The sequence below is a fragment of the Pseudomonas sp. UBA5666 genome, from assembly GCF_002420785.1.
Taxonomy (GTDB): domain Bacteria; phylum Pseudomonadota; class Gammaproteobacteria; order Pseudomonadales; family Pseudomonadaceae; genus Aquipseudomonas; species Aquipseudomonas fulva.
In genome coordinates this window covers 166,043-210,737 of the sequence record NZ_DIIQ01000044.1, presented here as the reverse complement: position 1 = coordinate 210,737, position 44,695 = coordinate 166,043, and the positions used below count along the sequence as shown (strand labels likewise).

33 protein-coding genes, 1 tRNA gene and 4 pseudogenes (1 of these 38 only partly in view) are annotated in these 44,695 nt (G+C 57.2%); 19 read left to right on the top strand and 19 right to left on the bottom strand.

The window, feature by feature from the left end:
• On the top strand, positions 1 to 1,170 hold a 1,170-nt coding region (locus tag B2Y33_RS20075), incomplete at its 5' end, for an ISL3-like element ISPpu12 family transposase (protein ID WP_139373573.1).
• A 35-nt stretch (positions 1,171 to 1,205) separates the two neighbouring features.
• On the opposite strand, the gene B2Y33_RS20070 is transcribed toward B2Y33_RS20075, so the two are convergent.
• Positions 1,206 to 1,643, bottom strand: a complete 438-nt coding sequence (locus B2Y33_RS20070) for a hypothetical protein (RefSeq protein WP_140400458.1) — start codon at positions 1,641 to 1,643, stop codon at positions 1,206 to 1,208.
• Positions 1,644 to 2,080: 437 nt separating this feature from the next.
• Between B2Y33_RS20070 and B2Y33_RS20065 the strand changes: the two genes are divergently transcribed.
• Positions 2,081 to 3,736, top strand: coding sequence for a GGDEF domain-containing protein (locus tag B2Y33_RS20065; RefSeq protein WP_241194880.1), 1,656 nt, complete (start codon positions 2,081 to 2,083; stop codon positions 3,734 to 3,736).
• A gap of 221 nt (positions 3,737 to 3,957) precedes the next feature.
• Here B2Y33_RS20065 and B2Y33_RS20060 read toward each other — a convergent pair whose 3' ends face one another.
• Positions 3,958 to 4,581, bottom strand: a complete 624-nt coding sequence (locus B2Y33_RS20060) for a glutathione S-transferase family protein (protein ID WP_087535176.1) — start codon at positions 4,579 to 4,581, stop codon at positions 3,958 to 3,960.
• 140 nt (positions 4,582 to 4,721) lie between these two features.
• Between B2Y33_RS20060 and B2Y33_RS20055 the strand changes: the two genes are divergently transcribed.
• Positions 4,722 to 5,252 carry a tyrosine-type recombinase/integrase gene (locus B2Y33_RS20055; RefSeq protein ID WP_087535175.1) on the top strand — a complete coding sequence of 177 codons (531 nt, stop codon included), beginning with the start codon at positions 4,722 to 4,724 and terminating at the stop codon, positions 5,250 to 5,252.
• A gap of 75 nt (positions 5,253 to 5,327) precedes the next feature.
• Here B2Y33_RS20055 and B2Y33_RS20050 read toward each other — a convergent pair whose 3' ends face one another.
• Both B2Y33_RS20050 and B2Y33_RS20045 read right to left on the bottom strand, forming a co-directional pair.
• Positions 5,328 to 6,329, bottom strand: coding sequence for a hypothetical protein (locus tag B2Y33_RS20050; protein ID WP_206405306.1), 1,002 nt, complete (start codon positions 6,327 to 6,329; stop codon positions 5,328 to 5,330).
• A gap of 128 nt (positions 6,330 to 6,457) precedes the next feature.
• Entirely contained in the window at positions 6,458 to 7,558 is a 1,101-nt protein-coding gene (locus B2Y33_RS20045; protein WP_206407385.1) for a hypothetical protein, read from the bottom strand.
• A 526-nt stretch (positions 7,559 to 8,084) separates the two neighbouring features.
• Here B2Y33_RS20045 and B2Y33_RS20040 point away from each other — a divergent pair.
• Together B2Y33_RS20040 and B2Y33_RS20035 are read left to right on the top strand one after the other, a co-directional pair.
• A pseudogene (locus B2Y33_RS20040) lies at positions 8,085 to 9,271 on the top strand (IS1182 family transposase); the annotation flags it as partial.
• A 77-nt stretch (positions 9,272 to 9,348) separates the two neighbouring features.
• On the top strand, positions 9,349 to 10,107 hold the full coding sequence (locus tag B2Y33_RS20035; protein WP_140400455.1) for a hypothetical protein: 759 nt from the start codon (positions 9,349 to 9,351) through the stop codon (positions 10,105 to 10,107).
• Between the two features lie 134 nt (positions 10,108 to 10,241).
• Here B2Y33_RS20035 and B2Y33_RS20030 read toward each other — a convergent pair.
• Positions 10,242 to 10,475 (bottom strand): annotated as a pseudogene (locus B2Y33_RS20030) (2-keto-3-deoxy-L-rhamnonate aldolase); the annotation flags it as partial.
• A gap of 169 nt (positions 10,476 to 10,644) precedes the next feature.
• Between B2Y33_RS20030 and B2Y33_RS23305 the strand changes: the two are divergent.
• Positions 10,645 to 10,821: pseudogene (locus tag B2Y33_RS23305) on the top strand (carbohydrate porin); the annotation flags it as partial.
• A gap of 340 nt (positions 10,822 to 11,161) precedes the next feature.
• On the top strand, positions 11,162 to 11,527 hold the full coding sequence (locus tag B2Y33_RS20020) for a histone-like nucleoid-structuring protein, MvaT/MvaU family (protein WP_087535173.1): 366 nt from the start codon (positions 11,162 to 11,164) through the stop codon (positions 11,525 to 11,527).
• Between the two features lie 260 nt (positions 11,528 to 11,787).
• Here the strand turns inward: B2Y33_RS20020 and B2Y33_RS20015 are convergent, their stop codons facing one another.
• The 4 genes from B2Y33_RS20015 to B2Y33_RS20000 are packed head-to-tail and all read right to left on the bottom strand — an operon-like array spanning position 11,788 to position 16,861.
• Positions 11,788 to 12,189, bottom strand: a complete 402-nt coding sequence (locus tag B2Y33_RS20015) for a TetR family transcriptional regulator (RefSeq protein WP_288633319.1) — start codon at positions 12,187 to 12,189, stop codon at positions 11,788 to 11,790.
• Positions 12,173 to 14,062 carry an integrase gene (locus B2Y33_RS20010; RefSeq protein ID WP_140400454.1) on the bottom strand — a complete coding sequence of 630 codons (1,890 nt, stop codon included), beginning with the start codon at positions 14,060 to 14,062 and terminating at the stop codon, positions 12,173 to 12,175. The genes B2Y33_RS20015 and B2Y33_RS20010 overlap by 17 nt, the downstream gene beginning before the upstream one ends.
• A complete protein-coding gene (locus B2Y33_RS20005; protein ID WP_087535169.1) occupies positions 14,062 to 15,720 on the bottom strand; it encodes a hypothetical protein in 1,659 nt (552 codons plus the stop codon). The genes B2Y33_RS20010 and B2Y33_RS20005 overlap by 1 nt, the downstream gene beginning before the upstream one ends.
• A complete protein-coding gene (locus B2Y33_RS20000) occupies positions 15,713 to 16,861 on the bottom strand; it encodes a tyrosine-type recombinase/integrase (protein ID WP_206405304.1) in 1,149 nt (382 codons plus the stop codon). The genes B2Y33_RS20005 and B2Y33_RS20000 overlap by 8 nt, the downstream gene beginning before the upstream one ends.
• A 105-nt stretch (positions 16,862 to 16,966) precedes the next feature.
• Here B2Y33_RS20000 and B2Y33_RS19995 point away from each other — a divergent pair.
• Positions 16,967 to 18,160, top strand: a pseudogene (locus B2Y33_RS19995) (AMP-binding protein); the annotation flags it as partial.
• A gap of 20 nt (positions 18,161 to 18,180) precedes the next feature.
• Here B2Y33_RS19995 and zapE read toward each other — a convergent pair.
• Both zapE and B2Y33_RS19985 read right to left on the bottom strand, forming a co-directional pair.
• Complete coding sequence (gene zapE / locus B2Y33_RS19990; protein WP_206405303.1) at positions 18,181 to 19,269, bottom strand: cell division protein ZapE; 1,089 nt, start codon at positions 19,267 to 19,269, stop codon at positions 18,181 to 18,183.
• A 120-nt stretch (positions 19,270 to 19,389) separates the two neighbouring features.
• Positions 19,390 to 19,632 (bottom strand): hypothetical protein, encoded by a 243-nt coding sequence (locus B2Y33_RS19985; RefSeq protein WP_027914627.1) that lies wholly within the window; start codon positions 19,630 to 19,632, stop codon positions 19,390 to 19,392.
• Between the two features lie 257 nt (positions 19,633 to 19,889).
• On the opposite strand from B2Y33_RS19985, the gene B2Y33_RS19980 reads away from it, so the two are divergent.
• A tRNA-Gln gene (locus B2Y33_RS19980) sits at positions 19,890 to 19,964 on the top strand.
• A gap of 156 nt (positions 19,965 to 20,120) precedes the next feature.
• Here B2Y33_RS19980 and B2Y33_RS19975 read toward each other — a convergent pair.
• The 3 genes from B2Y33_RS19975 to B2Y33_RS19965 are packed head-to-tail and all read right to left on the bottom strand — an operon-like array spanning position 20,121 to position 25,241.
• Complete coding sequence (locus B2Y33_RS19975) at positions 20,121 to 22,508, bottom strand: hybrid sensor histidine kinase/response regulator (RefSeq protein WP_206405302.1); 2,388 nt, start codon at positions 22,506 to 22,508, stop codon at positions 20,121 to 20,123.
• Positions 22,509 to 22,521: 13 nt separating this feature from the next.
• Positions 22,522 to 22,980, bottom strand: a complete 459-nt coding sequence (locus B2Y33_RS19970; protein ID WP_206405301.1) for a response regulator — start codon at positions 22,978 to 22,980, stop codon at positions 22,522 to 22,524.
• A 14-nt stretch (positions 22,981 to 22,994) separates the two neighbouring features.
• Positions 22,995 to 25,241: an ATP-binding protein gene (locus tag B2Y33_RS19965; RefSeq protein WP_206405300.1), complete on the bottom strand. Its 2,247-nt coding sequence runs from the start codon at positions 25,239 to 25,241 to the stop codon at positions 22,995 to 22,997.
• Positions 25,242 to 25,506: 265 nt separating this feature from the next.
• Between B2Y33_RS19965 and B2Y33_RS19960 the strand changes: the two genes are divergently transcribed.
• From B2Y33_RS19960 to B2Y33_RS19930, 7 genes are all read left to right on the top strand, one after another.
• Positions 25,507 to 26,034 carry a Csu type fimbrial protein gene (locus tag B2Y33_RS19960; RefSeq protein ID WP_206405299.1) on the top strand — a complete coding sequence of 176 codons (528 nt, stop codon included), beginning with the start codon at positions 25,507 to 25,509 and terminating at the stop codon, positions 26,032 to 26,034.
• 28 nt (positions 26,035 to 26,062) lie between these two features.
• The gene (locus tag B2Y33_RS19955) at positions 26,063 to 26,599 is read left to right on the top strand and encodes a Csu type fimbrial protein (protein ID WP_027914632.1); all 537 of its coding nucleotides are present in this window, start codon (positions 26,063 to 26,065) and stop codon (positions 26,597 to 26,599) included.
• 18 nt (positions 26,600 to 26,617) lie between these two features.
• The gene (locus B2Y33_RS19950) at positions 26,618 to 27,151 is read left to right on the top strand and encodes a Csu type fimbrial protein (RefSeq protein ID WP_023536078.1); all 534 of its coding nucleotides are present in this window, start codon (positions 26,618 to 26,620) and stop codon (positions 27,149 to 27,151) included.
• Between the two features lie 3 nt (positions 27,152 to 27,154).
• Positions 27,155 to 27,658: a Csu type fimbrial protein gene (locus B2Y33_RS19945; protein ID WP_206405298.1), complete on the top strand. Its 504-nt coding sequence runs from the start codon at positions 27,155 to 27,157 to the stop codon at positions 27,656 to 27,658.
• 39 nt (positions 27,659 to 27,697) lie between these two features.
• Positions 27,698 to 28,474 carry a fimbrial biogenesis chaperone gene (locus B2Y33_RS19940; RefSeq protein ID WP_104926065.1) on the top strand — a complete coding sequence of 259 codons (777 nt, stop codon included), beginning with the start codon at positions 27,698 to 27,700 and terminating at the stop codon, positions 28,472 to 28,474.
• A gap of 99 nt (positions 28,475 to 28,573) precedes the next feature.
• Positions 28,574 to 30,871: a fimbria/pilus outer membrane usher protein gene (locus B2Y33_RS19935; RefSeq protein ID WP_206405369.1), complete on the top strand. Its 2,298-nt coding sequence runs from the start codon at positions 28,574 to 28,576 to the stop codon at positions 30,869 to 30,871.
• The gene (locus tag B2Y33_RS19930) at positions 30,868 to 31,836 is read left to right on the top strand and encodes a Csu type fimbrial protein (RefSeq protein WP_128610602.1); all 969 of its coding nucleotides are present in this window, start codon (positions 30,868 to 30,870) and stop codon (positions 31,834 to 31,836) included. The genes B2Y33_RS19935 and B2Y33_RS19930 overlap by 4 nt, the downstream gene beginning before the upstream one ends.
• 14 nt (positions 31,837 to 31,850) lie before the next feature.
• Here the strand turns inward: B2Y33_RS19930 and B2Y33_RS19925 are convergent, their stop codons facing one another.
• The 4 genes from B2Y33_RS19925 to B2Y33_RS19910 form a co-directional block, all read right to left on the bottom strand.
• Complete coding sequence (locus B2Y33_RS19925) at positions 31,851 to 32,999, bottom strand: M14 family metallopeptidase (protein ID WP_104926067.1); 1,149 nt, start codon at positions 32,997 to 32,999, stop codon at positions 31,851 to 31,853.
• A gap of 85 nt (positions 33,000 to 33,084) precedes the next feature.
• Entirely contained in the window at positions 33,085 to 33,549 is a 465-nt protein-coding gene (locus B2Y33_RS19920) for a DUF1348 family protein (RefSeq protein WP_028686954.1), read from the bottom strand.
• A 191-nt stretch (positions 33,550 to 33,740) separates the two neighbouring features.
• Entirely contained in the window at positions 33,741 to 34,235 is a 495-nt protein-coding gene (locus tag B2Y33_RS19915) for a DUF934 domain-containing protein (protein ID WP_027914639.1), read from the bottom strand.
• Positions 34,219 to 35,871: a nitrite/sulfite reductase gene (locus tag B2Y33_RS19910; RefSeq protein WP_027914640.1), complete on the bottom strand. Its 1,653-nt coding sequence runs from the start codon at positions 35,869 to 35,871 to the stop codon at positions 34,219 to 34,221. Before B2Y33_RS19910 ends, B2Y33_RS19915 begins: the two co-directional genes overlap by 17 nt.
• Before the next feature lie 211 nt (positions 35,872 to 36,082).
• On the opposite strand from B2Y33_RS19910, the gene B2Y33_RS19905 reads away from it, so the two are divergent.
• Positions 36,083 to 37,165, top strand: a complete 1,083-nt coding sequence (locus B2Y33_RS19905; protein ID WP_028686955.1) for an ABC transporter substrate-binding protein — start codon at positions 36,083 to 36,085, stop codon at positions 37,163 to 37,165.
• Positions 37,166 to 37,455: 290 nt separating this feature from the next.
• Here B2Y33_RS19905 and metH read toward each other — a convergent pair whose 3' ends face one another.
• Positions 37,456 to 41,163: a methionine synthase gene (metH, locus tag B2Y33_RS19900; protein WP_027914642.1), complete on the bottom strand. Its 3,708-nt coding sequence runs from the start codon at positions 41,161 to 41,163 to the stop codon at positions 37,456 to 37,458.
• A gap of 182 nt (positions 41,164 to 41,345) precedes the next feature.
• Between metH and B2Y33_RS19895 the strand changes: the two genes are divergently transcribed.
• On the top strand, positions 41,346 to 43,646 hold the full coding sequence (locus B2Y33_RS19895; RefSeq protein WP_049696179.1) for a fatty acid cis/trans isomerase: 2,301 nt from the start codon (positions 41,346 to 41,348) through the stop codon (positions 43,644 to 43,646).
• A gap of 108 nt (positions 43,647 to 43,754) precedes the next feature.
• On the top strand, positions 43,755 to 44,695 hold the 5' portion of the coding sequence (locus tag B2Y33_RS19890) for an acyltransferase family protein (protein ID WP_027914644.1). The gene runs 94 nt beyond the window's last position; the window shows 941 of its 1,035 coding nt (coding positions 1-941); its start codon is at positions 43,755 to 43,757; its stop codon lies off the right edge, out of view.

The following is a 44,695-nucleotide window of genomic DNA, read 5'->3' as shown; positions in this document are numbered from 1 at the left end:
TGCGGCGTGCAGGGTGAGTTCGTACGGTTCGGCAAGCGTGACGTTCCCTATCGTGATCTGCCCATCCACGGCAAGCGGGTCACTCTCTGGGTGGTCCGCCGCCGATACACCTGCCGGGCCTGCAAGACAACATTCAGGCCCCAGCTACCGGAGATGGTGGACGGATTCCGTATGACACTGCGGCTGCATGAGTACGTGGAGAAGGAATCCTTCAACCACCCCTACACCTTTGTGGCGGCACAGACCGGCCTGGACGAGAAGACGGTGCGCGACATCTTCAACGCCCGCGCCGAGTTCCTGGGGCGCTGGCACCGCTTCGAGACGCCCCGCATCCTGGGCATTGACGAGCTATACCTGAACAAGCGCTACCGCTGCATTCTGACCAACATTGAGGAGCGAACCCTGCTCGACCTGCTGGCCACCCGCCGCCAGGACGTGGTGACCAACTACCTGATGAAGCTGAAAGACCGGCAGAAGGTCGAGATCGTCAGCATGGACATGTGGAACCCCTACCGGGCAGCGGTCAAGGCTGTGCTGCCCCAGGCCCGTATCGTGGTCGATAAGTTCCATGTGGTGCGCATGGCCAACGATGCCCTAGAGAGAGTGCGCAAGGGCCTCAGAAAGGAGCTGAAACCGTCCCAGAGCCGGACTCTCAAGGGAGACCGGAAAATCCTGCTGAAACGCGCTCACGAAGTCTCAGACCGGGAGCGCCTCATCATGGAGACCTGGACAGGCGCGTTCCCGCAACTGCTGGCCGCCTACGAGCACAAGGAGCGCTTCTACGGCATCTGGGACGCCACCACACGGCTCCAGGCAGAAGCCGCCCTGGACGAGTGGATAGCCACCATCCCGAAGGGCCAAAAGGAAGTCTGGAGCGATCTGGTCAGGGCAGTGGGAAACTGGCGCGAAGAGACCATGACCTACTTCGAGACGGACATGCCCGTCACCAACGCTTACACGGAGTCCATCAACCGACTGGCCAAGGACAAGAACCGTGAAGGGCGCGGTTACTCCTTCGAGGTGATGCGGGCACGAATGCTCTACACCACGAAGCACAAGAAGAAGGCACCGACTGCGAAGGTCTCTCCTTTCTACAAGAAAACCATCGGTTACGGACTGCCGGACTTCGCAGAGGAACTCAACTACGGAGTCGATCTATCAACCATCTGAGGGTGGTATCAGATTGATGGGGTGAAGGTGCCCCATCAACCATTAAATCCGTATACCCCAATTTCAGTAACTGCTTGGAGCAGTCGCTTTAGTTGGATTTTATAAACTACAAAAGCTCTCCTTCCCTCCTCACTAATTTGACTTTTTTCTGTTTCAAGGCTAGGCACCCGAATACTTCTAATGTTTTCATTATGATAGTCAAGCATTTTAAAAAATCGATCGCGAGCACCATTTTTTGATATCTCTAGGTGCTGGGAGACTATTGTGTAAATCAATAGGATAACGCTAAATATTGCAAAGATCGTCCCAATGAAACCACCAAAAAAGTCGCCAAATTTCGCCGCCAATTCTGAATCAATCTGAAGACTTGTATTAAAATATGTGTCGTTAAATAAAATGAATGCGGCTACTGTCAGTGATGCCACTCCAAGAGATACGCAGCATATTTTTATTGCTCTAATTGTCCAGTCCATATCACTCTCAAGATTTTAGTCTATAGTTAGGCGACTCATGTAAAGCATTAATTTTCCAATTTTGTCCGCAGGACGTTACTTGGCCACGCGTAATACTTTAACCTGTTCAGTCGAGCGCTGGAAGCGGGCATAGTGAGGGTGTAAAATCGCCAAGACCTGTCCCTAGGTTATGAAGTTTTTGGTAGCGTGTATATGGTCGGTATTGAGTTAGTCTACTCCTTTGCGAATGACTGTTTTTGGCCGTGAGCTGCCCCCACGAAGGCAGCTATGGGTCGGTAGTTGCCTGTTGTAGGGAGGCAGGCGCCAGCCACGCCGAAGCGAGGATAACGCCGCTTTGGTTATCGTGGCTGGCGATTGCTGGCCCTACATGAGTGATGTCACAATGCCTTGCCACGACTTGCACGCTCAACCACGAGCGCGATTCACGGACTCTCACGATGCCCAGCCTCTGTTGCTGTTCTAACGCGCTCGACCGGCCGGAGAGAATTCTGTTGGTTCGGCTGCGTCGACTGCTGTGTTTTGTGTTGCTCTCGGCTCAGGCTGCGTGGGCGAGCCCTGTCACTCAACAGAATAGTGCTGTGCAGGTGATTGATGTACAGCTACGTTGGAAACATCAGTTCCAGTTCGCGGGCTACTACGCCGCCATAGCCCAGGGCTATTACCGCGAAGAAGGGCTGGACGTGCGCTTGCACGAAGGTGGCCCCAATGTCACACCGGTCGAAGAAGTGCTCTCTGGGCGTGCCCAATATGGCGAAGCCAATAGTGAATTGCTCTACGCACGCCTGCATGGAAAGCCCTTGGTAGCGCTGGCGGTGATTTTTCAGCACTCACCTTCCGTGCTCGTGGCTCGTACAGACCAAGGTGTTCGCACTGCGCACGACCTGATCGGCAAGCCGTTGATGCTGATGGATGCACAGACAGATGCCGATTTTCTGGCGATGTTCCGGAGCGAAGGTATATCCCTCGAAAAACTACAACTGCTCCCCAGCAGTTTTCAAATTGAGGATCTGGCCAGCGGTAAAGTGACGGCGTTCAACTCGTACCTGACCAACGAACCCTTCTACCTGCAACAGCGGGACGTGGAATACAACATCATCTCGCCCGTCACCTACGGGATCGACTTCTACAGCGACATCCTGTTCACCAGCCAGGCCGAGATTGACGAGCATCCACAGCGTGTCGAGGCCTTCCGCCGCGCCACCCTGCGCGGCTGGCGCTACGCGATGGATAACCCCGAGCAAATCATAGACCTGCTGCTCAATCAGTATTTGGTGGAGAAAAGTCGCGCGCACTTGCAATTCGAAGCTCAGGCCATGCGTCCGCTGGTGGTATCTGACCTGATCGAGATCGGTCATATGAACCCAGGGCGCTGGCAACGTATGGCTGAAACTTTCCTCGAACTGGGCATGGTCGACAATATCGCCGGATTGGAAAACTTCATTTACGATCCCAACCCGCCGCAACTCGTCGAGCGACTGCGCAGGACCATTGTTCTGATCAGCATCGGCTCTGTGCTTGTCCTGATGTTCGCTCTGGTTCTGTTGAATGCCCAGCGCCATCTACGCAACGAGATCAAGTTGCGCAAACTCGCCGAAGAGGAAGTACACAAGCTGGCTTTCTATGACAGCCTGACTGGCTTACCAAATCGCAATAGTTTTATTCCCTTCGCTAGTCAGAGGCTGCTCGACGCAAAGAGTCGTGGAGAGCATCTGGCCTTGTGCTATATCGACTTGAACCACTTCAAGCAGATCAATGATCGTTATGGCCACCAGGCGGGCGATGCCATGCTGATCCACGCAGCCTCGGCGATCAAATCCAATATTTGCGAGTTTGAACTAGCTGCGCGCATGGGCGGTGATGAATTTGTCGTGCTGCTCGACGGCGCGCATCACCGAAGCGATATCCAGCGCGTCACCGGTGAAATCTGCGAAGCCGTCGCCTTGTGCATTCCATGGGGAAACAGCCAAATCAAGGTTAGCGCCAGCCTAGGGGTGGCGTGGTATCCGGAAGATGGTGAAGACCTCGACGATTTGATTTTAAAGGCTGACACCGCCATGTTCCAAAGCAAAGCCAGTATCGCTGCGCAGGCTTGAAGCTGCTGCGTGGTGCCCCTGCGAAGAGACTTGATGGTTAGAAATCAGTGTGCCACGGCGGTGTGCGTCGCCCTTCGCATGAGGCTTCTATTCAGCGCCGTTGACTGACCCGGATTGTGAACGCTGAATGGCCACTTCTGGCCGATAGTGGCCGAAAGCTGGCGGTAGCGACAGGATGCTATCCACCTGTGAAGCGGACACAAAACTCCTCTGAGACCGTGTCATGGCGTCCCGTTTCTTCCGTACAGGCGGTAGCCTGGTCGACGACTCAAGCGTTCGTAATAGTCGCTCACGGCAGGAAAGTCCGGATGAGCAAGCGGTGTTTCAAACCACCGATTAACTGACAGGCCGATCGGTATGTCTGCGAGAGAAAACTCATCGCCGCTGACGTAGGCCCCGGTTGAATCGAGCTGTCGATTGAGGATCTCCATGTACCTCGACCAGTTGTTGCACGCGGCCGCCAACGCGCTGCTGTCCTGATGCTCAGGCGAATGCCTGACCAGCGACATGAAGGCATAACTCCACGACTTGTTGAGATCTGACGCTTGCCAATCGATCCATTGATCCACCCGCGCCTTGGCTCTCGCCTCAGTCGGGTAAAGGTGAACGCCGTTGTAGCGCGACGCCAGGTAGCGAATGATCGAGTTTGACTCCCAAAGAATGAAGTCGTCGTCCTCGATGACCGGCACCATGGCATTGGGATTCAGCGCCAGGAATTCAGGTGTGTGCGTCGATCTGAAGCCAGAACCCCAATCCACCCGCTCAAAGGGAATTTCAATCTCGGCGCAGGCCCAGAGCACCTTTCGTACATTGATCGACGATGCCTTACCCAATATGCGCAACATTCCATGTCCTTATCGTTCGGGGTACTTGGTCTGAACTACTGACTCTATTGCCTAATGGAACGGGTTGTCCAGACTCTGCTGTTGGCCGGTTAGCGACCCTGGTTAGCCATTCTTGTTCTTCCACACGTGGAGGACATGTCATGAAAATCATCGCTACCGGCAGCCGTCAGCCTTGGAACAAAGGAAAATTGGTCGGGCAGAAACCCCCGCTGCGACTGAGAGACATCTGGGCCATCCGAGTAAGGCTTCAAATTGCAGAAAGAACTCGGGATCTGGCTCTCTTCGATCTGGCCATCGACAGCAAGCTTCGAGCTTGCGATTTAACAAAGCTCCGGGTGCGCGACGTTACCCACGGCGAGCACGTATTATCACGAGCGATGGTGATGCAGCAGAAAACGCAGCGGCCAGTGCAATTCGAGATTACTGAACAAACACGGTCTGCTGTCGCAGCCTGGATACGTCAGGCCAAGCTACGCAGCGAGGACTGCTTGTTCCCTAGCCGACTGCATACCTCTGACCACCTATCCACTCGGCAATACGCTCGTATAGTCAAAGGCTGGGTGAAAGCCATTTTCACACAGCCTGGGGCGAAAGCAGACGGTCGCGACTGTGCTCTACCGACCATAGCCGCCGTTGGCCGAGATCGGCTGACGACCAGAAGCGGCCACTGATTCTACTCGTCGAGTCATGTCGTAGAAATGTTTGGCCGTGGGATTTGCACACTCTCTTCAAAATTTCCAGAAATGCTAGCTATGGGGCAAATACCGCTTTAGTCTTTCAAGCTCGTCCTCTGAAATTGAACCGCGGTGCTTTTCTGTGAGCCGTTGGATATCTTTGTAAAATTTCCTACGCTCGGCAATTACCTCAGGCGTCCCCTGCAAATGAGGATCTGAAAACGCAGCTGCCGGATCTATAATGTAAGACTCGCATTCCTTAAATCGCCTGATAGCAGGAATAATCCAAGCAGCTGGATAAAAATGCACATACCCATTTCCAGCCTTTTGAATCAGTCCAACCCATTCGGTTTGATTCGTTTTTGGCTGAAGGTTTGTGACAATGCCACCACTCATACCGTTTAACTCATCGTGTGTTGAATTTTTATTCAGCTTCACGACTGGGAACCCGTTTTCGAATACGCATTTCCCTGGCAAGATATCTTTGGAGAGATTTACTGTATGTACAAACGGAGCATCATTTTCGTAGTGATAATTAATGTCATTTCTCTGGGCAGGGAATCCAGAAACGATGAGATACATACCTTCAAAAATTGATTTCAATGGCAACCCCTGCGGAGAGTGGGGCGCGTCTAGATCAATAAAGCGATCTGGGTAAAGAAACAAATCCCCTAGCTCGATCAGTACAATGTCGTCGTTATCGATGGTTGGTGAATTGTTAGTTATTAGTTGCCCGATTTTCCAACCCCGTATAGGGAATGAAAACTCTTCTATTGATGAACTGAATTTTTTACTGAATACATGGGAAAAGAAAGGGGACTCATTTTGAAAGATTTGGTCCGGTACATGCTCACTGATTACATGTTGAGCAGTGAGGATAAAAAATTTTTCCTCAAATTTTATTAAAATTCCGGTGCCACCCCAGCCCCACACTGTGTCTGCGTAATAAAATCCTCTTTCAGCAATAGTGCTATCGCTGTGAGTAAAAAGAAGCCGCCTCGGTGATTGGATAAGGCTTCCTTGAGTCATCCGCTCATACGCGCGGCTAACTTTTTTCTTGCTGATTTTTGCCATAGGTAATGCCACAAGCCTGAATTTAACGAAAGTGCACTTTGGCGCTTATTTTCCTTTTGGCGCAGGCATTGTACCTTGCGACGGATCACGGCCTTAAAGATGGCCCGTGTTGATTTACTCCCATTATTTCATAGCTCGCGATCATTCAGAGTATTCACTAAATTAACATCAATGTCGTCTTTTGTCTGCGCTATCAGAAAATTAAGCATCTGCTCTCCGGCGTAGAGATGGAGGGAAACTACACTTTTTGTCCAGCACAAAAGCTGTGACTCTAAGTCGGTCCCTTCCGAAGTGAAATATTCGCGGCCAAGGTAGCGCATCGGCTGACCCTGTGTATTGCAATCGCGCCAGGGTACGAAGCAGTAGTGCAGCGGTAAGTCATTTATCTCTCCTGTCTGACAGCCAACATAAATTTTTTCAAGCTCCAGGGCAGCAGTACTGTGGACTAGATCGTGGCGGAATTGAATTAATGACAATGCGCCTGGCAAACATTTCCATTTTTCAAGAATTCCATCAATAAGGACTTGCGGAAGCGTATTACCTTTTAGTTTGAATAGATCAGAAAAATGTTTTCCTTGATTTGATCTGAATTTTTCTATCGGACGAGGGCTGTTATTTAGGCAGTGTATGAGTTTGCTCAGAATGTCAAGGGATGTGCATAGTGAGATTACACACATTGTAGCGAGGCTTGCCGCGTGATATGACTTTGGTCCCGAATGAACTATTTCTCGCACCTTCATATGCTCACGACTCCAGCTTTCTTCAGCGATGGTTTTTCTCTGAGTTGTCAGGAAGTCTAAAAGCGAACGCGTCGAACGATGCAGAAGTGACATTAGGTCACTACACATACGCTGAATTTGTGTATGTGAAAGCCTAATGGCTATACAGTTTTGTGTGTACGGAGTTAGGAGGTTCTTTGCAGTAGTGGAGATTTTTTTGTCTATGTACTCAAGAGAGTCCTTGCTTCCGCTGCCAAAGCCTGACTCGAAATAAGCAATAGGGAGCATAGCTGAAAACTTGTCATAGGTCGCTACAAGGTTTCTACCTACCTGCCAGTATCTGTAGTGATCTGAAATTCCGGCAACATAATATTTCTCTAGCTGAAACCAATTAACGAATTTTGGCGAAGCCATTGAGTTTAAATCGTCTTCACTGCATATAATGCTCACGCGCGCTATGGAGTTTACAATTTTTGATACCTCAGCTATATCTACGGCAAAGAAAGGCATGGTGCATACACCGAATACGTCCTCCAAGACATATCGACCTTCTCCTAAAGCACGGGCAAACAATCCTTTGGTTGTGAGATACCGCATCGCTAATATTCTCAAATAACTTGACGTCTCTAGTTTACCCCGTTCGATGCGTGTTGTGCATCAGCGCGTCTTGGCGTAAGTCGCATCCCAACTGGCTTCCCAAATGAGCCGGATATGTAGAAGCGTCAAGACCAGCGTGATGATTTCATGCACCCTGCAAATCTGTTTCGCTGACCTACACAAACTCCCCACAACAGATGTGCGTGCGACAAGCCTTCCCTATCTCACTCCTTCCTTCAACACCAGGCCTGTTAGACAGAAGGGGCCAGGGTTCCAAGAAAAGACAGCAAGGGGGGAGGGGCCTGAGCTAGAGTTGAGTTAATGTGTCTGCTGTGGGTCGAGAGCGGCCGGTCGTGGGCGTCTGCTATCGACCCAGGCTGTGTGAAAACGCCTGCGATTGTCTAACCTTCTGATCGTCGAGGTCGTGGTGGGGACGGTCATGAAGCGATTCATCGAAGGGGAGTCTCGGACGCAAGTCACGTTGCTGCCGGAGTGCCTGGACGATTACATCACCGAAGAAAATCCAGTTCGGGTGGTCGACGTTTTCGTCGATGAACTCGACCTGGGATCACTCGGCTTCGAGGGTGTCGATCCGGCTGCAACGGGTCGTCCGGCCTACCATCCAGCAGTCCTGCTGAAAATCTACATCTATGGCTATCTCAATCGGATTCAGTCCAGCCGCCGGCTTGAGCGTGAGGCCGAGCGCAATGTCGAGCTGATGTGGCTGACGGGGCGATTGGCGCCTTACTTCAAAACAATTGCCGACTTCCGTACAATGGTAAAGCCATTCGCAGCGTCTGCCGGCAGTTCGTTGTGCTTTGCAGCAACCTTAATCTCTTCTCTCAATCGATCAGCGCCATCGACGGCAGCAAATTCAAAGCCGTGAATAACCGCGACCGCAATTTCACTCAAGGCAAAGTGAAGGCGCGCATGCAGCAGATCGAGCAGAGCATCGACCGCTATCTAGCGGCAATGGATTCAGCGGATCGGGCAGCGCCGGAAGTGGCTGAGGCCAAGACTGAGCGGTTGAAAGACAAAGTCGAAAAGCTGAAACAGCAGATGCAAAAACTCAAGGACATCGAGGCGCAGCTTAAAGCCAGTCTCGATCAGCAAATCTCGCTTACCGATCCAGATGCCCGTTCGATGGCCACAAGCGGCCGAGGCTCCGGCACAGTTGGGTACAACGTACAAACAGCAGTCGACGACAAACGCCATCTGATCATTGCCCATGAGGTGACCAACGTTGGTAATGATCGCGGGCAACTGAGCAATATGGCTAACCAGGCACGTGAAGAAATCGGTGCTGAGGCGCTGACGGTGGTTGCTGATCGAGGCTATTACAAAGGCCCGGAAATCCTTGCTTGCGAGCAAGCTGGCATCACCACCTTTGTACCGAAACCACTGACATCGAGCAGCAAAGCGGATGGCCGATTCGGCAAGCAGGACTTCATCTACATGGCTGTTTCGGACGAATATCGATGCCCCGCGGGCCAGTTGCTGACGCGCCGGCATTCCTCGGTGGAAGACGGCATGTTACTGAACTGCTATTGGTTTTCAGGATGCCAGAACTGCTCCATGCAGAAGCAGTGTACGACCGGTAAAGAGCGGCGATTAAAGCGCTGGGACTGCTTGGCTAAGGCAACCATGACTAATGTGCTCCTTGAGCGCGAGAATATCTGATTTTGGATTAGAAGGATTACGACTTGTTTCGATTTGGTAAGCTGCCGATAAGTGGAATGCATATAGCAATTATTGCTGTCTTCCTTTGTTTACATGCAGGTTTTGTCGCCTGGTTCGTATGGCCGGAAACTTCAATCAGTAGAGCGAGGGTGTGTGAGGTAGGTGGTTGCGCTGATGAGGTTTTTTTGGTTCATGGAAAGGTAAATGAACTAGGTGCGCGGCGGGTAAAAAAAGAACTAGAGGAATTGATTGCTGCGCATCCTGAAATTCAAAAAGTATGTGTGTCGTCGAGAGGGGGCGTAAGCGACAGTGCGATGGAAATCGCCGACGCCATTTTTTCTCACAGTTTGGAAACTTGCTTGGCACTCAAGTATCGGTTGGAGGGCGCTGCTGGAAATTACATTGAAGGGGAGTGTCAGTCAGCATGCATTTGGATGATTTTAGCAGGTAAAGACAGGATTTTGTACGACGATCGTCTTTGGCTTGGATTTCATGCGGCTAGATATCGAATCGGCGGTATAGCTGTTGCAGATCTCCCAATGTATATAAGCAGGTTGACTCGCTACGTTAGTGCGCGCAAGGGGGGATATGAGGATATAGAGCCCTTAACTAGTCTCACATGGTGGGCTTTCCAGCAGGGAGCAAATGTGGAAACCACAAATTGCACCGCTCGGGAAGTACAAAACCTATATCCGTATTTCACCACGGTTCGCTTGGTCAGTAATGCGCCTTATGAGCGTTGTGGCATTGTGCCGCCAGAAAAGGTAGAAAGGACTCTCTAGAGTATATCTGTTCTTATAGCTTCTTATTGACGCGTACGGTCCCTGCTAGATCCTTTTTGATGCTACTTGCTAATTCAATATCAATTTTTAGATCAGAAGAGGCGCAAATGCGCCCCTTTTGTATTCTGCAAGGCTCAGTACACGCCGCCACCAGCGCTGCTGGTCACAGTGCTTTCCTTGAACTTGCCAGCGAGGGCGTGTAGGCCTCGCATTAGCACTGTCCTGTCTACACCTCTACTGCCACGAAGATAGCCCCCAGCTCAATCTAACGACGAGCCAGTTTTTGGTCGGTGGTGAGGATTCCCGGCTTTGCGTGCCTTGCCAATCCTGATAATAGAATCTTCAATGATTGCCTGGACTTCTGGGTGGAGCTACAAGGATTTACTGCCTTACTTCAAGCGTGCTGAGAATAACAGTCGGCTTGCTGGCCCATTTCACGGGACGGACGGGCCAGTGCGCGTCTTCGACGGTTTACACCGCCACCAACCGAGCGATGCGTTCATCGTCGCTGCTCAGCAGGCTTCTGGCGCACCAGGACTTGGCGTGTACGAGGAGAACCACTCCAACACCGAATCACGCAACGGCTTCAAACTCAGCGGTAGCGGCACAAAGGGTGCCATGCTACCTGTGGAGATCGAACGGCAGCCGCGACTCGGTGGCCTACCGGGTGAATATCGCGCAGGGTATAACTACAGCAGTACTGACTCCAAGGATGAAGGTTCGACCGAACTCACAGCTCGTACGCCATCCAGGTAGTTAAGGCTGTGGATGATGCTAGGGGGGAAGGTGCAAGCCTCCTCCTGATCTCTCGCACGCGATGACGCGGCTCTCGACTGGCCTCCAGTTGCTCATATTCCCGTATTCAACGTACAGAGCCTTGGCGAATGATTGGTAAATCAAATCGAATGTTAGGGCGCCAGTGTCATCCGACGTTGATTTCATTGCACAGGTTGGCCTAGGTCGAGGCATGGGTTGGGGCACTCTCAAACGAGTGCAGCGAGCTAGCAAAACGTCTACTATGCAACTTTATCATCCAGCATAAGGAATATTTTTTATGTCTCGACTTGCAGAGTTTCGGGAACTTGAGCGCAATTTGGCTGCGCAGCTCGCCGAGCTGGAAAATCTGAAGAATGACGCTGGCTTGAAAGAAGAAATCGAATTCGAAAAAAAGCTTCGCTCGCTGTTGGAGACCTACGGGTTTAGCTTGCGGGACGTGATTAATATCCTCGATCCCAAGTCCGCCCGTCGAGCCTCTGGAGCGCCTGCTCCGAAGCTTCAGCGGAAAGTTCGGGAAGTCAAAATTTACAAAAATCCTCACAATGGTGAAGTGATTGAGACGAAGGGCGGCAATCATCGTCTTCTGAAGCAGTGGAAGCAGGAGCATGGTTCGGATACCGTGGAATCTTGGCTCACGCGCTGATACGTATCATGCTGAAGGGATTTTGAAGGAAGAGGGGCTCATACGAGCTTTCGGAGCACCAGCCCCCTGGGTAATTTCCGTGGAACGGGTAAATAGATTCATAGTCTGCATCTACGGTCCCTTCACCACGCCTGGGTGACTTGAACACAGCCGTAATCATCTATGAATGCGGGGGCTTGCACGCTCGTGGTCCGCAGTCTCTGATCGATAGGCTGAGGAGCGCAGGTCTAGGCGGGCTGGGCTCTGAGGGCACATCCGAGTCAGTTTTTCCTAATGTCGACGATGTTCGAGTTTTCCATTTGCGCTTTCAGTTTTCGGTTTTCGAGGACAAGCATTTCATTCAGTGAGGCCAGTTTCGCGACCTGAAGGCGAAGTTCTTTGATCTCTTCTCGGTAATCCGCGCTTTTTTTCCGCTCTTCCTTCAGCTGATCGTGTTTCACGTCACGCTGCATACGGCTAGATCTACCCTGGCGCAGACGGATGTCTTCGGCAGCTTTTGGATAATGGTTGTGAATGAGGGCTGGCGAAATTCCAAGCTCGCGAGCTACGGCCGAGATGCTGACCTTAGTTTCACCAATCTTGGATCGGCCCTTCTCGATGGCGGCCGCAGCCAGCAAGATTTCTTTTTCTCGGTCTTGATGCGGCTTACGTGGCTTGTCCAAGGTTAGTCTCCACATTGATACCAAGATCACCAAGCACTGCGGCGTAACGCTTGAGATCCCTGTTGACGCGTATGATACCTGGCTCGCCAATGTCCTTACAGTCGAGAAGATTCTGTAGGTTGCCATAGAGTGCTTGATAGATGGGCGCGTGCTCCTTGCCAATAACCGCGTTGGTACAGTCACCGCAGCGGCTCCGTTCCACGGTATTTCCAACGCACCCGGTGTCATCGGCTGTACACCATGAATGGCCATTGCTTCGGATCGCAGTGCTCTCAGCAATCGATTTGATCATCGTCGCGTGATCCGGAAAAATTGCCAGATTCAGGGGATCGCGTTGCCAGCCTTTCAGGCTTCGACCGTACCCGCCTCCGAGATTTTTCTCGTCGATCCACTGCGAAACCACTCCCTCTTTAATCAATTGCTCCTCACTCTCTACCTCGAAAAGCAAGTCAAGGTCAAAGTGTTGACCCCAAGTATCATCCATCGCGTATAGCAGAGTCATGTCCATGGACCAGTGCTTGAAATGTTCTTTCAAATAGCGGAGGTCGCCAAATTTGCTGTGGGCAGCATAGTTTGCAAATTTTCGACGAAACTGGTGCGTTGTTATTTCCCAGTTCAATCCCGCACTATCAACAAACTCTTGAAGGCGAACATTCCACCCTGAGTTGCCGAGGGAACGGCATCCTTCAACACCTCCAGATTTGTTGGTTGCAAGAAACAACGCTTTAGCATGCTTCGCGGCACGTGCTATTTCCGGATCGCGAGGATTGGCTTTGCGTCGTGCTGCAATCTCTATTGCAATCTTCTTTTGATAGGGCTCCGCCCACCGCTCCATTATTCGAATCGCTCGGACGGCAACGGGTGGTACCATCCAGTCGGAAGGTCCAGCATAGGTTTTTTCCGACACGGCTCTCATCCAATGATATATTTCGCCATCATCATCTTCGGTTTTATGATGAGATCCGTTCTGTAGATTAGCTAGCTCATGATTGCGACATCCTGATGTCGCAGCGATAATGATGTAGCAAGAAGTTCGAAGGTCAGTTAGTTCTTTTCTTAGATCAAAAGGTTTGTGGGGGTAACCTAATTTCAAAAGCGTTTTGTTTTTTAGGGTTCGTTGTTTTCCCTCAGTGATTGGCAATTTATTTATCTTCTCCATTTCGTCTCTCAGGTTGAGCAAGTAATCAGCCTTCTCTACCTGATCATGTGCTTTTTTGAACATTGCACAGAAAATGTCGTCTGGGATCAGTGGTGTTAAGCTCTGGTGTTTGTGAGGGGCGTTTGCCCCAGTTCTATTCGCAAGAATCACAGCTGAAGAGTCTGGCCAAGGATGTTCGATCAAGGGCGTTTTGGTATACTGGCTCAACTCATAAAGCGCCTCAACTCCTACGAAGCGTTGTACAAGGGCCGATTTGCCGAGTGGTTTTTTTGTAATGTCGCTGATCAAGCTTCTGCTTTCATGCACGAAGTTGCTGAATATGGGTTGTTGAAGTTTTTGAATGTCAGGTAGTCCTAGTCTTTCCAAATATTTAATGAAAGGATTCAGGGATACTACAAATCGATGGGCTGAACTTTCTTGAGCTTTGCGTCGGCTGTCACGGCCGCGAGTTAAATAGCAGAAGGCAACTTCTTTTATTGTTTGTCGGTAAACTTCAGGGTAGATTTCAAACTGAATCGAGGATGGATATTTTCCTGTGTTGGTTGGGGTGTTGTTAAAGTGCCAGGTGTCGTCGCCGAAACGACTTAAAATAACAAACTCGCCGTCAATCACTACGGCAGACACTATTAGACGGTTCTGGTAGTCAATCGAGGTTTTGCTGAAGTCCACTGGTTTGGGGAAAAATGGCTCGGAAGGGGGTGCAATAGATTCCATTACGCAATTACCTCTAGGGTGGGGATTGTATCGGCGCTCCAAAATGGATGAGGGTTTTTGTGAGCAAGAGCTTTAGCGTCATCAACCTGTTGCTGCTTGAAAATACCCCGGCGGAGGCCTTCCGCGATTACATAAATATCAATAAGCCTGGGTATGTGGGAGAGTTCCTTTTCCCAGCGGTGTTTCGAGATTATATTGCGCTCACTGTATATCCGAAAGTAAAAGCTGAAAAGCTTATAGAGATCTTCAGCAGTAATCACAAAGTGCCTACATCTTAAACAATTAAGAAAGCTAGTGCAGAGCCCTTGCTTCTCGTTCGGGTCCGGGGTGTTGCTGCCATTGGAGCACTTCGCAACGGGAGTTTGGTGATAGGTGGCTCCAATTGTTTTTGTCAGCAATTCGCTCACCAGAATTTCCCCCATAAATCGCCATTTCTTTTTGCTTTCCAGTGATGCTGCCAAATAGTTAGTATCTGTTACCCTGGCGGTATTGCCTAATGCACTTGCGACCCCATAAATATCACCGTCTAGAATTTCATAAACCCGGTTCGCAAATGTCTTTCTGAAACGGCTGATATTCAGTCTGAGGGGGTCCCCATTTGCGTCGGTTAGTCCATGCGTTGACACTAGCTTTGTGGTTGCCGAGCTTATTGCTCGGGGGGACAGCCGCTTGACAGTGCCCACGGTTTGATATTCTTGGCTATGATACAACCAAATGCAGTCATCGAATTCTGGATGCTGATTGCGAAGTAAGGCGGTTCTGAAAATGACTTGCCGTATTAAACGCTCGACACTGAACCTAATTGAAGTCGTTGACTCCGTTCCTCCTTCGCCATCGTTGTTGCTTTGTAGTATTATTTTGCTCGTATTGTGTCCGCGGTTCTTCCAGAGAGATAGGAAATATGTATTATCTTTAGGGTGCGGCCTGAGGCAGTCGGATGTCATCTCACGTAGCGGTGTCGTGTTTCGTCCCGTGTGAAACGCAACTACCAACAAACAATAGCTAATCAGATCGCTTGTGAGTGGTTGGTGAAGATCCCAAATCGGAAGAATTGCTGCTCGCAGTGCCTTAATGGCTGCTTTTTTTTCTTTGTTGGTGAGTGGTGTCTCGCCCTGCTGAAGTTTGTTGCTATTCGGGAAGGGATTCGTTGGAAAGGTCTTGTCTTTCCCATGAGTAACAACTTCTATGATGCCACGGCGCCCCAGCGGTACCAGTAAGCACTTAACATGAGCGTAGTGATTACGATGAGAGGTGATAGCCCCTCCGTGGCTTGATAGGTGGCGAATGAACTCATCGAGGAACTGGCGATTGATATCTTGTGGTGTGAGGATGCTATCTAGGGCATTAGCTCGTAGCGCCGCAAAATCAAGCATCCTCGTGATTGAGGTGTAGACTGAGCATACTGTATATACTTCCAGTTCCTTATCTTGTTTGGCAAAAAAACGAAGAATTTGAACGTGGCAGATATAGGTGATTGCATCAATTTTTCCGCCGTACCACTCCGCAAAGCTGAGGCTTGCCCGTTGGAAGGTGTTAGGTGGTATTTCCACAATCGGATTAGCAATGAGTTCCTGAATGCTTGGGTTCTTGAATTTGAGGCTACCGTCTATCTCAGGAATGGATATGTCGGTAGTGCTGAATTTCTTTTTTCTACCCATCAGCTGATCCTATTTCATTCAGTTCGTCGTCATACTGGAGTACAGCATTGTCGACGTAATCATTTGCAATGTGTAAGTAGATTCTGGTTGTTTCTATCGAGCTGTGGCCAAGTTGGCTGCTCAGATAGATTAGTGGGTCTAGGTCGAGTCGGGACCGCTGCAAAGAAATCAACGTGTGGGTGGCGTAAGAGTGTCGCAGCATGTGTGGGTGTACATCCAACCCTATTTTTTTTCCGATGTCACGCACAATTTTTTCTAACCCTTTTCCTTCATTGGCGTAAGGCTGGCCATTTTGGTTCAGAAACAGTCTTCCGCTGTCGCCAGCCCCTAGTGAGCATCTTTCGCCGCGATGCTGAGTAATGTACTGGTCAACTTGAAGTAGGAATTTTCGACTCACGTATACATCTCTAATTGTACCTCTTTTAGTTTTTATCCCAAACCCGTCAGATGGATCAAGGCGGAGGAAAATATTTCGAGTTTTTCCCCGGTCGCGCAATGCTTTTTTGATGTAATCAATAGGGATGGTGGCAAGCTCCATCCGGCGCAGACCCGTGCGCAGCGCAAAGCTTACGAGCATTCGGTGGTGTACGTTTTGAATGGAGCTAATGAATGCTTTGATCTGGTCTCTAGTTAAATATTTTGGGAGGGTTTTAAGCTTGCGGGGCATCGCATCGTTAGCTTTTACCTTGTTGCCGCGCGCGTCAACGTGAGCTAAGAACCCGCTTCCGGTCTTTGCGGATCTAACTTCGAAGTCGTGGGGGAGGTTTGAAATCCAGTTCCTTTTATACGCATATTCATAGAATTTACAGACGTAATGCATGCGGTGTCTGACTGTGTTTCTTCCGTGATTGTGCTCAGTGAAGCAATAATCGCGATACGCGCTTAGTAGTGTTTTGGACTCCTCTCTATCTACGTCCCACCAGTCTAGGTTGTGGGCCTGTAAAAATGAGAAGAAGTCGTAAAGAGCCTGGCCAGTTGCGTTCCATGAATCACCTGAGCTTATTTGTGCTCTTGTCAGGTGACTTCTGTAAAAGTCATTTACAGGGATGCAGCTCTCCATTGTGTCCCATAGGAGAATTGGCATCCCAGCTAGGGGACGGCCTGAGAGCTGATAATCCTCGGTTGCCCAGATCAGGTGCATGAGTAGGTCCTTTCAAGAGCAGATTTCGTGGGAGGTGGCTGGGGCTAGCCAGCTGAGTGGGGTGGGTATGAGGAGATGCTAGCACTTCACCTAACAGATGGTACGCCCCATAACATCATGTACACCTCAGGAACCACCGGTAAACCCAAAGGCATCGTTCGCGAGAATGGCGGTAATGCCGTTGCGCTGCACTATGCCATGCGCACCGTCTACGGCATGCAGCCAGGCGATGTCTGGTGGGGTATCTCCGACGTGGGCTGGGTGGTGGGGCACTCGTTGATCGTGTATGGGCCGCTGATGTGCGGCTGCACGAGCGTCTTCTACGAAGGCAAGCCCATCCGCACGCCGGATGCTTCTGCCTACTGGCGCGTAGTGGAGCAGTACAAGGTCAATGCGCTGTTCTGTGCGCCCACAGCCATGCGTGCCATCCGCAAGGAGGACCCTGACGCCGAACTGCTGCGCAAGCATGACCTGAGTTCACTGCGCCAGTTGTTCCTGGCAGGCGAAAAACTCGATTCCAGTACCCATCAATGGCTGGAACGGGTAAGCGGCAAGCCGGTGCATGATCACTGGTGGCAGACCGAGACCGGCTGGCCGGTGACTGCGCCCTGCGTGGGGCTCGAGGGGAGCGCGGCAAGAGCAGGGTCGAGCAATCGTGCGGTGCCTGGGTACCACGTGCAGGTGCTGGATGACGAAGGGCATCTGGCCGGCCCCAATCACCAGGGCGCAATCGTCATCGCCCTGCCGTTGCCGCCAGGCTGCAGCCAGACGTTGTGGGGCGATCACTCGCGCTATGTCCAGGCCTACTTGAGCACGTACCCTGGCTACTATCACACAGGTGACGGCGGGTATCTCGATGAAGACGGGTTCGTCTACATCATGGGTCGCACGGACGATGTGATCAACGTTTCCGGGCATCGTCTTTCTACAGGTGAGATGGAGGATCTAGTCGCGCGTCATGCTGCTGTCGCCGAGTGTGCAGTGATCGGCGTTCACGATGACATCAAAGGGCAGGTGCCATTGGCATTGGTGGTGCTCAAGGACGGCGCCGGCATCGTTGAATCGCAGCTGCTGGTCGATCTCGTGGCCAGCGTCCGCGAGGAGATTGGCGCCTTGGCCTGCTTCAATCAAGTCCGATTGGTCAAGCGTCTGCCCAAGACCCGATCTGGCAAGATTCTTCGCGCGGTGCTGCGCAAGATCGCCGATGGCCAAGCGTACACGCCGCCTTCTACAGTGGACGATCCGGCAGTGCTCCAAGAAATCGAAGCGGTGCTGTCAGGGCTTGCGCGGGCAAGCTGAGAAGGCAAATCCGACCCTGCTCAGCCTTCGGCGCCTGCGGGGCCCATTTGCTGTAGCTGGCCAAGGCGACTGCGGGTGCGCATCAGGTCTGGCAGCGATCCCTCGAGACTTTCCGCCAGCGGGCGCGAGCCAATGAGGGTCAGTTGCCGATCCTGGTCGTAGAGCACGTCCACCACGTTGACGAAACGCTGCTGGGCAGCAATCGAACACGCCTCCAAACCGTCCAGGCCCTCGATGATCCAGTGCGAATATCGCCGAGCCAATGCCAGATAATCGATCACGGCTGTGGGCTGCTCGCACAGGTCTTCGAAGGTGAACCTGATCTGGTCACCCTCAGCGCCCTGCACGCGTAGTGGGCGATTATTGACCATGAGGGTATCGCCGTGGCCCTTCGGCATGTGCAGGGACTGGCGCTGCGCACCGGTCCCGGGCCAGACATAACGGCCCTGCGTGAAACGTTGCAGCGCCCGGTTGACCGGCAGGCTGCGAAAATCCGTTTCACCGCCGACTTCCCTGATGACCATGCAATGGTTGATCAGGTCGATCACAGGCTGGAACCGCTGATGGTAAAGCGGATTGGGCAACAGCCCCTCAGGTGCGTAGTTGCTGGTGAGCACCAGCAACGTGCCCCGTGCGAACAGGGCCTCGAACAATCGAGTCAGTAGCATGGCATCACCAATGTCATGCACATGAAATTCGTCGAAGCACAGGATGTCGTTTTGTCCGATCAACTCGTCGAGCGTGATGCCAATGGCATTGCCCGTCGCTTGGTGGCGGTGCACGCCGTGATGCAGGCGGGCAAAGAAGTCGTGGAAGTGCCAGCGCAGTTTCGATGGGTTGGGCACCCATTGAAAAAAGCTGTCGAGTAACCAGCTTTTACCCCGACCGACCGGGCCATATAGGTACACGCCCGTCGCTTGCCCCGTCCTGTGCTGTTCGACCTGCTGGGACAGGCAGATGATGGCCTGACGTTGGCTCTCGCTAAGCGTGAAGCCGCATCGACGCGCCTTGTCATCGAAGGCGGCAGCCAAATCGTTGCTCGGCGCCACTGCACGATGACGAAGGCGCTTGCCAAGGTGGCGCAGCGGGGCAGGTAACCAGGCGGGCAATGGCTCGTTTCCTTGTAACAGACGGTAGCGAGGATCTTGCACCAGCCTGGGCTGTGTGACCAATCGAGAAAGTGACACCGACTGATCGCTTGCTGCGATAGGTCACAGCCTACGGGCAGCTCATGCTTTGAGTTGCAGCTGACTCTCGATCATGTATTTCACGGCCAACCGGCGCTCCTTGAGGCGACGAAGGTCGTCGTCCTCGAAATTGCCTGCCGAGATGGATTCGGCGGCCAGCACCTGGTTATCGATGTCGACGTATTCGTCGAGCAAACGGTCCAGGTCCTTATCGGTCTGGCGACGTTGCTGAACGATTTCGCGAGGGTAGTGCAGGTCTTGGTACAAATCGTGTGATACGGGCATGGCATCCTCCTTGGGGCATGACAGTGGCGATAACCATTGGAATGAAGGTTTGCGATTGCGTTGACGAGAAGGGGCAGGAATGCGACGAACGGTAGCGCTCAACCGCTGCTGAAGACTAACTCGCTGTTTTTTGGTAATTTTTTTATCAGAGGGCTTCCCAAACCCAAACATTGTTGATAAAGTGCCGCGCATTCCAAGACAACAACGCGTTGTCAGTTACTTGGAATCTTCAGAGCAGCTTCAGCTGCATCCGATACAGGGGCGTCGCCAAGCGGTAAGGCAGCAGGTTTTGATCCTGCCATGCGTTGGTTCGAATCCAGCCGCCCCTGCCATTTTTCTACATTTCTTTTTCAGTGCATGGGCTACCAGCGCTGAATTCGTCGTTTCTGCGATTCGGGATTTTTTGGCAAGTGGCTTTTGATCGAGAGGCGCATCTTGTAATGCACCTCCTCTCGGAAGCCGCGCTGGGCGAACCGTGGCGCAATGCTTCAGGTCGCTGTACCCAGCATCTCGTTCAGTGCCCTGGCGAGTTCGTCAGCTTGTACTGGCTTTTGAATGACCAGGCTATCGGGCAGGTCTAGCCCTTGAAGCTCCGCATAACCCGTAAGGAACACCACGCGCAGCTTGGGGTAGCGCTCTCTCGCCGCCATGGCCAGCTGAGCGCCATTGAACTCAGGCATGGCGAAGTCGGTGAGTAGCAAGTCGATATCATCGTCCAGCAGGGCCAGTGCCTGCTCCCCACTGTGTGCCTGGCGAACCTGGTACCCATATTGGCGCAGGACATCGCCCAGCATGTCGCGCACCAGATGGTCGTCATCCACCAGCAGCACGTTACGGTTGTAACCGCTTTCGGTAATGGTATGGGTCGATGGCAGCGGTTCCGGTTCGCTAGCGACCTGGTCCTTTACCGCAGGCAAATAGACGGCCACTTCGGTACCGTTACCCGGTGCGGTATCAATACGCACACCGCCGCCCGACTGCTTGGCAAACCCGAAGACCTGCGCCAGGCCCAGGCCAGAGCCCTTGCCGATGTCCTTGGTGGTGAAGAACGGTTCGAAGACCTTGGCCAGTACCTCTTCGCTCATGCCGCACCCCGTGTCGCGAATGCTCATCATGACGTACTCGCCAGGGTCCGGATCTTCCGGGCGGCGTGGCAAGTCGTCAATGCGCGTGTTGCGCGTGGACAAGGTCAATTGCCCACCCTCCGGCATGGCATCGCGGGCGTTGATCGCAAGGTTCAGGATGATCATCTCGGTCTGGGTCGGGTCTGTAAGCGCCTGCCAGAGCGATTTGTCCAGATCCAGGCGTACGGAGACATTGCCGCCCAGGGTGCGGCGTAGCAGTTCTTCGAGGCCATCAAGCGTGCGGTTCAGGTTCAGCGGCACAGGTTCGAGCCGTTGGCGCCTGGAAAATGCCAGCAATTGCGAGGTCAGCTTGGCTCCGCGTTCACCCGCTTCCCTGATATGGGTAAGCCGGGTTCGTGCCTTCTCGACATCGGCCTTCACCAGGTCGCGCTCCAGAAAGCTCGCCCCGGTCAGGATCACGGTAAGCAAGTTGTTGAAGTCGTGGGCCACGCCCGCGGTGAGCTGGCCCACCGCCTCCAGGCGCTGCATCTGTTGCAGGGCGGCCTCGATACGCTCACGCTCGCTGATTTGCTCACGCAGACGGGCGTTGGCTTCGGCCAAGCCCATTGCAGTTTCACGTTCGCTGGTAATGTCCCGCGCGACCACGTAGAGCAGGGTGTCTTCGGGTACCACGACCCATGACAGCCAGCGCTGCTGGCCGCCTGCGTGGAGAATCCGGCCAACGAATCGGGCGCTGGTGCGCCCATGGGCCAGCGACGCCAGCTCCGTCAGCAGCAGTTCCTGATCGGCCTCCGGCAACAGGTGCAGCAGCGAAGACTGGCTCAGGCGTTCCCGCGAAAGGCCCAGGCTGGCTTCCCAGGCCGGGTTTAGCGCCACCGGTGTCAAGTCGTGGTTGAGCACAGCCAGCAGGTCCTGGGAGAGCTCCCAGGCACGATCGCGCTCACGGGTACGTCGCTCGACGCGCTCGCCGAGCATTTCGTTGAGTTGGCGCAATGCCTGAGTGGCCACGCGCTGGGTGTGAACATCCTGAAGAACGCCTGAAAAACGCACGCACTTGCCGTCCACGAACTGGCTCTGGCCACTGCTCAGTACCCACCGTGGCTCTTGGCCATCGGGCGGCACGATGCGAAACTCCATGCGATAGTTGCCGCCACTTTCAGGAAGCATGGCCAAGTCGACAGCTTTGCGAACCATCTCGACGTCGTCTGGATAGATGCCAGCGTAGAACACCTCCAGGCTCATCTCGGTGTCCAGCGGCAGGCCGAACAACGCCTTGCAGCGTTCATCCCACGCCAGCAGGCCCTCCTGAGGCCTCAAGTCCCAGGTCCCCATGCCCGCAGCGGTGATAGCGATGCGCGCGCGTGCTTCAACCTCCGCCAAGGCCTCTTCGGCACGGCGTCTGCGCTGGCGCTCCTGCACCTCGGTGAGTGCACGGCGCACAGCCTTGGGCAACAGCGGCAGGTTTTTCTTGAGCACGTAATCGGTGGCGCCCAGGCGGATCATCTCTACCGCATGTTCCTCTCCATAGATACCGGAGAGGAAAATGAAGGGCACATCAGGGGCCAGGCGCTGGGCTATCGAAAGCACTTCGGTGCCGGATGAACCAGGCAGTACGCAATCACACAGAATCAGGTCATAGTGCCCTTCGCGAAGGGCATGCTCGACGCCGTTGTGATCGAAGACCAGGTGAGACTGGATGCGCAGCCCACTACGCTCGAGGCGCATCAGGGTGAGCTCGGCGTCCATCGAGCTGTCTTCGATCATCAGTAGGTTCAGCGGGGTAGACTGCATCGTGGTGCAGGCCTCAGTTGCCGCGACGGTTCAAGCGCAACGAGCCGGGTGGTGGCTCGTTGAGTACTGCCCAAAAGATGCCCAGGTCGGAAATGGCGGCAACGAACTCCTTGAACTCGACGGGTTTGACCACGTAGGCGTTGACGCCCAGTTCGTAAGCGCGCAGCAGGTCGGGCTCTTCGCGGGACGAAGTCAGCATCACGGTCGGAATACTGCGCAGATCCGGGGAGGCACGCAACGCCTTCAGTACTTCCAGGCCATCGACTTTCGGCAGCTTGAGGTCGAGCAAGATCACGGCAGGGTTGCCGTCGTCGCGGTCGGCGTAGGCCTCGCGGCGCAACAGGTAATCCAGGGCATCTGCGCCGTCACGCAGCACGATGACTTCATTGGCCAACTGGCTGCGTTCCAGGGCCAGGAGCGTCAGCTCCAGGTCTCGAGGGTTGTCCTCGACCAGCAGGATGGGTTTTAGCATGATAGTGCGGTGCCTCAGTGCGTCGCGGATGGGCGCGGTAATGTGAAATGAAAACTGGCGCCTTTGTCGATCTGGCCTTCGGCCCAGACACGGCCATCGTGCCTTTCAATGATGCGGCGAACACTGGCCAGGCCGATGCCCGTACCTTCGAAATCCTCCATGCGATGCAAACGCTGGAAGACGCCGGACAGCTTGTTGGCATAGGCCATGTCGAAGCCCACGCCATTATCCCGGACACAGACCTCGGTCTCGGTTGGATGCTGCACTGCGGTGATCTCGATACGGGCAGGTGTACGTCCACGGGTGTATTTGATGGCGTTGGCCACCAGGTTGTTCAATGCCAGGTTGATGAATGCCGGGTCACCGTAGGCGCGAGGCAGCTGCGCGATGTCCCAGATGATCTCACGCCCGGCGTAGTCGGGGGCCAGTTCGGCGCGAATGGCTTCGACCAGGGCGTTGAGGTCCACGTCCGACATGCGCAGGGCAGAGCGGCCCATCTGCGAGAAATGTAGCAAATTGTCGACCAGATTGCCGGCAAAATGGGCAGCCTCGCCGATGTGTTGCAAGAACCGCTTGCCACGTTCACTCAAGCCGGCGCCTTCGATCTCGCCGAGCAGCTCCGTATAGCCCGCGATATGGCGCAGGGGCGCACGCAGGTCGTGGGAAACACTGTACGAGAAGGCCTCGAGCTCCTTGTTGGAGCGGCGCAATTCGTTGGCCATCTGCGCCAGTTCTTCAGCCTTGCGCAGCACGATACCCAAGACCGCAGTGCGCAACTCCATCACGCCTTCGATGACCAGCGGGTCCCACGGGGCACAGTAACCATGCAGTTGCTCCTGCCAGCGTTCGAAACTATGACGAGGCGCGAGGTTGCCTAACGGTGCGATTTCCTTGGTAGGCTGCCCGGCCCATTGGACGCTGCGCACCTGCTCAGGCCGGAACCACAGCAGGTAGTGCGAGTGGATTTTAGAGATGGCCACGGCCAGCACGCCGCCGGCATGCTCGGCCAGTTCGGGCAGCTCACTGACGTCACGGCGTACATTATCCGTCTGGAACACATCCTCACCTTGGCGGGCCAGCCAATGTACCAGCGCGTTGACCTGCGCCTCTGGCGGGGTGATTCCGACCAGCTCGCAGTGCTCGGCCGAAATGATCGCAGCGCCTTGGGCGCCTGCAAAGGCCATGAGTACATCGGGTAAAGCACGCAGACCTTCGCTGACACTGTCGTGGTCGGCCATGGAAGAAATCATCCGCACGATGTACTGGCGTAGTTCCAGTAACTGACGGGTGCTGGCGTGGGCTTCACGGGATTCGATCTGCAGCGACAGTACGCTGGCCAGCAGCTCGCAAGCGGTACGCGTGCGCAGAGCCACCGGTCGCGGTTGTGCGTGATGGCAGGAGATGAGCCCCCACAACTGGCCATCCACCACGATGGACAAGGACATCGATGCCAGTGTATTCATGTTGCGCATGTATTGCAGGTGCACGGGCGATACGCTACGCAGGCTCGTGAAGCTCATGTCCAGCGGGTTGCCAGTGATTGGGTTGAGCGGCGGTATCAAGGGTGACGGCTGATAGTTGGCATCTTCGATGACGCGGATGCGGTTGACCCGATAGAGCTCACGCGCCTGGCGCGGTATATCCGAAGCAGGAAAGCACAGGCCCAGGAAGCTTGGATAACCCGGGTCGGCAACCTCGGCCAGTACCTCACCATTGCCGTCGGCATCGAAGCGATAGGCCTTGACCCGTCCGAAGCCGGTCACGCGCTTGAGCTGAGCCACGGTCTGCTCAAGCAACTCCTCCAGGCTGCCCGCCAGATGAAGGCTGCTGACGAAGGTGCGTACCAATGGGTAGTAGTCACCTTGGGCAGTCAAGTCCTCGGGCACTCTGAGCGGCTCGAACTCGACGACCAGCACTTGGTCATGCCGGTGTGCCAGCAGATGGAGCTCCTTGCGCCAAGGTGCTTTGTCGTGCAAGCGCACATCACCGATATGGAAAGGAAAGACTTCGTCCTCGGGCAGCCGCGCCAGGTGCTGGCGCATGTCGAAGCCGGCCTGGACGATCTCGTCGAAGCTGCGGCCGAGCAGTGTGTCGGCGGGCGTGCCCAGCCACTGCACGATGTTTTCACTCACCTGCAGGATCTGCAGATGCTCGAGATCGAGCACCAGGACAAACCCGTGAGGCTGAACGCTACCCGGCACTTGAATAGGCTCCTGAGCGCAACGTTCGATCGCCTGGGCAAGTGTTCGGTCGGTAGTCATCGAAGAAAACGCTCCTGTCATTTGGGACCCTGCATGCCGCATGGGTCTGGGGCAGGATGGTGGTGATACACCCTATCAGAATATCGCTTGGCCTGCCTTGCTTTGGCCGTTGAAACGAACCTCGCGTGAAGGCCTCCACGCACCGTCCAGGTGTGGCCACGGCCGTTACTGCTTTTTTGCTAATACCAAAAAACAGGTGGGTCGGCCGGTTTGAAGGTAAGCCCGCTGCTAGTCTTGAAACAGTGTGAGTGACAGGGACGCGGACGTGAACAAGCACTTATTTGCCGCCCTCCTGGGCCTGCTGTCGGTTGGCAGTGTCCTGGCGGCAGATTTTCTGGTCGAAGTGAGGGTTTTGGTAGAGCGTGGCTGCATGCTCGTCACCCCTGCCCGGGAAGCCGGTGCACAGGCACTTGGGCGCATCGACTTTGGCGCAGTGTCACGATTGGATGGGCCGCAGGCCCCTCGAAGTGGGACGCTGTTGGGGCCCTCTGTACCCCGCCTGGCGTGTAATCCGGACACGCCTTACCAGGTACGTGTGGACGCCGGCCAGCATGGTGGGAGCGGGGCCGTGCGGTTCCTGGCTATCTCAGGCTCCGGTGCCAGACCCATTCCCTACCGGCTGTACCGGGATGCCGCCGGACGCCAGCCGTTGATGGTCGATGAGCCGCAGTCGTCACGGGTGCCTGGCAGCGGCCAGGTAGACCTGCCGTTGTACGCAAGGTTGGACAAGCTGGCCTGGGCCCCTGAGGCAGGGCGGTATACCGACCTGCTCAAAGTGACGGTCACTTGGTAGGTAAACCCATGCACAAGGATGTGAAGCTGTGAACCGATCATCAATGCTGCTGCTGACGCTCGGCCCATTGCTCATACCGGGCGGCGCGGCGCATGGCACCACCACCGGCTTCATCCAGGCGCAACTGATCATCAGTGCTGCTTGCCAGATCAGTAGTGATGAAACGCAACCTGCGACACTGGCCAACCCTGGATTGATGGATTTCGGTGCCCGCGGCCCCAACTGGGAAGAACCTGTTCGCAGCCGGGTAGATGACGTTGGCACCCAAGGCCGCTTGCAGATCAGTTGTACGCCTGAGGTGCGTGCATTCAAGGTGAGTATCAACGCTGGCATGAACGGCGATGACGGAATACGTCGCCTGAGCAATGGGCGCGAACTGATCCCGTACCAACTGGCTGTCGATCCAGCGGGCCGCAGCCACTACCCGGTCGGCCAGGCTCGGCCCTTTGTCATCAACAGCACTCGGCAAATGCCTATTCCCATTTACGGCGTGCTGGTCGCACAGCCTCGTGCGCTACCCGCTGGCCTTTATCGCGACACCCTCAGAGTGACCCTGGACTGGTAACCCATCAAGGAGATATCGATGCGAACCCACCTCTCACGCTGTATCCTCGCCGGGCTGGGCATGGCGCTGGCGTCCCAGGCGCCGGCAGCCACCGTCACAGGTACCATCAACTCGACACTGACCCTGATTGCGGCTTGTCAGGTCAACGGCAGTTCTGGCACCTCAGGCCTGAATTTCGGCAGCCTCAACTTCGGTACTCAGGATGCCTTGTTCGGTACGGCCAACGCGCAGGTACTCGGCGGCAGCGGCGGGGCACTGAGCGTGCTGTGTTCCGCGGGCACGGTGCCCGCCATTCGGGTACGCGCAGGCGCCCACGATGGCCAGTCCACCGGTGGCACCCGTGCTCTGGCAGACGGCGCCGGCAATTTCGTTCCCTATGACTTCTATACCGATGCGGGGCGCACGCAGTTGCTGGCCATCGACGGCACGATCACATTGCCGACCAGCACCGGGGTAGCGCAAACCGTCAATCTCTATGGGCAAGCGCGTGGCAAGGCCGGGTTGCCTGCGGGTGTCTATACCGACACCGTCGCCGTCGAGCTGACGTTCTGAGACATGCGCGTCTGGCGTACAGGGAGCGTTGCCGGCTGTCTGCTGATGCTGGCTGGCCCGCTGGGTGCAGCCACCACCAGTACCTTTACGGTGAACGCGCAGGTTGTCGCCGGTTGTCTGGTCACAGGGGGCGCCACGCAGTACGGCACCCTGAACTACGGTACGCAGTCGGCCTTGTCCACGGCCGTGTTGAGTACGGCAATGGGCGGTTCGAGCGTGTCGCTGCAATGCACGCCTGGGGTCGTGTTGAGCATGAGCCTGGATGCTGGCCAGAACGCCAACGCAGGCATGCGAAACCTCAAGCGTACGGGAGGCACGCAGGTAGTGCCCTACCAGTTGTACCAGGATGCTGCATTGGCGCAGGGCATCGGCATTGGGCAGAACGTGAACGTGAGTTATGCCGACCCTGCAGCTGTAAGGTTGCCTGTCTACCGAAGGCTTCAACTACCCGGAACGGTGCCTGCCGGCACCTATACCGACGTAGTCCAGGTGACATTGACCTGGTGACCGGTCGATTCGCCAACATACCGTCCCAGGGAGGGCTACATGAGAGCACGCAGCAAATGGATCCGGGCCTTGTTACTGCTGTGCAGTGTGGGTGGCCAGCCGGCGTTGGCCGCCACGTCCGTACTGATCTGGCCCATCGACCCTGTATTGGAAGCGGGGCAGAAGGCTGGGGCGCTGTGGCTGGAGAATCGCGGCACAGTGGCGGCAAGCCTTCAAGTGCGGGTGTTTGCCTGGCGTCAAGGCCGCTTCGAGGAGCAGTTCAGCGCGCAACGTGAAATCATCGGCAGCCCTCCGGTCGCCACTGTCGCACCCGGTCAGAAGCAACTCATTCGCCTGACCCGCACCGGTGCGGCACCCGCCGGCCAGGAACAGGCCTACCGCATCATCATCGATGAGATTCCGCCAGCAGTGCCAGTGGACAAGGCCGAGGCCGGCACCACGGCCGCGATTCGCCTGCAAATGCGCTACTCGGTGCCGCTATTCGTTTACGGGGAGGGCCTCTGGGGTCGCCCGGACCCGAACGGCGAGCGCAACGAGCAGGGGGTAGGCAAGCCGCAGCTGACTTGGCAGCCGGTCATGGTTCAGGGCAAGCCGTATATCGAGTTGCGAAACACTGGCCCTGTGCATGCACGCTTGACCGATGTGGTGGTGCAGCAAGGCAACCAGGCCAAGCCTGTTGCAGAAGGACTGCTGGGCTATGTATTGCCTGGGGCCAGCATGCGCTGGCCGGCGCCGCTGACCGTGGGTGCCGGGGGGGTACTCAAGGGGCGGGTCAACGGCCAGGGTGAGGCGACCGTCATCAGCCAGGGCCGGTAAGTCACAGGCAAGTCACGGGGCCAGGGAGGGCCCGACAATGGTCAGGACCGATGCGTGAAGAGGTTCGCGACGAAGCGCCTGGGGTGTCTGGGGCTGGCCCTGGCCGGCTCAACCCTGGTGCTGGCGGACGACCTGCCGCCGCCCCCCACGGAGCTGTCGGCGGTTGCCGATGCCACCTTGTACCTGGACCTCACGGTGAACCAGATGCCTAAGGCTGAATTGGTGCCGGTGCAACAAAGAGCCGGGCGCCTTTACATAGACAGTGAGGTGCTGCGTGCAGCAGGCCTTGCGCTGCCCGGCGACCCCTCGGGCGACGTGGCGCTGGACGCCGTTGCGGGGATGCATGCCGAATATGACAGCCAGAACCAGCAACTGCTGCTGGATGTGCCCCCAGGCTGGTTGCCGGATCAGCAAGTCGGTGAGCGCACGCTTTACCCGCCTACCGATGCGCGCAGCAGCTTCGGTGCCGTGTTCAATTATGACCTGTACCTGAACGATACCGACGACAGCGGCACCTACCTCGCCGCCTGGAATGAGCTGCGCATGTTCGACAGTTGGGGCACCGTCTCCAGCACGGGCCAGTGGCGGCATTCGTTCAACGGTGTGACACGCAGTGGCACGGGTGATGGGTTCCTGCGTTACGACACCACCTGGCGCTTCACCGACGAGCAACGGTTGCTGACCTTCGAGGCCGGCGACCTGATCACTGCCGCCTTGCCCTGGAGCAGCTCGGTGCGCGTGGGTGGGCTGCAGCTGTCCAGGGACTTTGCCGCCCGGCCAGATCTTGTGACCTACCCGTTGCCCGCCTTTGCAGGCGAAGCGGCCGTGCCAACGTCCCTTGAGCTTTTCATCAATGGTTATCGAACCAGCACCACCGAATTGCAACCCGGCCCCTACACCCTGACCAACGTCCCTTTCATCAACGGTGCTGGCGAGGCAGTGGTGGTGACCACCGACACCCTGGGCCGGCAAGTCTCCACGACCCTGCCGTTCTACGTGACCAGCAACCTGTTGCAAAAAGGTCTGACTGACTACGCGGTGGCAGCCGGCAGCCTCAGGCGAGACTACGGGGTGCGCGACTTCGGTTACGGCCCAGGCGTGGCTTCGGCCAGCCTGCGCCACGGTCTGAGCGACACCTTCACGCTGGAGGCCCATGCGCAAACGGCCGAGTCCCTGATGCTCGGCGGCCTGGGGGCGAACGTGCGCTTAGGGCAGTTCGGGGTGCTCAATGCTGCGCTTGCTCAAAGCCGTTTCGAAGGTAGCCAAGGTCAGCAAACCGCCCTGGGTTATCAATACAACAGTCAACGCCTGGGGTTCAGCTACCAGCGCCTGCAACGCCATGGCGATTACGCCGACCTGACGCGCATCGATCGGCGCGACATGCAACTTAGCAGGAGCAGTGAGCAGGTGACGCTGAGTCTGAACCTCAACCAGTACGGGAATCTAGGCGCAGGTTATTTTGATGTGCGTGCAGGGGACGGCACCCGCACGCGTTTGATCAACCTCAGTTACAGCAGACCGCTATGGGGCAACAGCAGCGTTTACCTTTCTGCTAACCGAGAGGTCGGTGATCGCCAGTGGGCGATGCAGGCGCAGCTGGTGATTCCGTTCGACATGACCGGCACCCTGGCCTTGGGCATCGAACGCACCAAAGAGGGCCAGCACCAACAGCGGGTCAATTACAGCCGGGCCGTTCCAGTGGGCACCGGGGTGGGCTACAACCTCGGGTATGCCACCGGCAGCGATCGCAGGGCTTACCGCCAGGCCGATGCCACCTGGCGCCTGCAATCGGTCCAGTTGCAGGCGGGTGTCTACGGCAGCAGTGGAGAAATGACCCGTTGGGCCGATGCCAGCGGCTCGATCGTGTGGATGGACGCCGGCCTGTTCGCGGCCAACCGCATCGATGATGCGTTCGTCGTGGTCAGCACCTCCGGTTACGCTGATGTGCCCGTGCGCTACGAAAACCAGCCGGTAGGCCGCACCGACAAACGTGGGCACCTGCTTGTGCCCTATAGCAGTGCCTACTACCGGGGCAAATATGAAATAGACCCGATGGATTTGCCGCCTGACATTCTGGCACCGCAGGTGGAGCAGCGCGTTGCCGTGCGCCGCGGCAGCGGTTACCTGCTCGACTTCGAACTCAAGCAGGTGCGAGCAGCCAGCCTGGAACTGGTGGATGGCGATCAGCGACCGCTGGGCCTGGGGAGCCGCGTCAGGCACGTGCAAAGCGGCGCGCAAGCCGTGGTGGGCTGGGACGGGCTGGTCTACCTGGAAAATTTACAGCCCACTAATCGCGTGCAGGTCGAACTGGCGGGGGGAGGGCAGTGTGAGGTCGATTTCGTCATGCCAGAAAGCACAGGTTCGATCCCGTTAATCGGGCCGTTGGTGTGCAAGTGAACCGTCACCAGGCATGGCTCTGCGCAGGGTTTCTAGTATTCTGCGCAGAGCCTGCCCAGGCCAAATGCGCGTCGGTGGCCACCGCGCCAGCCTTGTTCGGTGCCCTCAATTCGACGCAGGTACGCACAGCCGTGCAGACGGCGTCCACAACCAACGCCGGCCTGCAGTGCAATGGCACGGTGTTGAGCGTGCTCAGCAACACTGACTCATTCAAGCTGACGGTACAGCCGACCACGGGTGGGCTGCTAGGCCCCACGGGGGATGTCATCCCGTACACGCTGTACGCCGACGCCACCACCAACTTCCCCATCAGCCGAGGAGTTGCTTTCGAATATGGACGCACGGGCATCCTCGATCTGCTGGGTTTGCTCAACGGTACGCCCAAGACTGTGCCGTTGTACCTTCGTACCCAGATCGGGAGTAACGTGGCGGCAGGTCTCTATCAGGAAACCCTCCGGCTGGATTGGACCTGGAACTATTGCGAAGGGCTTTCGCTGGGCGGGTTGTGCATCGGGAGGGATACCGGATCAGGCACCCAGTACCTGACCGTCAGCCTGACGGTGACCAATGATTGCCAGATCGTTACGCCGAATATCAACTTCGGGTCTGCGCCTGTGGTCAGCGCCTTCGCAACGGTCAGCCAGAGCCTGAGCGTCTCCTGCACCAAAGGCAGTGCCTACAGTGTCGGGCTCAGTGATGGGCAGAACGTGCTGAGCGGACGGCGGCGCATGAAGTCGGCCGCCAACAACTATCTGGCGTACGACATCTACAAAGGCGCAGGTACCGTTCGCTGGGGCGCTACCGGCAGCGCCAGGCGGGCCAGTGCCGACGCCGACGTCAACCCAGGCGTTGGCACTGGCACTGGCAGCCAGGTATTCAACTACAGCGCCCGGGTCTATACCGATCAGGCTACGCCGCCGGCGGCCAGCTACTCGGACAGCGTCGTACTGGACGTACAGTTCTGAGGGACAAGGCAGGCTCAGCGCAGGTCGTCTACCATCGCGGCGAGCGTATCCAATACGGCGCTCGCCAACGCCTTGGAGCGCAGGCCTGACCAGCCCGTGTGCGGGTCGGGGGCATCGTCGTGGTCCTTGAAAGGCATCTCCAGGGTCAGCGACAAGCAGTCGTGAGCCATCCCCACGGCATTGCATGCCAATGTCGTGTTGGCCTGGCCAGGCGCGTCGCGGGTGTACCCGTGGGTGGTCTGGAAGTCTGCCGTCAGGTTCATCAGTGTGCTGCGAAAGGTTTCCTCCAGGTGGGCGAGGCGGGCGGTGTAACCTGGGTTGCCCTCGCATGCGGCAGTGAACACATGGGGGATTTCTTCATCCCCGTGCACGTCGATGAAGGCGTCCACGCCATGCTGCTTCATCTGCGCCTGGGCAAAGAACACTTCCGGAGTGAGCTCGACATTGGCGTCCTGCCAGGCGCGGTTCAGGTCCTTGCCGGCGTAATTGGTGCGCAAATGGCCCAGGAAGGCACCATCAGGATTCATGTTGGGAATCAGGTACAGATCAGCGCGCTCCAGCAGTTGCTGGACAGTGGCGTCACCCGCTTGCACGCGGTCGATCAGCCCCTCCATGAACCATTCGGCCATGTGCTCACCGGGATGCTGTTGGGCGATGAACCACACTTTGCGCTTGCCCGCCGCGCCGTCGCCTGCGCGCAGTAATGGAATATCGCGACCCTGGACGCTGCGACCGCTGGCCAGCAATGTGATGCCCGGGAGGGCGAGCGCCCGTTCGATCAATTGATTGTGGCGTGCACGGGGATAGGGCTCGAAGTAGGCGAACCAGACCTGCGCTTGCTGAGCCGTGATCTCGAAGCTCAGTGCACTGCCATCGAATTGGCTCGGCACCCGAAACCAGGTCTGCTGGTCGTAGGAGGCCACTGCGTTGTAGCCACTCCAGGCGTTCTTGTAGGAAGAGCCAGCGGCGTTGTCGAGGCTGAACCGATGGTTCTGCCCAGGCGTCAGTCCGCTGGCGCGAAAGTGAAACCACTGGTAGTGGCCACTGTGGGTATCCGGCCGGATGGCGAGGCGGACCTGGGCAGGATTGCTGGCGTCGATGACTTCGATGTTGCCAGAATCGAAGTCGCAATCGATATGCAGCGGTGACAGCGTCACGGTCATGGGGCGGGCTCCTTGGCGGTGTTGTTGTGCCAATACTGTACACCGCTTGCAGGCGTCGTCGCGCCCCCGTGCGCCTGGCCTTGGTTCAGAGCCCCAACTGGCTCAGGCCAGGATGATCGTCAGGCCGTCGACCTAGCGGCCAATGGAACTTGCGCTCGCTTTCTGCGATAGGGTGCTCGTTGATGCTCGCGTGCCGATAGTGCATCAGCCCGTCCGGGGCGAACTCCCAGTTCTCGTTGCCATAGGCCCGGTGCCATTGCCCGCTGTCGTCACGGTACTCGTAGGCATAGCGCACGGCAATACGGTTGTCGGTGAAGGCCCAAAGCTCCTTGATCAGTCGGTATTCAAGCTCGCGATTCCATTTGCGGGTCAGGAAAGCCTCAACCTCGGCTCGCCCGCGGGGAAACTCGGCGCGATTGCGCCACACGGTATCAGGGGTATAGGCCAGCGACACCTTGGCAGCATCGCGGCTGTTCCAGCCGTCTTCGGCCAGGCGGACTTTCTCGATGGCGCTGGCGCGGGTGAAGGGTGGCAGGGGTGGACGGGACATTGCTCGACTCCTCGGCATGAATGTGTCCGAAAAGCGTAGCGTGCCAGGGGCAAAGCGAGAATCATCACCGGGCAGACTTCACAATTGCGTCGGCGACAACAATGTCGATGTGTACGCAGACCCGGTGTGATCGGGTTTGGGCACTGCCCGCCACAACCGTGTCTGGTGCACGGTCGTGACGAACAAATGGCTCAGCGCCGGCGGAACAAGGGCAGCGGCTGGTCCGTGGCACCCTGATAGGTGACCGAGAAGTCCTTCAGGCCCTGCAGGGCGTCTTCAGGGTCCTTGTCGGCGCGGATGGCGAATGCATCGAACCCACAGCGGGCCATGAAGAACAGCTGGTCGCGCAGCACGTCACCAATGGCGCGCAACTCACCCTTGTAGCCGTAGCGGTCGCGCAGCAGGCGGGCATTGGAGTAGCTGCGCCCGTCCGTGAAGGCAGGGAAGTTCAGGGCGATGACCTGGAAGTGCTGGACGTCCTCGCCAATTTCCTCGGCCTCCTGATCGCTGTCCAGCCAGATGCCCAGACCACCGTCGCGGGCTTTCAGGGCATGGGCATGGTCGCGCCACATCTGCAAGGGCACGATGTAGTCGTCGCAGTTGGTCAGTTCGTCGAACGAGGTTTCCTTGGGCAGCAGGTGCCAGGTTTCGTCGACGATCTGGTTGTGCTTAATGATTCGCTGCATACACGCGTTCCTTGAAGGGGTCGATGCCGATGCGTTGGTACGTGTCGATGAAACGCTCTTCTTCGGTGCGTTGTTCGACGTAGACGGCGATCAGCTTCTCGATCACATCAGCCATGTCGTCCTGGGCGAACGAGGGGCCCAGGATCTTGCCGAGGCTGGCGTCGCGCGCGGCGTTACCGCCCAGCGATACCTGGTAGAACTCTTCGCCCTTCTTGTCCACGCCCAGAATGCCGATATGACCCACGTGGTGGTGCCCGCACGCGTTCATGCACCCGGAGATGTTCAGGTCGATCTCACCGATGTCGAACAGGTAGTCCAGGTCGTCGAAACGGCGCTGGATGGATTCGGCGATGGGGATCGATTTGGCGTTGGCCAGGGAGCAGTAGTCACCGCCTGGGCAGCAGATGATATCGGTCAGCAGGCCGATATTCGGGGTGGCGAATCCGCTCTCGCGCAGCTCCAGCCACAGGGCATGCAGCTGGCGTTGCTCCACGTCGGCCAGGATGATGTTCTGCTCGTGGGAGGTGCGCAGGAAGCCGAAGCTGTAGCGTTCTGCCAGGTCGGCCACGGCGTCGAGCTGCTTGTCGGTGAGGTCACCTGGAGCAACGCCGGTGGGCTTGAGCGACAGGGTCACGGCCACGTAACCAGGGCGCTTGTGGGCACGGGTGTTGCGTGAGCGCCAGCGCGCGAAGCCTGGGTGTTCGCTATCCAGGGCGCTGTAGTCGACATCGTCCAGCGCCAGGTATTGGGGGTCGACGAAGTGACGCGACACGCGCTGCACTTCCGCCTCGGTCAGCGTGCTGCTGCCGCCACGCAGGTGGACCATTTCGGCCTCGACCTTTTCGGCGAAGACTTCAGGTGTCAGGGCCTTGACCAGGATCTTGATCCGCGCCTTGTACTTGTTGTCCCGGCGACCGTAGCGATTGTAGACGCGCAGGATGGCGTCCAGGTAGCTGATCAGGTCCTGCCAGGGCAGGAATTCATTGATGAACGAACCGACCACCGGCGTGCGACCCAGCCCGCCTCCGACCAAAACGCGGAAGCCCAGCTCGCCAGCGTCGTTGCGCACCGGCTCAAGACCGATGTCGTGCACTTCGATGGCGGCGCGGTCCTGTTTCGAACCGTTGATGGCGATCTTGAATTTGCGCGGCAAGAAGGCGAATTCCGGGTGAAACGTGGTCCACTGACGGACGATCTCGCACCAGGGGCGCGGGTCGATGACTTCATCGGCGGCGACGCCTGCGAACTGATCGGTGGTGGTGTTGCGCAGGCAGTTGCCGCTGGTCTGGATGGCGTGCATCTGCACGGTCGCCAACTCGGCCAGGATGTCGGGAATGTCTTCCAGGGCCGGCCAGTTGAACTGAACGTTCTGGCGGGTGGAAATGTGCGCATAGCCCTTGTCGTAATCGCGGGCGATCTTGGCCAGGGTACGCACCTGTCGGGCATTGAGTTGGCCATAAGGAACGGCGACACGCAGCATCGGCGCGAATCGCTGAATGTATAGGCCGTTCTGCAGGCGCAGCGGGCGGAATTCTTCCTCGCTCAGCTCACCGGCCAGGTAACGGCGGGTCTGATCACGGAACTGCTTGACGCGGTCCTCGATGATCCGCTGATCGTATTCGTCATATACGTACATAAAAGTCCTGTCTCAGGCATGCAGCTATTCGCGCGCACGGCCGCGCACTCCGGTTCGGAGCCGGGGCACCATAGCAGGTTGTATTTATGCGCAAAAGTGATGTTTTTGCATATGAAAAGAACCAAACGAACTATGTGAGACTGACTGCCATTTATGCGCTTGTCCTGACCCGGTGGGTATAATCCTGGGTTTGCTTCAGAGACCTCAGCCTATGCTCAAGGCCCTGTGCCACTGCCTGTGCCTGTGCTTCGCCCTGCCATTGACCGCAGGTGCGCAGCCGGTGTCGGTGGTTTTCCTCAACCCGGGCTCGCCGGGCGAGACGTTCTGGGCCAGCTACAGCCGATTCATGCAGTCCGCTGCCGATGAACTGGGCATGGACTTGCGTGTGGAATATGGCGAGCGCCGGACCGATCTCGCCCTGAGTCAGGCCCGGGCGGCCCTCGATGGGCCCAGGCGACCAGATTACCTGGTACTGGTGAACGAACAGTACATCGCCCCCGAGATCATGCGCCTCTCGCAAGGGGCGGGGGTCAAGCTGCTGCTGGTCAACAACGGCTTGACGCCCAGCCAGGCACGGGCTGTGAGCGCCCGACCTGACAAATTCGCTCAGCCGTTGGGGTCTCTGACCACCAATGACGAACAAGCCGGGTTCCAGATGTTGCGCGAGATGATCGCGCAATTGCCTGCCGCAAGCGGTCCAGTGGATCTGGTCGCGTTTTCAGGCGTGAAAACTACGCCTGCCTCGCAGCGCCGGGAAGACGGCATGCGCCGCGCCTTGGCCGACTTCCCCCAGGTGCGCTTGCGCCAGGTGGTATACGGCGGGTGGAGCCGGCAGCGCGCCTACGAGCAGGCGCGGTTTCTGCTCGAACGTTACCCGCAAACACGGCTTGTATGGTCGGCCAATGACGAGATGGCCTTTGGGGCCATGCAGGCGTTCGAGGAGGCGGGGCTCAAGCCAGGCAAGGATGTGATGTTCAGTGCGGTGAACAGCTCGGGTGAGGCATTGCGTGCGCGTCTGGACGGACGCTTGAGTGTCCTGATGGGCGGGCATTTCAGCCTTGGGGGCTGGGCCATGGTCATGCTCAATGACGATGCCCACGGCCTGCCGTTTGGCCGCGATGGCCTGCGCGACTACAGCCTGCCTGTGTTGCAGAGCATCGACCAGGCCAAGGCCGGGCAATGGCTCAAACGACTGGAGCTGGCCGACTACGGCGTGGACTTCAAAGCGTACAGCGCCATAGGGCGCACGGCTGGCTATCAGTATCCGTTTCTCACGTCACCGGTCGAATACTGAGAAACCCTGCTTGAGCAAAGGTCTTTGCTGGTCTTAACTGCCGATTGTGCGGTGCATTCCCATAATCACTAGAAGAGGCAATGCCATGACCAACCCAACGAAGTTGCGAAAGCCCGGCCATAGCGTCGATACCTGGGCAATCCTGTGCCTGGTCGCGCTGGTCGTCATCACGGCGGTGTATTGGGGCACTCACCCGTAATCCTGCTTACCGATTACACGGCGCAGTGGCACCCACGCGCCGTATTTCCAGCTGCCCCTCTCGGGAACAGCTGGACGGACCCAGTTAAGCCTTAGCTGTCATACCCCAGGTTCGGCGCCAGCCAACGCTCGCTGACACTCACGGGTTGACCTTTGCGGGTGCTGTAGCTCTCGATCTGATCCTTGTCGACCTTGCCCACCGCAAAGTACTGCGCCTGCGGGTGGGCGAAGTACCAGCCGCTGACAGCCGCGGCCGGGAACATCGCGTAATGCTCGGTCAGGAAGACGCCACTTGGGCCCGTTTCGCCGATGGCACTGCCGTCGAGCAGGCGGAACAGGGTCTCTTTCTCAGTGTGGTCGGGGCAGGCCGGGTAGCCCGGCGCCGGACGAATGCCACGGTACTGCTCCTTGATCAGCGCCTCGTTGTCCAGCTGCTCCTCCCGGGCATACCCCCAGTAGTCTTTGCGCACCTGCTCATGCAGCCATTCGGCGCAGGCCTCGGCCAGGCGATCGGCCAGGGCCTTGACCATGATCGAGCTGTAGTCGTCGCCTTTGTCCTGATAGGCCTTGGCGACTTCTTCGGCACCGATACCCGCCGTGGTGATGAACCCGCCGACGTAGTCGGTCACACCGCTGGCCTTGGGCGCCACGAAGTCGGCCAGCGACCAGTTGGGCTTGCCGTCGGGCTTGATGGTCTGCTGGCGCAGGTGGTGCAAGGTCGCCAGCGCAGCGCCGTCTTCACCGTACACCTCGATGTCGTCATCGGCCACTTGGTTGGCAGGCCAGAAGCCAAACACCGCGCGAGCACTGATGAGTTTTTCGTCGATGAGTTTGTCGAGCATCTCGCGGGCGTCCGCGTACAGGGCGGTCGCCGCCTCGCCAACGACTTCGTCAGTGAGAATTCGCGGGAACTTGCCTGCCAGGTCCCAGGAAATGAAGAACGGCGTCCAGTCGATATATTGGGCCAGGGTGCGCAGGTCGATGTCATGCAGGACCTTGGTACCCATGAAAGAGGGTACCGCTGGCTGGTAGCCGGCCCAGTCGTACTGGGGTTTGGCTGCCACTGCCTGGGCATAGGTGAGACGCTCGGTCCGGGCGCTGCGGTTGGCCGTGCGCGCGCGTACCTCTTCGTAGTCCTGGCGTGTGCGTTCGACGAAACCTGACTTGAGCTCCTTGGACAACAATTGAGTCGCCACACCCACGGCGCGGGACGCATCGGTCACGTAGATCACGGCGTCATTGCTGTACTTGGGCTCGATCTTCACGGCCGTGTGAGCCTTGGAAGTGGTAGCGCCGCCAATCATCAACGGCAGCTCGAAGCCCTGGCGCTGCATCTCGCGCGCCACATGCACCATCTCGTCCAGCGACGGTGTGATCAGGCCCGACAGGCCGATGATGTCGCATTTCTCGTCACGTGCCGTCTGCAGGATCTTCTCGGCGGGCACCATCACCCCCAGGTCAACGATGTCGTAGCCGTTGCAGCCCAGCACCACGCCGACGATGTTCTTGCCGATGTCGTGCACATCGCCCTTGACCGTCGCCATTAGAATCTTGCCCTTGGCCTCGGGCTTGTCGCCTTTCTCGGCCTCGATGAACGGGATCAGGTGCGCAACGGCCTGCTTCATCACCCGGGCCGACTTGACCACCTGGGGCAGGAACATCTTGCCTGCGCCGAACAGGTCGCCGACCACGTTCATGCCGTTCATCAAGGGGCCTTCGATGACCTCGATCGGCCGTGCACATTGCTGGCGGCACGCCTCGGTGTCCTCGACGATGAACGCCGTGATGCCTTTGACCAGCGCATGCTCCAGGCGCTTTTCCACCGGCAGCGAGCGCCATTGCTCGTTCTCGACTTCCCGCGTGGCACCGCCGCCCTTGTAGTCGTCGGCAATGGCCAGCAGCGCATCGGTGCCCTGGGGCGTGCGGTTGAGTACTACATCTTCAACCTTTTCCCGCAACTGCGCCGGGATCTCGTCGTAGATTTCCAATTGACCGGCATTGACGATGCCCATGGTCAGGCCGTTGGCGATGGCGTGGTACAGGAACACCGAGTGAATCGCCTCGCGCACCGGGTTGTTGCCCCGGAACGAGAACGACACGTTGGACACCCCGCCCGAGGTCAGGGCGTGGGGCAGGTGGTCGCGGATATAGGCGCAGGCCTCGATGAAGTCGACTGCATAGTTGTTGTGTTCCTCGATGCCGGTGGCGACAGCGAAGATGTTCGGGTCGAAGATGATGTCCTCGGCAGGGAAGCCAACCTCGTTGACCAGGATGTCGTAGCTGCGCTTGCAGATTTCCTGCTTGCGCGCGGCGGTATCGGCCTGGCCGACTTCGTCGAAGGCCATGACCACCACGGCGGCGCCATAGCGCTTGCACAAGCGGGCGTGGTGCTTGAACTGCTCAACGCCTTCCTTCATGGAAATGGAGTTGACGATGCCTTTGCCCTGGATGCACTTGAGGCCGGCCTCGATCACCTCCCACTTCGAAGAGTCGATCATGATCGGCACGCGCGAGATATCCGGCTCACCGGCGATCAGGTTGAGGAAACGGACCATGGCCGCCTGGGAGTCGAGCATCCCTTCGTCCATGTTGATGTCGATGACCTGGGCGCCAGCCTCTACTTGTTGCAGCGCCACTTCCAGGGCCTCGGTGTAGTTTTCCTCGCGAATCAGTCGCGCAAACCTGGCCGAGCCGGTGATATTGGTGCGCTCACCGACGTTGACGAACAACGACTGGCGATCGATGGTAAAGGGCTCCAGGCCCGAGAGGCGGCATGCCTTGGCGATCTCCGGGATTGGCCGTGGTGGGTACTTGGCCACCGCCTCGGCGATGGCCTGAATGTGCCCAGGGGTGGTGCCGCAGCAACCGCCAATGATGTTCAGGAAGCCACTGGCGGCGAACTCCTCGACCACTGCCGCCATTTCCGCCGGGGTTTCGTCGTACTCACCGAACGCATTGGGCAAGCCCGCATTGGGGTGTGCCGAAACGTGGGTGTCGGCCTTGCTCGACAACTCTTCCAGGTAAGGACGCAAGTCCTTGGCGCCCAATGCGCAGTTCAGGCCCACGGATATCGGCTTGGCATGCCGGACCGAGTTCCAGAAGGCTTCGGTGGTCTGTCCGGACAGCGTGCGGCCGGAGGCATCGGTGATGGTGCCGGAAATCATGATCGGCAGCTCGATGCCATCATCTTCGAACACCTGCTGCACGGCGAAGATAGCGGCCTTGGCATTGAGAGTGTCGAAGATGGTTTCGATCAGGATCAGGTCGGCACCACCCTCGATCAGCCCGCGGGTAGCCTCGATGTAGTTTTCCACCAGCGCGTCGAACGTGACGTTGCGATAGCCCGGGTCGTTCACATCGGGGGAGATCGAGCAGGTCCGGCTGGTCGGGCCGAGCACGCCCGCCACGAAGCGCGGTTTGTCAGGGGTTTCCAGCGTCTTGGCATCGGCCACCTGGCGGGCGATGCGCGCGCCTTGCACGTTCAATTCATACACCAGCGATTCCATGCCATAGTCGGCCTGGGAGATCTGGGTGGCATTGAAGGTGTTGGTCTCGAGGATATCGGCGCCCGCGTCCAGGTAGGCCATCTCGATGGCGGCGATGATATCGGGGCGGCTGAGCAGCAGCAGGTCATTGTTGCCTTTGACGTCGCTTGGCCAATCGGCAAAGCGCGTGCCACGATAGTCGGCTTCCTCCAACCGGTAGCTCTGGATCATAGTGCCCATGCCGCCATCGAGAATCAGGATGCGCTCTTTAAGTGCTTGTTGAAGTGCGTGAAGACGAGCGCTGCGGTCGGACATATGAACTACCTGGTCGGGCGGAAATCAGAAAGTGCTGAATCATAACAAAGCTGCACGGTTTTTAGGGGTGCGCCCGGTTTTCATGAAATATGTTCATGTTGCCAACCCTTCATCCCAGCTATTAATACAAGCATTGCCAATTTTTCATTGCCTTGGCTGCACATAATCAGGACATCCCGCACATGGTGCATCGTATGCTTGCCGGCCTCGCTGCCCTGTTGATCAGTGGCGCGGTGCTCGGGCAAGGTCTTCAACCAGCTCCAACCATTTCCTATACCCGCGATGTCCAGCCGATCTTCACCGAGAAGTGCGTCGCCTGCCACGCCTGCAACGACGCCGCCTGCCAGCTCAAGCTCGAGGGCGCCGAAGGTGCCGTGCGCGGTGCCAGCAAGGTGCCCGTCTATCAGGGCGAACGCAGCAAGGCCGTAGCGCCCACGCGATTGTTCTATGACGCCCATAGCGAGGTCGAGTGGCGCAAGAAAGGCTTCTATTCGGTGCTCGACAATCAAAGCGGCCAGGCCGCGCTGATGGCACGCATGCTCGAACTGGGGCACAAGACGCCGCTCACCCCAAATGCCAAGGTACCGGATGAGATTGCACTTGGCCTGAACCGCAACAACATGTGCCCGTTGCCCCATGAGTTCGATGCTTATGCCGGTGTGCATCCCAAGGAGGGCATGCCACTGGCCGTGACCGGCCTGACCGACCAGGAATACGCGACACTGCGTGGCTGGCTGGCGGCGGGTGCGCCCGTCGAGTACCAGGCGATCAAGCCCAGTGCCAGCGAAGCCCGTCAGATCGCCGAATGGGAAGCGCTGCTCAATCGTCCAGGGGCTTCAGAAGCCCTGGTGGGGCGCTGGCTGTACGAGCACCTGTTCCTGGCCCACATTCATTTTACCGGGGGTGAGCAGGGGCACTTTTTCCAATGGGTACGCTCGCGCACGCCCAGCGGGCAGCCTGCCGACATCATTGCCACGCGCAGGCCCAATGATCCGCCCGGCACAGCGTTCTTCTATCGCCTGATTCCCGTGCAGGGTGTGATCGTGCACAAGACTCACATCACTTACCCCCTCGGGCCGCAAAAACTCAAACGGGTCAAGCAGCTCTTCTACGCCGGCGATTGGCAGGTGACCACGCTGCCAGGCTACGGCCCTCGGCACCGCGCCAATCCCTTCGAAACGTTCGAGGCGATCCCGGCGGTGGCGCGCTACCAGTTCATGCTCGACAACGCCGAGTACTTCGTGCGCACCTTCATACGCGGACCGGTCTGCCGTGGGCAGATTGCCACGGACGTGATCCGCGACAACTTCTGGGCGCTGTTCCAGGAGCCGGCTTTCGATCGCTACGTCACCGATGCCCGTTACCGTGGCAAGGCCACGCCCTTGCTCGCCATGCCAGGTCAGAACGATGACGTGGGCAGTGTGCTTGCGTTGTGGCGCGCCTATCGCGACAAGCGCAACGAGTACGAGAAACTGCGCCGTGAGGCCTACGCCGACATGCCGGCCCCGGGCTGGTCGACATTGTGGACGGGCAACGACAACGCGTTGCTGAGCATCTTCCGTCATTTCGACAGCGCGACGGTGACCAAGGGCCTGGTGGGGGACGTACCCCTGACGATGTGGCTATTCGACTATCCCTTGCTGGAACGCACTTACTATCAGTTGGCGGTCAACTTCGACGTCTTCGGCAACCTGTCGCACCAGTTGCAGACGCGCCTGTACTTCGACCTGATCCGCAACGGCGCCGAGGTCAATTTCCTGCGCCTGATGCCGGCTGAGGCGCGCCAAGACATCCTGAGCGACTGGTATCAGGACAGCGGCAAGATAAAGATGTGGCTCGACTATGAAAACATCGACGCCGATACGCCGAGCGGCCTTGCCTTGAGCCCACGCGATCCCAAGCGCGATTTCGGTATGCAGTTGATCGCGCGTACCGCCAGCATCAATGCCTCACCCGATCCGATCAACCGCTGCCAGGGGGCGTATTGCTCGCGCCCTCAGATGAGTGAAGAGTTTCGCAACGCAGAGCAGTCGCTCAGCCGGCTGGTCTCGCGTCCTGCAGCCGGGTTGAAAGTGATCAATCAGTTGCCTGAGGCGACACTGCTGCGCATCGAAGGGCAGGGTGGGCAGCGGCAGGTCTACACCTTGATGCGCAACCGGGCGCACAGCAACGTGGCATTCCTGCTGGGCGAGGCTTATCGTTACCAGCCGGGCCTCGATACCCTGACCTTGCAGCCCGGGGTCATGACCAGCTACCCCAACTTCATGTTCAACGTGCCAGCCGCCGAAGTACCGGTTTTCGTCGATCTGATGAGTCAGGCCAAGGATGATACCGCTCGCTTCGAGCGCATCGTAGAGCGGTGGGGCATACGCCGTACCCATCCGCAATTCTGGCGTTACTTCCATGACCTGAGCGCGTTCATTCTGGAAACCGACCCCGTGGAAACGGGCGTGCTGGACATGAATCGCTACGAAAACCTCTGATCGGGGCGCGCTGACCTTTCGCGCCCTCCTGCGGTCCCAACCCATGAGTGGCACCGGCAGCTGCGCTGCAGCCGGTGCCTGAATGCACCGGCAAACGCAGGGTACTTCATGCTGTATTCGCTTCAGGCACTTCGTGCTTTCGCCGCCTGGGTGGTCGTCTGCCACCACTTCATGCAGGTTTTCTTCGACTTTCACGCCTCCGGCCCCGTCGGCCAATTGTTCACTGACCGGGGTGCGGTGGGCGTGGATATCTTTTTCGTCATCAGTGGGTTGGTCATCTACCTTTCGACCTGCGACAAGCAGGTTGTCCCGCATCAGTTTGTGCTCAACCGCGTGCTGCGTATCGTGCCAGCCTACTGGTTCTACTCGGCGTTGATGGCCTTGATGCTGCTCGCCTTCAGTCAATGGATGCCGCATCAGGTATTCACCTGGCAACACCTGCTGCGTTCACTCTTTTTCATACCAGCAGAAAACCCAGGTGGTTACGGTATGTACCCTACCTTGAACGTTGGCTGGACCCTGAACTTCGAGATGATGTTCTACCTGCTGTTCGGGATGGCGTTTCTCGTAAGCCGGCGCCTGCATTTACTGGTGGTCGCCGGCCTGTTGGTAGGGGTGAGTGAAATCCTGGGGCGCCTGGGCGTGGTCAGTCACTTCTACAACAACGACATCGTCTATGAGTTTCTGCTGGGCATTGGTATAGGTGTGCTTTACCGCCGTGGCCTGGTCCGTCAGGGTATTTGGGTCCCGATGGGGCTCCTGGCCGTAGCCGCGTTGGCCATCTATCAGCTCGACGCGTCCCAAAGGCTGCTGCATTGGGGCCTGCCCAGTGCAATGGTTGTCCTCGCCTTTATCGCCATGGAGCCACTGTTCAAGGGTAATCGCATCCTCAAGGCGCTGGGCGACTGCTCGTATTCGGTGTACCTGATCCATGTGCTGGTCCTGCACCTGGGCTGGTTTGCCAGTCAGCAACTGGGGCTGGACCCGTACCTGACATTCGCCCTCTGCGTGCCTTGCATCGCCACCCTGTCGTGGCTCAGTTACCAGTG

Excerpts from the sequence above, each read along its gene's own strand:
- B2Y33_RS19985 (WP_027914627.1), bottom strand. The coding sequence starts at position 19,632 with ATGCCCGTATCACACGATTTGTACCAAGACCTGCACTACCCTCGCGAA.
- B2Y33_RS19920 (WP_028686954.1), bottom strand. The coding sequence starts at position 33,549 with ATGTCCCGTCCACCCCTGCCACCCTTCACCCGCGCCAGCGCCATCGAG.
- B2Y33_RS20005 (WP_087535169.1), bottom strand. The coding sequence starts at position 15,720 with ATGGGTAGAAAAAAGAAATTCAGCACTACCGACATATCCATTCCTGAG.
- B2Y33_RS20020 (WP_087535173.1), top strand. The coding sequence starts at position 11,162 with ATGTCTCGACTTGCAGAGTTTCGGGAACTTGAGCGCAATTTGGCTGCG.
- B2Y33_RS19975 (WP_206405302.1), bottom strand. The coding sequence starts at position 22,508 with ATGCAGTCTACCCCGCTGAACCTACTGATGATCGAAGACAGCTCGATG.
- B2Y33_RS20010 (WP_140400454.1), bottom strand. The coding sequence starts at position 14,062 with ATGGAATCTATTGCACCCCCTTCCGAGCCATTTTTCCCCAAACCAGTG.
- B2Y33_RS20045 (WP_206407385.1), bottom strand. The coding sequence starts at position 7,558 with ATGCCTTTCTTTGCCGTAGATATAGCTGAGGTATCAAAAATTGTAAAC.
- B2Y33_RS19950 (WP_023536078.1), top strand. The coding sequence starts at position 26,618 with ATGCGAACCCACCTCTCACGCTGTATCCTCGCCGGGCTGGGCATGGCG.
- B2Y33_RS19970 (WP_206405301.1), bottom strand. The coding sequence starts at position 22,980 with ATGCTAAAACCCATCCTGCTGGTCGAGGACAACCCTCGAGACCTGGAG.
- B2Y33_RS20000 (WP_206405304.1), bottom strand. The coding sequence starts at position 16,861 with ATGCACCTGATCTGGGCAACCGAGGATTATCAGCTCTCAGGCCGTCCC.
- B2Y33_RS19945 (WP_206405298.1), top strand. The coding sequence starts at position 27,155 with ATGCGCGTCTGGCGTACAGGGAGCGTTGCCGGCTGTCTGCTGATGCTG.
- B2Y33_RS19905 (WP_028686955.1), top strand. The coding sequence starts at position 36,083 with ATGCTCAAGGCCCTGTGCCACTGCCTGTGCCTGTGCTTCGCCCTGCCA.
- B2Y33_RS19925 (WP_104926067.1), bottom strand. The coding sequence starts at position 32,999 with ATGACCGTGACGCTGTCACCGCTGCATATCGATTGCGACTTCGATTCT.
- B2Y33_RS19910 (WP_027914640.1), bottom strand. The coding sequence starts at position 35,871 with ATGTACGTATATGACGAATACGATCAGCGGATCATCGAGGACCGCGTC.
- B2Y33_RS20070 (WP_140400458.1), bottom strand. The coding sequence starts at position 1,643 with ATGGACTGGACAATTAGAGCAATAAAAATATGCTGCGTATCTCTTGGA.
- B2Y33_RS19965 (WP_206405300.1), bottom strand. The coding sequence starts at position 25,241 with ATGACTACCGACCGAACACTTGCCCAGGCGATCGAACGTTGCGCTCAG.
- B2Y33_RS19915 (WP_027914639.1), bottom strand. The coding sequence starts at position 34,235 with ATGCAGCGAATCATTAAGCACAACCAGATCGTCGACGAAACCTGGCAC.
- B2Y33_RS20055 (WP_087535175.1), top strand. The coding sequence starts at position 4,722 with ATGAAAATCATCGCTACCGGCAGCCGTCAGCCTTGGAACAAAGGAAAA.
- B2Y33_RS19940 (WP_104926065.1), top strand. The coding sequence starts at position 27,698 with ATGAGAGCACGCAGCAAATGGATCCGGGCCTTGTTACTGCTGTGCAGT.
- B2Y33_RS20050 (WP_206405306.1), bottom strand. The coding sequence starts at position 6,329 with ATGGCAAAAATCAGCAAGAAAAAAGTTAGCCGCGCGTATGAGCGGATG.
- B2Y33_RS19895 (WP_049696179.1), top strand. The coding sequence starts at position 41,346 with ATGGTGCATCGTATGCTTGCCGGCCTCGCTGCCCTGTTGATCAGTGGC.
- B2Y33_RS20065 (WP_241194880.1), top strand. The coding sequence starts at position 2,081 with ATGCCCAGCCTCTGTTGCTGTTCTAACGCGCTCGACCGGCCGGAGAGA.
- B2Y33_RS20060 (WP_087535176.1), bottom strand. The coding sequence starts at position 4,581 with ATGTTGCGCATATTGGGTAAGGCATCGTCGATCAATGTACGAAAGGTG.
- metH (WP_027914642.1), bottom strand. The coding sequence starts at position 41,163 with ATGTCCGACCGCAGCGCTCGTCTTCACGCACTTCAACAAGCACTTAAA.